The sequence below is a fragment of the Pseudobutyrivibrio sp. UC1225 genome, assembly GCF_900115215.1.
In the GTDB taxonomy this organism is placed as follows: domain Bacteria; phylum Bacillota; class Clostridia; order Lachnospirales; family Lachnospiraceae; genus Pseudobutyrivibrio.
In genome coordinates this window covers 1-48,677 of record NZ_FOVQ01000017.1, presented here as the reverse complement: position 1 = coordinate 48,677, position 48,677 = coordinate 1, and the positions used below count along the sequence as shown (strand labels likewise).

Sequence of the window (48,677 nt, the reverse complement as noted above, 5' to 3'; positions counted from 1 at the left end):
AGAAGATGATCTTGAGGAACCAAGTCATCAGTACATACAAATTCAATCTGCTTTCTAGCCTTCTCGTTTTGTTCTGTAATCATTATTCTAACCCCTTATTTTGATAGTATTATTATACCAAAAAAGAGGCGAAAAAGCTTGTAAAATCAAGGTTTCTTTAGACTTTAGAAGGACTAAAAATGAAAGAACTGGAGTCCGCAGACTCCAGTTCCTCCTTATAAAAAAGAAAAGGTCGCGGCGAAAGCCGCGACACTTTGTCTACAGTCTGAGGCAACCACCATTTGGTGATTGCCTTATTTTTCTGATGCGGAAGGCGGGACTTGAACAATTCTGTCAGTCCACAACCCCAGTAAGAAAGGAGGGTCTGACACCGTCTCCCGAAAGGGACCCCCCTCGGGAACCCTTATCTAAATTATAATCTAAACTATCATCTGTTCCTACAATCCTTCCCTTCTGTATTTGATATTTTCTATCACATAGATAATCAATATCAAAACGATTGTGTGAACTTATAATAATAGTTTTTTGTTTTTTTCTCTCAGCTTCAAGTCTTTGACGAAGTTTTTGAGATATCTCATCATCCAAGCCATTAAATGGTTCATCTAAAATCAATGTCCCCTTATTTTCCATTAAGGCTTGTGCCACTCCAAGCCTCTGTCTCATTCCAAGTGAATACTTTTTTACCGGATTTTTATTATAGGGAGATAGCCCCAAATCTTCCATGCTTGTAATTATTTCTTCATTTGTACAGTCATTATTTATTTGAGCTAAAATCTTTAGATTATTGTATCCTGAATAATAAGGAATAAAACCAGGAGTCTCTATAATTATTCCCATGTTCTTCACTTGTATATTTTTGACGTCTATACCATCCATTGTTATAATGCCCTGATAATCATTGATAAAACCACATATACATTTCATTATCAATGTTTTACCTGAACCATTCGGTCCAACAAAACCAACTATTTCCCCATCATTAATCTCCATATTAATATTAGACAATAGTCTTTTCCCTTTTATTTCAAGTGACAAATCATTAATCTTAATCATACATCACACTTCCCTAAAACTATCTAGTGAACAACTTCTAATTCGCATATATGCTATTGAATAAGACACTGTTCCAAGTACTATAAAAAAAAGTAACGACCCCCATATTGGGAATACCACCTTACGAAAATATTTATCATAATGAATCCAAAGAATCGAATGCGATAATGGAAAAAGCCACATAATTTTCTTTCTGAAAAAAACAAAACACATCCCCCCAAAAAGTATCCCCATTTGGAGTACACCAAATAAAGTTTTCTTGCCTAGCGAAAAGCCTAACATCTGTATCCCTAATAAAAAATAAAAATAACAGAATAGCAATACTATGCTTATAAAATATGCTTTATAAGGCCTCATCTGATTACATAGTTGGAGTGGGATAAACTCTGAAAGCCCCACTTGTGTAGAATAATTTGAAATATTCATACTCCAACCATTTGCTATAAATGAAATATCAGCAGTACTTACTAGACAAAATCCTAAAACAAGTATCAAATATAAAGAAATTGCAACTATAGCGAATTTTATTTGGGCTATAAACCATTTTTCTCTACCACATCTAATTAACTGATACAAAAGACTGGCATCAGCTATTGGATAGTCAGACATAATCATGACAAAAAAGATAGATAATAGCAAAACAATTAATCCCGAATTGGATACTGCCATTCCTGATTCAATAATACAAAAAGGTTGTCCTGTCTTTTCAAAAGCAGAATATATTTTAGCTATTATAATTTTATTAACAAATACACCGAGAACAATTATCACTAAATTCTTAGTATTAAATAGCCATTTTTTAAAGATATATCTCAACAATTTAACCACCGCCTCTTTAATACTTTCACAGAAAAAAAATATAAAAAAACAGAAAGAATGACACACATTATAAAAGAATGCTCCATATCAAAACATATATAATTTATCAAAAATACTATCGTTATTGATATATAAACATCTGCAGTTAATACTACTCCCAATAAACAGGCTCCTAAAATCATTAACGAATAGATAATTCCTTTTAAATCTTCAACTAAAAAGACTTCGAAAAAACATCTATATATATCAGTAAAACATATATTTGCACCAAAAGTATTCAAGACAATGATTAAACATGCTCTAAACATGAATGAAGCTACTAATACTATGCAAAAACTGCAATATATCAATGATAGTATTACAATGCTTATATATCGACGCTGGCCTAGTCTTGGCACTAACATTTTGTAATACTGACTATTTAGTTCTTGACTTAACCAAGGGATAACTGGCACTGCCATACAAATAGGAAGTAACAAATGGAACCATTCGCCATATTGTGACCTACATGCCGTTTCAAGATTAATCATATTAAGATATCCACGATGTAATAGTATAATTTCACCTAACGATGTTTCCTTTAAATCTACTACATAATTTCCTGATGCAAAGAAACTAAATATCATAGAAACAATTGAAAATAAGCATATACGAAAATCTATTCTATACCTCAATCAACATCACCACTTCCTGGATTAAATTTTCTCTCTTCTAGGTTAGATGTCACTTTCCCTGTTATCATATTAATATTTACATATACCAATGTATTTCCTTCTAAAATACCAACCTCTGAATAATCATTTCCATACGCCATAATAAATGAATAAACTGGGGTAAATTTTACTGCATTCCCAGCTGATGCATAATACTCTCGCCTTGAAGAATCATAAATTGGTTCTATCATATAAAGTGGGATTATTTCTTCTACTTTTAATTCATTAAAAGTAGACATTTCTTTTTCAAAAATATTAACCGCTGTTTGCAAATCAATAATTTTATCTACAGGTTCAGCATCTTTAATTTCAAGTATTCCTGGTATAGATATCAAACTGATACCCCCTGCGTCAGTAATATCCATATTAATATACTCGTTCATTTCTTTTACATAATAAACATTATTGTCTACTCCTATTCCGCCTCCAAAAAAATCTAAAATCATGCCATCATAATCAAAAACAGCATTTACAGAGATTAAATCATTTCCTTCAAAATCTTTCCTTATATATACTTTACGGGGCGTGATATCAAAATCTTCATCTATTAGAATATTACCCAAGTAATTATCAATAAAAACTAACTCATTATTTAATGTAACCGATTCATCCTTGAAATTTATTGAAATATCTGAATACTCATCTTTGAATAAATTTATCTCTTCTATTCCGTTTTGAATATTAATCCATGAAGTATCATCATAATAAGGTGCCACTACATAAGAAAGTTGCCCTGAATCACTGATTGAATAGTATCTTTTTTCTATGACATCATCATATACCAAGGCTTCATCTCCATTTAATGCACCTTGAAAATCTTCGCTAGACACTTCTGTAAAATCAAACAGTTCTCGATAATACTCATCATTTTTCTGATAATCTTGAGAAAATTGAAATTCCCCCTCAGAAATACTTTTTATCTTGGAAAAATCAACATTGTCTGGATAAGTAATGTTTTTGTCACTAGATATTACGTCATCAATATCCATACATTTTAGATCATTTACGCTACAATACTCAAAACTAATTTGTTCTTTATATTTGTTTTCTCCATATTTGTCCATGTTAGCTGATACTTCCTCTGGAACAGGCATACATGATGTAAATAAAAACATTGACAAGCTACAGACAATTAACGGAAAAATATTTTTTCTAAAGTTTCTAGTTTGCATAATATCTCCCTATTATCTATGGTATCCAATAACCATTTTGCATAAGAAAGAGAGCTATCAATAAATAGCTCTCTTCACAATCAATTAGTATGAAAATGTACCTGATGGAGAATTAGATCCCGAGCCACAATTAGAAAAATTAACATATCCCAAAACACTTATCCCTTTTCGTGTCTGAGTTGATGCAGAAGCTCCGTTGCTTGACAAAAAAGCTGAAATTCCATTGTCAGTATACACAAATACCTCTGCCCCATGTGAAATATTATTAACCCTCATTGTTGTAGTTGTCTGCACTGTGGTTGCACCTTTGCTCCACGACATAACATTTTCTGATGTTGGTGCACCTTTAAGATATCGAAGACTCCATCCAGCAGATGCCGCATTTACTGTTAAAAAACTCCCCGCTAGCATTGAACAACATACCATCACTGCCATCATTGCTCTTACAATAGTCTTTCTCATTTTTACCTCCTCACTTCATACATTAAAATTTTCTTAGTTTCTTTACCGACTCTTTTAATTTAGGCTGATATATCATCATTGGACATGTAACATTTGCATAATGAGTAGCCACGATGACTAATACCTTCTTACCTTGAGCATTTAGTTTCGAAATTACTTGCTCTTTTTTCATTCAGCTTCCCCCCTTTCATACTTTTGATAACATATTTCCCCTCCATTAAATACATACATGTCGAAAATAGTACTAATGTTGGCGAAAAAAAAGGCTTCCCTTTATGGAAACCATTTTACAATTCATTCATAATTATTCTTACACAAAAGATTTCAGATGAACAATCTATATCAAACGAATATGAATACTTTTCTAACACCTTTATAACATTCTTTATGCCATATCCATGTTTGTCCCCGGATATCTTAGATGAAACTGGATATCCATGTCTAAAGCTGATATTCCCTTTATATGTATTGCTTAATTCTATATAAAGCGAACCCTTAAAATAATCTATCGTCAAATCTATTTTTGGTTGTAACACATTAGCATTAGCTTCTATGGCATTTTCGAGCAGATTCCCTAAGACTATATTCATATCAACCATCGAAATAATCAATTCCTTTGGAATTGTAATTTTACTTTTTACACTAATTCCATTTTCTATTGCCTTAGGTAACATATAATTAAGCACCGAATCAATGCTCGTGTTTCCAGAATCAATTAGTGGGCTTACCTCATGTAATTCATTAGTCAATCCATTAACATATTCTTTTAGTAGTTGATTATTATCTTTCATAGACAGATAGCTTATTTCTGCTAAATGTTTTTTCATATCATGCTTTATTGCTCTTAATGACTCTGTTTTTTCTTTTTGTAGCGCAATATCTCTTTCATATGATTTAATCTGTTCCTTTAAAATCAGATTTTCTAATTCTTTATTTGACGAATCGACAATATCATCAATCAAATTTGCAATAATAAGATTAATGAGCAAAAAAGCCGCTGCAACTACAGACAATGACAGTGATGAAAAAGACTTTTCTACTATAACAATCAACAGCGTAATTATACAGATGAACAAAGAGGATACATATTGAAACCAATGTTTATTATCAATATCTCTTTCCCGATTGCTGCTCAAAAATCTTCTTGTAAAAAGCTGTGCAATCAACATCAGAAACAACACCAAAAGACTAGCTAACTCAGAATAATTATTGTTATCAAATGTTGTAACCAAAAAGGAATATACAATAAGATCAATAATGCAGCTAACTGAAAGCACGTATAAAATAAATATAATCCTTTTTTTTATTGTACCAGTAAGTGAAAAGCTTATAATTGATAAACCTATCAATGTACTAAGCGTATTTAACCAAGCCTTATTAAAAAAACAATATGAACATGTCGTAATTACAACTGAAATTGAATACGCTAATATTTCTTTAAAACGATTTGCTCCTTTAGATAAGAATGAAACCGAGAATCTTTTCACTATAATAATACTTGCTATTTCTGTAAGAAAAATAAATAAAAATCTACCTATACTCATATTAAGCCATTTTCCCATTTCTTGTAGTCTAATAAATTTCTTTTGAATTCTCCACGCCTTGATTGGGCGATTAGAAGTTCTACTCCATCATCTAATAAGACCCTATCTGACTTCCATGCTCTTATATAATTCATGTTGATAATGTAAGATTTTCCTATACACGCAAATTGAATTGGTAAATCATTTATAAAATCACGTAATTTCCCATAATAATCCATATGTTCTCCATTTATCTTATGTACTATAACTGTTTTATTATTACTAGAAAAATACAATATATCCCCATAAGGAACAGAATAACTTATTTTATTGTATCTAAAACAAAAAGATTTTTTCTGAACGCTCTCTAGCCTTAATAGTTTCATTAATGTAGAAGTTATAGTTTTTGAATCTAATGGCTTTACGAGAAAATCATACGGGTGTATCTGAAATAATTCCATGGCATAGCTAGTATTATGCGATATAAAAATAATATTCATATCGTCGCGCTTCAGTCCATCCCTTATATACCTCCCTGCCGAAACGCCTGTCCTATCAGGTAATTCAATATCCAAGAATAATACATCCGGCCCAAATGCCTCTATTTGAGAACACAAAGATTTAGCATCATACCAAACCTCTATTTCACATCTTTCTCTTCGATTCTGAAAAAATGCACTTATAATATTTTCTAATTCAGCGCAAACCTTTTTTTCATCATCACAGATAGCAACTCTATGCATCTAATATTTTTCTCCCTTTGTATATTGTTCTTGTACAACACCAAGTATTACTAGAAAACTCGTAATCATTTCTGCAAATATTATTGTTTGATACCAATTGTTAGCATTAACTATAATAAAAGACAAAAGTAAAAAATTTTCAACCAAACAAATACATTTTGTGCGACGACCATAAACCTTTCTTTCCAATTCATCTAATTCTCGATTCTTGTTCCCTACAGGTGCAAAATAAAGAATAAATCCCGTGGAAATTAGACTAAGCAATATTGCACATAACGATGACAAAGATATAATTTTCATTAATTTAATAGAAATAATTAAAAGTCCCAAGGAGCATACCGTACATTTTTTTGAATCGTTAAAATGGAAACCACCCGCATTCTGTCGCAGTGGAAAAATACACGTGACAAATACCAGTGTTCTTGGCAATTCATCCAATAAAACTCCGCTTAATAATATAATTATTATGCCAAAGCAAAATATCAAGAATCGCTCAACGCCAAAATATAAAATTTCTTTTTCTTCTTCATTATCACTATTTGTAAGTATAAATTTCTCAATTTTATTAATATTAAACACCTTCTTTCTTTTTTGTCATGCATAAATCCGTAATTGCATTTTAAACAATCGTATAGGCCTATGTAGCGAACTTGGTAGTGCTATCCAAATCATAGGTTTGTTCTGTAATTAGCATTACACTTCTGCCATATCTTGTCCTGTCAATTTCAACAGCATCAGCAAGTTTTTGTCTGCCGGAATATCCATGTTCTTCTCTAAGTTCGCATAGTCTTTCCTGAAGACTGCCTGGTAATCTTTCACTCATTGTTCAACCCCTTATGCACAAACAAACGTTATTAAAAGCATAGCATTTGTTGTGCTAATTTGCATCAAAATCACATCTATCTTTTCAAAAATCTCTAAAAACAAAGCAGTTCAAAATCAAAATCACGATACAATCATTTCCCTTCGTAATATTAACTAGATGGCCACAATCGCAGGCTTTCTAAATCCCTTTCGAAAGAAAGGGCGCACTTCTATACCTCTTCAAGAGGTATGTGCGTTTTGCGTTGCAAAAGTCTTCCCGACTTCGTCGATTTTGCGTTCGCTGTCACTCCGGGATTGCAGGCAATCGAAAAACATAACAAATAAAATTCAATTTTTGAAAGTAACAAAGACCACAACAAAATAACAATTCACACGGCACTTGATGCTGATTTTTTCGTATCAGGTGCCTTTTTATTGGAGGGATTATGTAGAATACTGATAAGATTTTAGATATTTTTAAAGGTCATAAGATGCTTGAAACTCAAAGAGAGTTCTTGAATGTACAACTCTCCTTGGGTATCATAGACACAGACGGTGTCAGTAAAGAACTTAACTTGATATCAAAAAAAGAAAAAGATTTACGCGACAGACTCGTATTTATGAGCCACGTAACAAATGATGGCAAACTAAGAGCTATAAGCCATCATGTACCAACTCAAAGTAATCCAAAGGATTACTACATCACCAAAATGCCAGCTGGTAAAAAGATTAAAGCTACCACATATGATGGATTATTAGAAAAGCTTTATGATTATTACACCGCTGGCATAAAGGATTACTCTCTGGAGTCAGTTTTCAATGCTGCGCTTCATGAAAAAGCAGTTACTGAAAATCCAAAAGAAAACACTATTGCTAAAAATAGAGTAGATTTCAACCACTACATTTCAAAGGAACTTGCAAAGAAAGATATCAGAAAGATATCTGATATTGATTTGAAGCAGTATACTCAGGAATGGGTAAACAGAGAACATCCTAAGCAGAAAGCATTCTTTAGCTATAAGGGTGTCCTTAACCTCGGATTTGGCTATGCATACGCTCACAAGATTATTTCTACTAATCCTGTGGCTATGATAAAGAATAAGCCTTATATGAAGTCATGCAATACCAGAAAAGCTAAGCCAGAAGAAACGATTCTTTCTCCAGATGAAATTGATATTATCAGACAGGAAGTCAGATATCGAATGACCAAAAAGAAATGGGGAAGCTATTATATCAATGGTTATGCTGTGCTTTTTGCTATTGAGACAGGTGTCCGTGTTGGTGAGCTCTGTGCTATTAAATGGGAGGATATATCAGAATATTCTATTCACATCCATGCGCAACAGCTTTCAAAGAAAGAAAATGGCAAGAAGGTTTATTACTATGACACATGTACAAAGAATGAAAAAGGCATCTCTCGGGATGGAAGAGAATTTCCACTTACCAAGAAAATAAAATCTCTTTTGCTTGAGCTAAAAGAAAAGCAGATGACTCTTGGCATAGAATCAGAGTTTATTTTCTGTCATGAAGATGGTGATTGGATTAAGAAGGATGCATATGAAACTTTCCTCAGACGATTATGTCAGTCAAAAGGTTTCCATGTAACCAACAACCATGCTCTTAGAATGTCACTTAATTCAAATGTACTTTTTCCAATGGGGATTTCTGTAGCAGATAGAGTGGCAATGCTAGGTCATTCAATCCAGACCAATCTACAGTTTTACAGCTTTGCTCAGAAGGGTTATTTAGAAAATGTAAGAGATATACTGGACTCACAGGACAATGATGGTGTAGGAACCCTTAGGGCACCCCACAAAATCATCCGTTTTTTCAAAAAAGAAAGCCCAGAAAGCTTGATTTCTCAAACTTTCTGAGCTCACACAATTAATGCGGAAGGCGGGATTCGAACAGTTCTGGCATAAACGGTAAATCGGTTCTTTCCAGACTTAGTTGAATTTGTAGTAAAATTGCTCTTGTAACAATACTTTTGCCTTTAACAACTCAAAACTGTTTCTTCCATACATTACTCGCTTTATTACACTTATCTTATTAACGCCGCCTTCTGCTAATCCATTATTATACTGAAGATTAATTTCATTTTTCACAGCATCCAAAGGAGCCTTTTCTTGTATCCTTTGAAATATATGCCATCATTTAATTTTGATGAAAAATTCGTAATTAAGGATTTCTTACTTAATACAATCAGGACTACTAAACATAAAATCAAGGAATCGATATTCAGAAGTACATTATCCTTGCAGAAGTATGTTATTTCATACTCGTCACCACCTATAAAACATGTGAAACACATACTCATAACCCAGATAATAGATAATGCTCCAGCACTAAATAGAAGTAGTATGAGGCTGTAGATTTTAATAATATCATTATAAGCTTTAGTCACCATTTCCCTCCACCCCAAATCTATCGACGCGTCATTTGTAAGTCTCCATCTTTACGCACTTCATACTTACCATCATATATATCATTCAAAACATCTTGAATAGAAGTCTTAATCAGTTTTTCTGTCCCCTCAGTATAATTCCAAACTCTAACAGTATTTTGTGGATTAGCCCTTCTTAAACACCAGTTTACAAAAGATTGATAATACCCATCCGCTATCTCATATGACGTTCCCATCCTCCAAAGCTTATAAAAAACAGCCAATAAGCTAATACAAGGAGACATAGATAAATTTGCAAAGCCTCTCCTAGCCCCTCTATCATCTGAACAAAAGACAATTACCTGGGACTCTTGCGTCATTTTCAAATATTTTAATAATACAAAAGCCTTGACTTCACCATAACTGTTTCCGTGACCTATACTAGATTCACAGATCTGCAAAAGTGCAAGAAATTCGTCCATGTCTTTATCTGAATTTCCAACTTCAATCCATGTATCTAAATCGTTAAAATATTGAGAATAAAAATCATTAGAAATGATATTACAACCTTCATTCAAAAATGATCGATAATATAAAAAACAACTTTCACCTACTTCTTCTTTCAGACTCTCAATAATAGCTCTATCATCTACACATATTATTTCCCCTGTCTCAATCCGAGTCTGAAGCCATCTCCCCGCTCCAACATTATGGTAATTTAACTCTTCCATCATTTTTAAGTGGCAAGCAAACTTATAATGTGGAAATCTTAGAACTTCATCAGCAAGCATACAACCATTGCTGCAAATTATATTTGCTTTAGATACAAAATCAGTATCTAGTATTGCATACTTAACCAACTCACTCAATCTATCCCATACCTCTCTTTTATAGCTCTTATTTTAGCTTTATCACTTTCAATGCGTCGTGTTGAAACACTTTCAGTCTCTTCGTTTAGCAATATATACCTATCAATACTACCTAATGACTCATTTCCTCTAGGAATCAAAGACCACCGCTTTGCAATGCCCGTCACTTTAATTCTTGCTTCAACATCATCAGCAGATAAGGCAAGCAGCTCTTTTGCTTTATCGCTATCTATGATACACATCTCCATCAAACGTAAAACCATGGCTTTATAAGGAATTGCAAAAATATTCATTAATGTTAAAACATCATCAAGTTGAATGTGTGATTTATCAATTCTAAATATCGTAATCTGTTGATTCAGACTTGCATTAGGTGCCATGAGTAATCCAGCAAAAGCGTTAGCTTCCATTTCTTCTAACTGAGTAGTACCTATATCAATAGTCCTAGAATCTAAAATAGAGCCCTCTCTCTCTAGTTCGGAATCGTTATCTTCAAGATAACATCTTATATGATATAATTCGTGTGCCGCAGCAAAAATCTGTTTTGATACAGGAAGCGAATTATTTATTACTACAAAAATTCTCCCCCCCCGAATAAAAGTACAAGCACATAATTTATCATCATCAATCGGCACTCGAATCCACTCCAATGGAAGTGATTTCGTAGAGGTATAATTCTCTATTACCGCAAATATATTTTCCTGAATAATATTGTTACCAACAAATTTTTCACTAAATTTTACAGTAGTTTTTTCTAGCTGTTTAAATCTATGGTTATCTTTCGTATAAAGTATTCTTTCAATGTAATTATCCATTATTACATCTCCCATGTTTCTGACATAACAGAAGAATTTTCACGAATATTTGCATGGTAAACAATCATGTCTGCAAGCTCATCAACCATTTTTAATGCATCTCGTGCAGCATCTGTGCTCACCTTTCCCATGAAAGCTTTAACAACGTCTCCCTCTTTCATTATATTTTGCTGTTTTAACAAATCATCCATTTTCACATGATAATACTCCGCGATTTTATGAAGCTCCGCTATACTTATCATCCTCGAACCATTAAGCATTTTACTCATAATTTGTTTAGAAACACCTATTTCAACAGCCAAATCTTTTTGCTTAGTATGATTCTTTTTCATCAAATCAATAATATTATTGGCCACAACAACATTAATATCTACCAATATACACCTCCATCAATCCCTTCAAATTCACCATTTTCTTATACTGATTATATTTGCTTTTTTAAACAAAGTCAATGTTTGAGAGATTATTTATATATTATCACGTCACGCGCCACAAAAAATCCCCTTTTCGAAGACAAAACTCTACAGATGTTATTCCGTAGAGTCTAATAATTTAGCTATCTATAAATCGAAATCAAAAAACTGTATTCCAGATAATCTTGACCATGATAAACTATTTGCCGCCTTAGCAAATGGAGCGTGTCTAGCCGCTTTAGCGGGTAAGGCATATTTTGCGCCTTTTGCAGGTGTTGTATGCTTAGCTGGCTTTGCAGGTCCACCTCCTTGCGCTACTTCAGTAAAAAATACGCAACCTCCATGTAAATCCCTTACCCAACCATTATTAATACGTCCCAGTTGTTTACCATGAAAAGAATACACCAGATCGTTATGTAAATATGCTACAGGTCTCCCATTAAACAAAAAGATATGTTTAGCATCCTCTGTATACGCAATTGGTCTTCCATGTGAATCATAAAATATCATTTTCGTATACCCCCTTTATTATCTCATCTGTATAGTATATCTTCGTATTACACTTAATGTCTTTATAAAAACGCCCTTAAGTACATTTTCTAAAATCGTAATGTACTGCTCCGTATTGGCATCCAAAAACTATATGTGCTAAAATATCATCAATTGTCACAGCTTCATCTTCCACTTATCAGTAATATCATTCTTGCTAAACCTTATTGTTCCTCCAGATAATCGCTCTTGTAGATTATCACTTATCATCCTGGTTATAACACCCATCTCTTGAGGAAGAAGATAATCATTATACACATAATCGGTTGAATACTGATACTGTATTTGAGTCTCATCATCTGTACCGTTGCACTCAATATGTCTGAAAACTATACTATTATCATCTTCTGACACAATTATTGGATTTACAACTGGGTGTCTTACTATATATCTGAGATGTTCTGCATCATATTGCCCAGTGCCTTGTGCAGCTCCCACGAAGGCTCCTATATCATCCGATATCTGTGTTATGCCTGCACGTAACTCTGCATACATGGTGTTCATAATCCCCATATAATGCCCATCGGTGCTATACTTCGAGAATAGTCCTTGAATCCCTTCTCCGATAAGGTTCATTATAATCGTGTATAAGTATCGCATAGCCCATGCATCAATCTGAAGACTGTAGGGAGTTCCCCTGAACGAATAAGAAATAGAGTACGAACCTCTATTGACAACCACATTACTGAGATTATGTTGTATTCCGTTTCTGATTAATTTAAGTATACGATAACAGTCTTTCTCTATTAATTCGATTTCAGTCCCACACGGAATATTGTCATAATGATTCTTGAATGATTCCCCTTCTGTAAGAGAATACTTATTCTCAAGATATCCATCAAAAGCTGTAAAAAGTAAAATATTGCCAGCAACCCATGCCTCTGATAACTGCGCTTTTGAAGCGCCAATAACATCAGAGACAAACAATTCCTCATTACGATAAAAATTCCCATTATCAATAACTATTGTATTTGGCCTTACAACTACAGATATCAGATTAAGATCTGACATATCTGACTGCTTAATCACTTTTGTAATAGAAGAAATCATCTTAGAATCCATCATTATGTTCACACTTTCTTAATCTATCGATTATTCTTGTCAATTTGGTACAAGGTAAGCGCTTAGTGTTCCACCGTCATGACTGACAGCGGTACTTTTGTAAGCCCTCAATCGGTTTTTTCCAAACTTAGTTGGATTTATAGTAAAATTGCTCTTGCAACAATACTTTTGCCTTTAACAACTCAAAACTGTTTCTCCCATACATCACTCGCTTTATTACCTTTATCTTATTAACGCTGCCTTCTGCTAATCCATTATTATACTGAAGATCAATTCCATTTTTTACAGCATCTATATCTGTTCTAATTCCATTTACATATGTCTGTAATTCAGGAATGTTATAATCCTCCAGTCTTGATAACCAAGCATCTAGTCTATCTGAATGCTTAGAGTAAATAATTTCGTATAATTCCTTTACTGAAGCGTATAAATCAGCAATTATAGGATATGTCTTCAATACTTGCTCATACTGCACCTTATTTATTGTTTTGACATCATCAATACTTTTATATACAAGCTGGGTTATTGACTTACGCTGCACAAACTCTTTTGGTTGATAATCAGAACAAGCTATATCGTGACAACAGGCTGCTTGCTTTCTAATTTTTTCCTTCTGCATAAACATTCTTAAGGAGACAACCGAACCACAATATCCTTTTGCTGTTATTATTTTATGGATAGCGGGATATGTCATCCCTTCACTTCTAAGCTTAATAACTTCGGCTTCATATGGAGCTAGTTTACCTGGAATTCTTACATTGTAATGTCTATTCTCAATGGAATAATCTGGAGACAAATAATATTGTATCGTCTTAAATGTATGATGCATCTCTTTAGAGATTTCTTCAATCGGAACCCCACTTTTAGCTAGCATTCTGGCATTTTCCACCTCTTGCTGCTTCTGCTGTAATGCCAATAAATGTTGTTTTTCTTTAATAATAATTCTGTCTTCAATCTCAGAGGGTTCAAGTTTCAAATACTTTTGAACCGTTTTAGTTGAAGAATGTAATATTAAATCTATTTCATTTACAGTTAATCCTTCATCATGCTTTTGATGCGCAAATGCAACCCTTTTCGATCTGTTATTAATATCTAGAAGTTGTCTATATTCAACATCATTGATGGACACAGCAGGTATTTGTATTCTAGCGGGAAACTTTCTTATCAAATATTTAGAAACAGCTTCTGCTAGCCCTTTTATTATATGAAGCCTGTCACTTACCTGTACAATATTAGGATGTGATTTTCTAGCAGCATTAGCATATATTTGAGCACCATCTCTTGAAATAACCTCAATATTGGGAAACTGCGAAAGCCAATTTTTACTTCTTCCGTATTTCTTGTAGGTATCAAATCGATGATTCTGTGATTTTCCAAATCTACCATCACCGTTCCATACGAAAATCTTTTTCTTAGAGCAAAGTCATCAACACAAATTTTTCTAACAGAAGAGTTATCCACAAATGCTGGCATTTTTTAGCATCACACATATGCTGCTTTTCGAAACATTAATATGATTTGATTTCAATATTTTAGAAGCTGCCACCGAGTTCATTTGTGTAGAGGTATAAAGAATATTATCCTCTAATCTGGTTGTTTTCTTAGCATTCTTACCAACGAACTTATGAATCTCAGAAAAAGCTTTCCTCGTACATAAATCATTGTCACAGAAAAACTTGCGGGTTGAGACCAATAAAACTACCTTTTTATTTTGAATTAGTAGGTCTTGTATTTCTCTTTGATACGTAGAATGTACTCTACTCGAAACAGCACCGCAATAAGGACATTTAACCTCTGTTGCTTTATTTGCTATTTCAAATACTATTGTATCTACATTATTTCTATATCTTATTAATAATTAGTGTCCAAGGCGTTAATAATTGTTTCCATAGCCATCCTACGATAGCTAAAATTATCTCACTTTAACGCTTTAAATTCAACCAAGTCTGGAAAGAACCTATTTACCGTTTACGATTATAAACAACTAGAGTGACTGGTTTGGACACAATTGTATCCTTCCTACTTTTTATTTTTAGTATTGTAAAAGCCACTATACCACACAGGTATAATGGCTTTTATACATTAATCCTAAATTTATCATCCAATTCCTATGAGCAGTTAATGCTCATTGTATGTCCATCAGCATATACAGGCTGATTGTCTTTGTAGTTATTGTAAATCTCTGCAATCTCTTCCTTGGAAAAATCTGGAAAGCAGGTGTACAGCGTCTCCAGCTCCATACCTGTGCTTACAAAGTTTTCTACTGTCATTTGGTCTTTCTTATTCATATCTTTATCTCCCCTCCAGCGTATTTTTGAATCTGAGCCCTATATTCTTCTCCCAAGTATGGACAGCATTCTTCAATGCTCATAAGGCTAGAGCTTATAGCTCTGTTGTAGGCCTTACACAATGGAATAAGATTCCTGATGTCATCTGTGCCACTATGATACTTCGGAATGAAGTGATCAATGTTGCGCTTGTCAGTCTCAACAGCCTTGCCACACTTGGCACAGATGCCGTTGGTCTTGGTCCATATTAAGTTCTTGAGATTCTCTTTACGCTTTCTTCTTTTCATGTTTCTATAGTTCAAAATCTACACTTTTTTCACTATTATGTCGTTGAATTATAATTATTCTAACCTTTTTATTATTTCATTTAGCAGACTATAAAAAACGTTAATTGCATATTTATATGTAATACCTTTAGCGCCTATTTCATCCTTCTTTTCTAAAACTTTGGCTTCCAGATCATTCAGTCTTTTTAAATCATCAACAAAAAAATCTTTAATATTTCCCATTCTATATATTTCAGAAAAAACATCGCCGATTTTATAGATTTCCTCTAATGAAGCATCTTCCAATAACATAATTAAACTATTAATATTGACACAATCCATAAAAGACTTATTCTGCACATAATAATCAGTTCTAAGATTACATTCCTCACAGAATCTATCTACTGACTCATACGCACCTTTCTCTTCTAAAATATTTGCGTCTAATTCCAGATTACGCTGTTCTCTTAACTGTAAAAGCTTGGTAATTTCTTGTTCACCAGCCTCGTAATCCCAATGAATAAAACGCAAATCATAAATTTTATCATCTTTGGCAATGAGATTATTCATAACTCGAACAAATTTCTCTACCTTAATATTTTTAAAACCAACTACATTTTTAAGTTGATATAAAAGCGTTACTATGTTTGCATAATCCCTGAATACATACTTATTATCTTTCAATTCTTCGAGCATACCATCAACAGAACGAGTAATTTCATTATCCTCCATATACCGCCAATTATAAAGATTGCTAAGCTCTGTCCCTGTTGATCTAGCTTCATTTTTCTTGTAAATCTCTTCTTTACGTTTTCTGTATTCTAGCTTCTCAGCATCATAGACTAATCCTTTTTCATCCTTTATTCCATTTACAATCCATGCATCAATAAAATAATACGCATTTATTCTTGAATATTCCTTATGGGCAAAATAAACCTCTTCTTGATAACTATAATTATAAAATCTTCCATCACGCTCTACATGTAATAAAGGTATATTTAATTCCTTTGAAACCAGTTTCCATATGCTGTATTGAATATATTCATCAACGATATAATCATAGTATTCGTAATTACATATTTTTTCCTTTGCACATAAATAAATCGATTCGAAATTTCTAATCCATAAAAATATAATCCTTAAATTATTAGAGCCTACACTACTAAAATAACCAGCTATTTTAGTAGCATTTTTATTTATAAATTTCCTATAATCATCATTAGTTATTCTTTTTTTATCATTGTCCTCGCCAGATACATCTAATATTATGTTAGAAATAGATGGCCGATAATTATATGTCCTTCTTACAACCTTCTCCTTTATATCTTTATATAAATAATTTTCAGAATACTATTCTTCGTTGTAGTTCTTTAATTGTGAAACAGTCAAATCGTCATTCACATTATTATTCTGTTTTGAAGATTTATTAACAAAGTTAATTTTTCTGTTTCCAGTCAAAATAGTTGAATATTTAGCTTCGACATTTGTATTAGCATGAATCTTACCTATATTATTTTCATCTGCTAATATAATAACCTTGCACTTTTGATGTTCCACTAAACTATTTATATATCCAAATAAAGTATTAACAGGTATTTCACATCTTTCAAAATCATCAAAACATATTACTAACTGATTAATTTCAAATAGGTTTTTAGACTCTTCTACAAACTTACTTATATCAATATCCACGAATGGAATACTTACTTTCACCGATTTAGTAAACATAGAAAGAACTGTCTGAGCTTTGTCTAATACCTTTTTTGACTCCTTTTGCGCATGTAGTTTTGAAAACATAATGTAGGAAGCTAATAATTCATCTGCCAATTCTTGAATCGTACTCATCCCATATAAAGAGATATAAATATCCCGTTTGCCATCAGTTTTTCCAACCTCATTTTCATTTATTATTTTTCTTATATAATTCTCATATAGAAAAGTCTTTCCTGCTCCCCATCCACCGTTAATTAGAATCGCATAATTATCCAAATCATCTTTTAGATAATCACGAACTTTATCTACTATTTCCTCTACATCCATTATTATCCTCCACTATTTGTACTAATATTTTGCTAAAATCACACCTATAAAAAAGTGCTGCCAGGTCAACACCCAGCAGCTAATATATAAGAGTAGGCAAGCTTCGCTTCAACCCACAAATCGAGATTAGGCCTCCATCTCCTGGAGGGATTTTGAGGTATTGTACATAGGCAATTCCTCCTTTCCTAATGTCGATTCTATTATAGGTGAATTAACAACATGTAACAACAAGAAACCATTATTCTTCAGCGTTATTTGAATCATCCTCTGACTCTTCATCTTCATTAAGAAGCAGGTCAAGAGTAAGCATATCATCAATTATGTCAACTTCACCATCAAGGTTCCAATCTATTCCAAACATAACTCTAATTCCTCATATTAATCCATTATTATTCTGCTATCTGTCAACAATGCATATACATATGATTGTCCACGAATACCATTATCCCCTAGGGTTTTGGTATCTTTTATTGGCAACAAACTAAATGCTTTTTCAAAATTCCTTCTACTCAAGAAATAGTCCGTTCGACTTGCTTTAAATCCATCTGGCTCAGATGAAACCTCATAAGTGAATTCCAAACCTCGTGTTGTATAGAATTTTTCACCTTCATGCTTAATAACATTACTCCACGCTCTATTAACATCCATTTGAAACTCCTCCTTTACCAGATTCTTCATGACTTCTATATTATTACTATCAACTAACGTTGTCTTTTCAGAAAGTGAACCTGCTGGTCTCGTAAAGCATTCCCCTACAGGACTGAGCCATAGGCCTATGAAGAAACCTATGGGCAGATATCGTACTATCCAGAGGAAGGACCATTTCATTCCGACATCTGCGTAATTATGAACAAACAAAACCAAAGTCTTGATATAAGCTATTTATAAAGTCATGCCACAGTATGGGCATTTCTTAGGGCGTGTGGTTACAACAGGAATCTCCTTACCGCACCAACCGCATTTTATATTTAATGTAAAGAATCTAATCTTAGAAAAAATCTTCATTAATCTCACCGCCTACGACTAAAATCCCATCAAGGTTAGAATTACTGTTACCACTACATCGAAAAATAACAGAATCTTTAATTCTTCCCATGTCTGTGACCAACTCTTTCCGCCTCTAATTCTGGTACTTGAGCTGTAATATCCTTCTTTTTTCATTACTTGATCATAAGTATCGCAATCATGTAATAAACATTCTGCATGGTCCCTTTCAAAAGCATCAAGATGTCCACCGTGATTAGAATCAAACATTGAACTTCCACCAAATCCTGAATTATCAAACATAATAGAACCTCCTCGACTATCAAAATAATGGTTTACCTGTTCCTTGATTGTATATTATCAGTTGATATTAACTTTTTAACGGACAGCTCAACACCTTGATTTTACTTGATTTTACAACGTACTAAAGAATACTTTACTTGGATTTGTGGTGGAATTTGAACGTGGAATTTGAGCTATGATTCTAGGCTTTTTGACTTTGTATGTTATATTTATAAACCTACAATTCATGCCATTCCATAAATTTGAAAAGAATCATCCTCTTTGATTTTTCTTGTTTCATTATTAAAAACAGCCATTTTAGTATCAGGCATCGTGTGCGGATCTATAAATTGAACATGAGCCTTATCATCATAATTACTATTAATCTTATCTAATTCAGCTATACGAAATATATATGTACTCTCGCCGAATAATGTTATATGTCCATATAAACTCCAAGCACCATTTTCAACCTTTATCATCGTTCCAACAACATGGGATTTAGAATCATCAATCTCAGCTGTAGAAATAGGTCCATTCTCTTTTTTAAATCTAATCATATCAGCATGCTTACCATAACGAATAAACTCTCTAAACAAATTGAATCTTTCGTCTAACACATATTCTTTACCTGCGTAATAGCACAAATAATTAAAGATTATCTTAGCCCATACACGACGAATACGAGAATCCTCTGTATACGTTATTTTAGTGTTCATTTCGTCGTCATCTAACAATTCTTGTAAAGTAGTTTCTTTATAGATTGCGTCCTTAGTTACATATCCCTTTTCAATTAGTATTGGCAAAGCATCTTCTTGAGAAATACCTGCTGTGATAATTGCAGACTCTTTTCCCCTTAAAAAATCTACAATCTCTTGAGTGGCCAAAGGTAATTTGTCTACTTCGTAATAATCATATTCTCTTTCGTTTGAATTACTTTTTAGCACGCCTATTGAAGGTACAGTTTCTAACGATATGTTTTCCTTGTTTTCCTTGTTTACAACCGGTATAAAATTTAATCCCTTTATCACTCCGCTATCGCCCTTAACCGTAACATGATTACGTCTAAGTTTTCTACCATCCGACATAGGATTAGCTTTTCCGTATTGCATTCTCAAAAAACCCTCATATGAATCTAAGCTTATGCCATTCTCCAATTCTCTACTAAAATATGAATTGCATTCCTGGCATACTTGGTATTTTCCTAAAACAAGACTATTTTCATAAGTCCCCATCATCTGTGACATTACATGTTCTCTATTGAACTCGCTTTTTTCCTTATCTTTTAGGCAGTAAATACATTTATATTTCATCGCTATTCCTTTTCACATATCTCAAAATTTAGGGTTAATTCAACTATTGCATATGCAGACCGCTTATTCTTCTACACTTGAAATCGCATTCTTTCTTATTCCACATCATCTCCGTTAATGTTTTTACAAACATAGTCTGTAATCTTATTCTCAATCAGCCTATTAATCTCTCTCAAATTGTGAATGTCAGAAAAATCTATATCTGAAATTGCATCTTTTTCCTTTTGTGTGGGTGACAGATTATACGTTTTCTTAACCTTCTCTAAATAATAGTCTGTTTTATATCTAACATAGTTTTGCTTTTCAATACTACTAAGTTGATTCATTTGAAATTTTAAATCAAATCTCGATCTTAATTCAGGAGAAACATTTCTAGTAAATTCTTCTGGTGAAAAGTTAGATGTAAAAATAATTATATATTTATCCAAATCATATTCCCTGCCAAGTGAATCAGTAAATTTACCATCGGCCAATAATTCAAGAAAGAAATTATGTACTTCACCAGATGCCTTTTCAAACTCATCAATTAAGATTACTTTTGATTTACTTGTTTCAATTTTATCAGTCAACTCGCCTTTACTACTTCCTATAAAGCCACGAGGACTACCAATCAAGCTACTTAATGCATTTTGTTCAGAATAGTTACCTAAGTTAATCTTAATAAACCTTTCTTTCGGTGCCAGTTTATTATGTAGAAGCCATGCAGATTCTGTTTTTCCTATTCCTGAAGGCCCACAGATAAAAGCTGAAAAAATTTTATGCTCACCGAGTTTATTAAACACGCGAAATTTAACTATTTCTTCAAATAATCTTGTCTTAAACTTTTCATTCCCATATAAATTGTTATAGAGGTATGTTTTTAAAGCGCTCAATTCATCATTGCTAATATCCACAATATTAGTAATGATTCTTTGATCCAATCCAAGATATTGCTCAAGTGGCTCTGTTCCAGAAATAAAATACGGAACATTTATTTGTACATTCTTTCCATAACGCTTATCCATTATGAAACAGGCATCATGATTACCACTATTTAAATATGCCTGAATCAAGGTAATAACTGAATAAAGCCATGCGTCTGCTCTTTCATTTTCTCCAAGCATCAACAATGATAAATCGAAATACTTAAATTGCCCAAAGATTTCCTTAAAAGGATCTTCTTTCTTTAATTCTGCATATATATCATTAGAAGTAATAATCTTTAGTTGACCATTTATTTCGGTCATAATATCTTCGATATTATTTGAATTGTAGGTATATAGTATTATCCTGCTTAACACTGAGCCTTTAGCCTCCCAAATCCACTAAAATAATTCCTGTATAATCGCAATCACATCAATATAATGAACACTGTCATTTGGACCCAGTTCAGCTAATAACTCATCAACATTATCACGCCCTTCGTCAATCTCTACATCTATATCAACAGGTTCCTTTTCCGTCTGCATTTGCGAAATGATATCTATCTTTTTCCTAATATCTTTATACTTAAATATCCCCCTATAAATTCCAATCAGTGTCACTGGACCAATCTCTAAATCAGATATCGAATAAGAATTTTCCATTTCCTGTTCCATTTGCATCGGAATCTTAAGAAGTAATCTATCTGTTGTATTCTCTCCATCTCTCTTATCTTTATTAACCTTTTCAGGAAGCTTTCCCGTAATTATGTACGATGCATCTTTCAAAAAGACATTTAATAAAGCGCCAAAATCCATCTGTCCCAGTCCTTCTACCGGAATATCTTTTAAAAGACCGCTGAGCAAGATTTTTGTACCGCTAATATCTTGTTGATTAGCAATTTTTAACGAAACATCTCTTATTTTCAAGAGCTTTCCAACCTGCTCTGCTCCTAATTTCCTAACTTCAACAGATTTTTGAATTACCGGATTTAATATAGTTGATTTAGTAGAAACCACTTTCAAAGTGTCTTCTGCTCTTGTAGCTTTAGATCCATGAATGGATATATCAGCATTTAATTTAGGGAGAATTTTAGACAATAAGTTAATTTCAGGTGCTTCTCCACTTGCGCCTAAATCTGCAGAACCCTCACTACTTTTTTCTTTTATCTGTTTTTCTAAAACTTTATTATCAATTTGCATAGCTATTTCGAACGCTTTAGTATAATTCAAATAGTAAAGATTAAACATTACTCCTCCTCTTTTCTTCTGTTTCCAGAATTGCTTACCTATTTATAATTTGATAGATATTTTTCAGCTATTCCATCCAACTGCTTCTTTATCTCCGTAAAATCTTTATCCAAATCAAGCGTTCTTACTGCTATAGTGTTCCCGCTCATCTTGTATTCATGATCTGGATAAACTGTCTCCTTAGTCTTCGCGTATAAAAGCATTCCTGAGACACTTTCATGCTCCTGATTTTTAAGCTCTACTTCCTTATTTTTCACATACGTAAAAATCTGATAGAGATTCCCAGAATGTACCGAGTAACTATCATATTGCTGTTGTAAAGAGTGCTTGTAATACTTCGCGTCAATTATAAGCGTCTTACCAGCATGCGACAGCATAATATCGGTCTGCATTATCGGAAGCATCTCATTAAAATCATCATCAAGCTGCCATGGTATCTGCGATGCAGCTGCTTTGATTTCCGGATGTTCTTTTTTATAGTATTCCAATATGAATTTCTCATATAATCTGCACATGCGCTGCTCATCAAGAAAGTCCATGAGCTATGTCGAACCATCAAATTGTGTCTGAAGCAAGCCTTTTATAACAGATAACACACTGAAATCAACATCCTATACGTCTGATTATTCTTGCTATACTGCAGATTCCAGTTAATCAAATGAATCCCCAGTATATCCACTTCACTCATATAGACTAGAAGTTTCTTAAGTTCTTTCTTTTAGGGCTTATATCCGATTTTAAAAGCAACAGAACCGTTGTCTTTATAATTCGGTTCATATATGAGTTAATTGAAAACTCATCATAGGTACAGACCATCTGTCTACGCAACAAGGTCTGGCTCTTAATGGAATCCGAAATATCAATTTTTCCTCGCAATGAAGATAAAGTCTCTGTTTTCGGTATGTATTCTTTTCCTAAACCACGTTTAATTTGAGTGCTTAATCCCCTTGCTAAGATTGCCGAGCATAAATCTGCAGTATTTTCAAATTCTTCCGTCGCGATACTCTTATATCCATGCTCATTTAAAACCTGATAAGCATATGCAAGCATGTAATAAATATTTTGAATCTTTATCACTTGATTGCGCTCCTTAAGTTATCGCTCCACTCAGTTACCTTTAATGGTTCATCAAACCAATATTCCTTAAGCATTGGTATCAACTCAAAGTCTACGATTGCATGCAACTTAGCATCTGTAATATCCTCTTTTTCAAGATTACAGAAATAGCTATGGCCTATGCAGAATCCATCTCCTAAAGACTCATCTGCTGCTATCTTCTTGTTCAATTCCTGCACACATGCAATAAGAGAATCAAACTTACTATTATCAAGAGCTGTCTTATAGGCTCTAAAGCCTTCTGAATCAAATCCCGGTACAATATTAAAGAAAGCAAATCTTCTTCGAAGCGCATAATCCATCATTGCCAAGCTTCTGTCGGCAGTGTTCATCATTCCAATGATATATACATTCTCAGGAACATAAAACATCTCATCGGAATACAGCAGCTGCAATTTGTTTTTATTTCCGCGCTTATCATTCTCAATAAGCATGAATAACTCACCAAAAATCTTGCTAAGATTTCCTCTGTTGATTTCATCTATAATAAAGAAATACTTGTTGTCGCTATCAATCTCTGCTCTCTTACAGAAATTATAAAACGCCCCCTTCTTAAGCTCAAAACCATTTGCTGAAGGTCTAAATTCCATGTCAAAATCTTCATAGGAATAACTCTGGTGGAACTGAACCATCATAACTCGATTAATGTCCTTTTCTCCCATGATGGAATATGCCAGTCTCTTGGCAATATAATATCTTACCAACCTTCTCTCTTATCATTGATACAACTGCTGCTTCCAACTCAATTACTTCATCCTGGACATTCTCTTTTACAGGCTGGAATTGCTCTGGCACAGTAAAATCAAATGCTGTTTTAAAGCTCTCTTTAGGAAGCTTTCCTGTAATAACCTTCGTAAGTACAATTGCAATCAGAAAATCACCAATTGCTGATGCATGCTCGCCATCTCTAAAATATAAATCAATGTCAGATGAATTTAATACTTCACTCCATAACTCACCAATTGGTGCAAGCCTAGCATCAAGCTTTGTAGCAAGGCTTCTGTATCTACGGTTCATCTCTATCTGATTTTCTGGCTTTGCCTTCTCTGCCCAGGTCTCAAAGATTACTGGCACTGTTCCCGCCCGTTTGCAGAGTTCCACTATCTTTGTTGCGTACTTTATAGTGTCTTCCTCTGTAGTCATTGGATGCGCCTGTTCCTGAATGACACAGTAATCATATTTCCCATGTAGAATATTAAATCGCTCCGAGAAATACTCTTCTTCCATATGCCACCTTAGTGATCTACCTGAATAAGCTAGCATGTAAACTTCACAAGCTTCTCCTGTCGCATCTTCTATCATACATCTGGCAAGCTCTGGCATGTCATTCATGTATGTATGGCTGTTGCCTATGAATAAGATTTTCATTTTGATTGTCTTCTCTAATTGATGCCACTTCTTTATTTGCTTTCAATTATGACAGTTTTAGCAATATTTTTCTATAAATCAAAACCACCGGCTTAGCCGGTGGTTTGTTCTAGCCCTATAAGGGCTTGTTACCGGCACTGGAGTCTAAAGACTCATTGAAAGGTCCGCCAGCCGCAACATCATTTACCTACCGAGCCCCTTGGGCTCTACTTATCTGTTTTTGACTACTGGCTCACCCGTGAACGGGTCAATATACTCTTTTAGTGTCATTTGATCGTACTCTAAGTCTTCTTTTAATTGATTCCTTATGTACTCTTCAATTTTCTTTGCATTCTTTCCTACCGAATCTACATAATATCCTCGGCACCAGAAATGTCTATTCCCATACTTGTACTTTAAATTCGCATGTCTCTCAAATATCATAAGCATACTCTTACCTTTTAGATATCCTACAAAACTCGAAACACTCATACTTGGTGGTATTCTAACCAACATATGTACATGATCTGGGCATATTTCAGCTTCAATTATTTCCACACCTTTTCTCTTACATAATGTACTAAGAATATTTGCTATATCAGCTTTTAACTGACCATATGCAACCTTTCTCCTATATTTAGGTGCAAAAACTATGTGATACTTACACTCCCACTTTGTGTGTGATAAACTATTCATGTCCATTGGGGACTGCCTCCTTTGCTTTTACTTGGCTGACGAACCATAGTAATTCTAGCACTGGAGGTATTTTTCTGTAAGCTGAAGCATTCCTAACCACCCGCAGAGCAGGTGGTTTTATTCATTTTTCAAAGTATTTATTTTATCTAAAATATAAGAACTAAGACTTTGAAAAATAGGGCCTTGCCCTAACAAAAAAAGGCAGGGTAGCCCACAGCCACCCTGCCCATTTATTTACCCAACACTCCTCTCTATCTCCCTCTCAAACCTGAAATAATCATAAGCCTCCACAAACCTTACCCCCTCAAACAGGATATCCATGAATTCACCATAAGAAGCAATTCGCTCAAGAGCCACTTCCACGATTTTCACTGCTAGGCCATCCTCAAGATACCTCTGAAACTCGCCCTGCTCTTCTATATCAGGCGTGTACTCAAAAAGCTGCTCCCTATACACACAATGTTTTCTCTCACGCATCCTGATTTCCACATTACCATTCGTATATACGTTAATAGCAAAGCGCTGGCCAAATTCTTCGAATACCAAGTAGTGATTATTGTTTCGGACAGTGATTTTAAGAGACAATCCGTACCTGGAATCTCCCAATGTCCTTTGGTAAGCATCCATAAAAATCTTAAACGTATCTACGATAAAAGTAGTCTTTACCGCCTGCTCCATTCTTCTGATTTCTCGTTTTTCCTTTGATAATCCCATAACCTTCCTCCAGCTAAATACTCATATCATCCTTATTCCTCTTTCCAAAAATTCCGGCATCCTTACCAGCGAACTTATCCTTCAGCTGATCAATTACAGATGGCTTTCTATCAGCTACCACATTTTCAATTTCAACCGCTGCTGCATAATTCGCATCCTCTGCCAGCTGATCAAAATCCACTTTCTTTACTCCTGCAGAAGTATCAAAACCTTCACACATCACAAGCTCCGCTACCACAATGGCTATAGATGCATTCGGTCTTTCAACTACTCCTCCATCCTTTACTCGGAAGCTCTCATCATAGATTGTGTAGTCGAAACCACCGTCAGTTTTTTGAACTGCCAGGTACTCATTTCCGATTTTGAAAGCTACCTCATCATTTGATGTTTCAAATTCCTTGGCAGCTTCCTCTCTTCTGATTTCAGACTCAATATCATTTATGATTTCATTGACAGTGCGTCTGATGGTCTGCATTGAAGATTTCAATTCCTCCATTTCCTTGCTGGAGCTCCAGCCTGCAATATACCCAAAGGAATAATCAGAAGTATCCAGTCCAAAGTAATTGCAAACTGCATAAGCTACAGATTCAGCCTCCACCTCTTTTGTTCTTCTATCCAGGGATTGCTTTGTTTCTTCTGCAGATTCCTCTGGCTTGCCATGTAGGATGGAATGAGCCAACTCATGAATCAGAGTTTTCAAAGTCTGAGCCTGAGCCATATCCTGCTGCACAACAATCTTGTTATCCTTCTGAGAATAGAATCCCTTGGCTCCGCCTTCGATGTCTCTGTACTCAATTGGCACTTTTGCGATTTCATGAATAGCCTTGGTTATCTGATTGAATCTTTCCACCTCACCCTGCAGTTGATTCACTCCAATTGTTGGCAGCTCCTTGCCTTCCGTATCGGACACATCAAAGACTGTAGCAACTTTAAACTTTGTCACCTCAATAGTCTTCTTGGCTCCTTCCTTTTCGGAATTTTCATCATCCACCTCAATCTTTACTTTCACTGGTGAGATAATCTTGATTCCCTTGGAGCCCTTTTTTACGTACCTGTCAAAATTCTTTTTCCAGGCCTCATAGCCTGCCACCAAACTTGCATCTGGTCGCTGCATTGCTATAAGCAAAGTATTATTGAAGCTGTAGTTATGAAACTTAGACATTGTACGCAAATACGTTTTGTATTTCTCTGAATCAATGTAACGGTGACAGGCACAAAAAACTCATATTTAGGTACTGTGTTTATTAATATTTTTTAATGTTCCAAAAATCTACAAAGATTTTCTAAAGAGCAGTCACTACACTCCTATTTTTATTACCGTGTAGCAATAAATGGTGCTTTTTTGTATAATGAATTGTAGCTAAAAGTTTTTTACGTATTCATTATGAGGAGGGTGGTTTTATGAATGGGGCGCTGGTTGCATTAATTGTTGTTTTAGTTGCATTGGTATTGGTACCAATAATTTTTAAAATCATAATTAAGGCATATCAGGATTATGATTTTAAAAGACAAATAGACGGAGAAATCCCAGAAAGGAAATATCAAGGAAGTAATCCACCAGTTGATTTTTGCGGAATAAAAGCTTCTGATGATATGACCAGCCAGCAGGCTTATAAAGAATCCTGTGATGCTGAGTTAAGAATGAGAGGAATGCAAAATATAATCGGACCGAAATAATGTTAGAACCTGTCACCATATAAACTTGGTGGCAGGTTCTTTTTTATATACTCTACTTGTATAGATCTTCTACTGTAATCAGCTTTACATTAAACATATCAGTATTTTTTACCCAATCTGTAAAGCCGCTTAAAGAAAATAGAATTAATGTTGTGACATTATAGCTGCCAGATATTAGCTTAGATCTTCTAATAAGGGTATCGAATATCTCTTTATCTATTTTTTCATTTTTAAATTTACACTCACCTAAAATAGCTGTTTTATCTATCGTAGATATACCTACAACATCGATATCTGCAGACTGTTGATACCGCTCTCCGTTTGCATCTATCATCTGCTCTACACCCCACCAAGTACCAACTTCTGTTATAAAGGAACCAAATTCTCCAAGAATACCGTGCTCCAATGTGTAATAACGGCACATATCTTCAAATACACTTCCCATAAAAGAATGTAATCCACTCTTTACAACTTTTTCATAATATACCTGGCCCTGCCCCATTTCTATTACACTTATAGCCTTAGGAATAAACTGATACCAGAATTTAAACATATGGTCTTTAAGAACATATTGGGTTTTCTTCTTATTCTTTTCCTCTGTAATACATTTTTTCTTCTCAACAAGCCCTACATCGATAAGCTTTTCTAAAGAATAGAGAACCGTACTGTCCTTTTCCTTTACCTTTGCGGCTATAATATTAAGAGCGGTCTCGCCTGAAGCTACCTGCTCAATAACATTGTTTACAAGGGTCACATCAGAAAATTCTTGCGTTAACAGGTTCTTTGTTTCATCAAATAAATAGCCATCCGTATTAAAGAAAAGTTTGATTATATTTTCATCTAGGCTTTTTGAAGAATCAAAAAGTGCCAGATACTTTGCTACACCGCCAGTAACACCATAACAAATAGCCTTGTCTTCTGGTGAATAGTTAGGTACAAACAGAGCAGAATCCTTGTAGTTGAATGCATCCAGTTTTAGCTGAGAATCTCTACGACCGAAAATAGGACTCTTTTCACTAAGCACTTTCTTTTCCATAAAGCTAAGAGCTGAACCACACAGAATAAGCATCAAGTTTTTATCCAGCCACTGAGTATCTATATATTTTTGTAAAACAGACAATAACGCATCGTCTTTTTCTGCCCAGTATGGCAGTTCATCAATAACCAAGATTAGCTTTTCTTCTTTACTTGACGCCTTGCTTGTTATTATATCAAGAACACTTTCTATATTGGGAAATGTGGCGTTACTATACGCAGGATCTAACACATCAAAAACCTGTTTTGAGAACAACTCCAGATTTCTTTCGGCACCTACTTTTGTGGCTGTATAAAATATAGCCTTTTTCCCTTTAATGAACTCACTAATAAGGAATGATTTACCTACTCTTCGTCGACCATAAATTACTGTCATTCCAAAGCCATCTTTTTCGTATATAGTCTGTAGTGATTCTAATTCTTTTTCTCTACCAATAAACATGTGCGCTCCTTTTATTCAAATCGTTTTCATTCAAACACATTTGAATCAAATCTATTTGAATATAATATATCACATTTTATACTCACTTGCCATACAATATGAACATTAAATTAACTTCATGAGCCCATATTTGCACGTTGTTAAATCCTTCTCTACCCCATTATCTCCGCCATTTTATGTAGTAGGGCAGCCTCAGCTGCCCTTTATAATCACTCTTCCTCTTGTGCTAGCTTCTCATTTTCGAAGAGTTTCTGGAATCTCCTAACACCTTTGGATACGTCTTCATGAAAATACCAAACACATCATCAATAAAAGTATGCCTTGTGGCTAATTCCATTCTCTTCTGCTCCGCCTTAGTCATTTTCTTCTCTGCCATAACCTTCCTCCATTAAATGCTTGGTTCATCCTTCTTTTTTGAAAATATGCCTTTATCTTTTCCTAAAAATTTCTCTTTTAGCTGATCTAAAACCGATGGTTTCTTATCAGCTAATGCTTCAATCTCTACAGCATCTGTAGCTATACTTTCATCCTTTATTGCATCCACCTCTTTAGAGACTTCTCCCATTGCAAGCTCAGTATTTAAATCAGAAATGATACTGCTGGCTGTTCGTCTAATCAGCTGCATTGAAGATTTCAACTCGTCCAATTCTTTGTTTGAACTCCAGCCTGCAATGTAGCCAAAGGAATAATCAGAAGTATCTATTCCGAAATATTGGCAAACTGCGTAAGCTACAGACTCTGCTTCAACCTCTTTTGTCCTTCTATCCTTTGAAGGCATTTCTTCATTTTTCTCCTTGTCCGGCTTGCCATGTAGGATGGAATGAGCCAACTCATGAATCAGAGTTTTCAAAGTCTGAGCCTGAGCCATATCATGCTGCACAACAATCTTGTTATCCTTCTGAGAATAGAATCCCTTGGCTCCGCCTTCGATGTCTCTGTACTCAATTGGCACTTTTGCAATTTCATGAATAGCTTTGGTTATCTGATTGAATCTTTCCACCTCACCCTGCAGCTGATTCACTCCAATTGTTGGCAGTTCCTTGCCTTCCGTATCAGACACATCAAAGACTGTAGCAACTTTAAACTTTGTCACCTCAATAGTCTTCTTGGCTCCTTCCTTTTCGGAATTTTCATCATCCACCTCAATCTTTACTTTCACAGGTGAGATAATCTTGATTCCCTTGGAGCCCTTTTTTACGTACCTATCAAAATTCTTTTTCCAGGCCTCATAGCCTGCCACCAAACTTGCATCTGGTCGCTGCATAGCTATAAGCAAAGTATTATTGAAGCTGTAGTTATGAAACTTAGACATTGTACGCAAATACGTTTTGTATTTCTCTGAATCAAAAAGATCACGGATGCCCTGCTCGAGCTTTTCCGTGATTTCATTCATCTTGGTTTTAGCATCTGTCTCTGCCATAATCCTCATCTCCCTTCATAAAATTAAACAGTAAACTCTAAGTTCTGCTCCTCCTTATAGCTCTCCATAATCTTTCCATAGAGCATTTCTCTAAACTCCTTTGTTACCGGATATGCGATATCCTTGAACTGAGCCTTTCCGTTTGGATCAAGTTCCTTAAGCTTGTAGCTTGGCATAGAAACGAAAAGTCCTCCCTTCTTACTTTCCACAATTGAGATATTTCTCACAGCGTACTTTCCATCAAAAGTCACTGTAGAAAGACCTCTTACATTTCCTTCTGTTCCTGTAAGCTTTGTTGTTCTAATTTCAATTTTCATAAAATGTTTCCTCCTGTGTTTTTGAATTTTTCTTTTAAGGTCAAAACCTGCTTGAGCGAGTCACGCAAGCTGGCGCGGGTCCGTCAGGGTTCCTTGCAAGCAGGGTTTTTGGCAGACAAAAACGAAAAAGACCCATTCGGGTCTTAGCAACGCGACTTCGTCTGCGAACTTTTGGACTTCTCCTGTTCATCCTTTTTTGCTTCTTCCAATTGATAGATCATCTCCAGATTCTTCTGAGCAATCTGGTACTCACGGTACTCTTTTTCCAGCTGCTTATACTCTGCATAAACAGCTTTCTTCTCCTGGAGCACCTGTCCATATTGTTCTCTCAGTTCCTTTATCTTTGGCAATTTCTTGTAACCACTCTCATCGAAAATCTTGATTGCATTCTGATACAGCATCAGCTCTCCTGAGTTTTCCTCGTAAAAGTTCTTATCGAATTTACGCTTTTTATACTCATCATAGATGGGCTTTGTTTTAGCAAAATCAATAATGGCGCATTGAAGCTTCTTGTTTTTGTTTAAGATGTGCTCTTTCTCCTTAAGCAAATCTAAGAGCTCATTCTTCTTTCCAGTTTTCTCATCTGTATACTTTTTCAACTCCTCATAGGATGAAATTCCTTTTTCCTGCAGGAACAAAATCGTCTTGGAAAGCTGCTTGGCATTGAACTTTTTAGCCCAATTGATATACCCCTTGCCATAACCTTCCAAGACCTTTCCCTCAATGTCCTTAAGGAATTTAATCTCACCATCCTTGATGTTGAAAGTCTTTCTCTTGGATTTCTTTCGAGACCAGTTTTCTTTATTTCTCTGCTGAATAACGGATAAACCATTCTCCAAACAGATTAAATCGGAAACCTTCTGAAGCGTTTTTCCTGAGCGCCAGTAATCCTTATACTTTCTCTTTCCATCAATGCTGACTGAATTAAAAACAATATGGTTATGAATATGCTTCCTGTCATCATGTGTATAAACAGCAAAAGCATATTTTCCCTTAGTGAACCTCATGGCCAGCTCGTAACCTAGCTCATTGGCCTTTTCTGCAGTTATCTCCCCTGGCTTAAAAGACTGCCTTATCTGGTAAGCTATTATTTCGTTTTTACGAATTGCTCTCTTAGTTTTGTGGTATAAATTTTTTGAAAGCATGAACTCTTCTACAACAGTTCTCTTATCGCACTCGTAGGTTGAAATAAGCTTTCCATCATCTGTCTTGTCTTTGTTTTTGTAATAATCAAGCCTGGAAGTTAAGCTTTCTGCTATACTTTTGCCCTTTGCAATGTGCAATGCCATTAGTCTCGTTGCTGCCATAAGATTCCCTCCCATACAAAAAGCAGCCTCCCCGTTCCCAGAAAGACTGCTCGTTTAACAATATTAAATTCTCTACTTAGATCCGCTTCAATGTATCCAGAAGTGAATCAAAAAACAGCTGCAGGTTTGCTGCGAAAAATAAAGCTAGCAAAACAAGCAGAATAACTACTCCACTGATTGCCGCTGTAGGCAAATCGCGACCTAAGAGATTTATGATGCCAAGGATTGCAAAGATATTGATGATAATACCTCCAAGCCTTCCTCCAATTTCAATAGAAGCCTTGGTTAAAAGTGATGCAATTGTAAGAAGCACAATCACTGGAAAAAGTAATATTTTCAGTAAAACTCTCAAGATAAACATATCAAAACCTCCCATTTGAAATCTTTTTCTTTGAGTCTATTTCAACATTTTTACAATTGCAAGGATGTCAACTAACTGATTGCCTCATATTTCTTCAGAAGCTTTTTCGAGTTGTCCCAGATATCATCCAAACGCTGCTGCAAATCTTTTATATCCTGCTGATAGACCACGCCCATGCCGTTGGCCTTCTTGGCGTACTGGTTCAAATTGTTGGAGCACATGCGAAGCAGATACACCATTTCGCTGATGTCCTTGGTATCCATTTTCACACAATACCCATCCATCAGCATCTTCCTGGTGTATAGACTCATATTTGAGATATCCAGCTCATCCATCTTAAATCTCATTCTCCTCAGCTCCTCATCCGTGAGCCGGACAGTAATGCGATTAACACGTTTTGCCAACTAACACCTCCTAATCCACAGGGATATCATCATAATCCTTATCCACTGGACCGGATGGAATTGTAATATATTCCTCTCCATCATCGATGATTGGCCCTGTCTTTTTCTTGATGAAGCTTGCCTTATTACTATAAAAATAAAGACCACCTACTCCAGCCATTCCTATCAAAATGCATATAACAAAGATATCGCTTTTATTGGCTTTCTTGGTGGTCTTTTGTTTAGATTCCTTAGGTGTATCACCGCCTTTATCCTTTGGATTTTGTTCTTCCGCTGTGACTGTCGGAGTAGCTTCTGCAGCTTTCTTCTCCTTCTCTAGCTCCTTCTTTTCGTCATCATCCAGTAGATCTAGCAGGTCTCTTTCATCAACAAGGTTGAGGAAATGAACTGTATCATCCCCATTGTCATCCCTATCAATAATAAGGTAAAAGATATTTCCATTCTTAGTAGTAACTGTGATAAACTGCTTACCTTCAGACTCCTTTTCGTCGAAATCATCCACAATCGATAGATTGCCAGCTGGTGTAAGAGACTTGTGCTCCTCATAAACATCATCACCTTCATCGACATCTTCATCTTCCTCCTCATCTATCACTGACGTATCTACATTTGCTGGCACGTGAGCCTCTGCTGTGATTGGAACAAATGCCAATGTTAATGCTCCGGCAAGTGTCAGCATCATCAATTTAAGCTTCATCCTCTTCATAAGAATCATCCTCCTTTGTAATATTCGTATTTGCGATTTCTTCTATTGTCTTTCCTCCTGGCAAATTATCCTTTGAATAAGCGATTAAGTTTGCCAGCTGCTCCGGTGTCAGATCTGCAGCAAGCATCATATCGTGGATGCAGGTCTTTTCCATCTCAGCAACCTTCTTTTCCAAAGCCTTTACCTTCCCATCCCACTCAGCGCGTTTCGCCTTTGCTCGCTTGAGTTCCGCTCTGAGTTTATCTAATCTTTCAAACATGCTTCCTCCTAATTCTTTGGCAATCGACCAAAACATAAAAAGTGATTTCTGTAATACTTGGTTTCAATGGATGTGTACTGGATAGGATTTCCACAGTGGAGCATTATCCCGTTGCCGCAATATATTCCCACGTGGGTGGCTCCCTTTTTACTCTTCTGAGTGCCCTTAAAGAAAATCAAATCTCCAGGCTTTGCCTCCGCCTCAGATACTACAGTACACTTAGCCTTCAGACCGTTGCAGTCAGTTCTGCCTACATTCCAGCCACTGTGATTCAGCACCCAACAGACAAATCCACTACAGTCAAATCCCTGCTTTGGATTGGAACCTCCCCACACATAGGCGCGTCCCAAATACTTTTCTCCTTCTGCAATCATTGCTGCAAAAGTCTGGTCAGTCAGTGCCTCCGGCGGAACCTCCAAATCATCAGGAATCTCTACATCCGTATAAAGATCATCAAACAACTCTGGCTTATTTCCCTGAGTTTGCAACAGCATCTGATAACGCTGCTTCTGAACCTCTCTCAGTGGCTTCGAATTAATCACTGAGCCTAGCCCTTTATTATTAAGCTTCACTGTAAGAATCTTCACCTGATATTCTTCCTCAGCTTCATAGGTGTACTTTTCAATTACAGGCTTTCCATCTTTTCCCGTCACTGTCCTGTAGCCAGTTCTGGTAACTGTTCTGGTTCTCGTTTCAGTCCTCTGAAAATACTTAAGGTCGTACTGCTCATCGAAAAGCTCCTTCACCTTCTGCTTCATATCGCGTCTGGTGAAGTTCTCATACACCACCGTTAAATAAGAAATCAGCTCGTAGGGATTGTGACCAATCTCTTCAAGCTGATACTCGTACTCATCGAATCCTTTGAAATCCTTCTCCGTATTATTGATTGTTTTCCTAAGTTCTTTTTCAAGCTTGGTGTAATCTGAATTCACACCGATGATATCCTCATCATAGGCTGTATAAGTGCCCGCCATAAACGTATCACCCAGTGAACCAAGTAATGCCGTAAGACCGACTTTCGTATACTGCATCACAATGAAAATCGCTAGAATAACAGCCAGGATTACAAGCACTACAGGATTTGCAGCCACAAACTCAACTACAGTCTGTGCAGCTTTCCTCATTAATTCTGCTGCAGATTTAGCAAGCTTAGCTGCCTCCTCTGCAACCTTCTTGCCAGCTTCTGCAGCTGCCCTTGAAGTCTGCTGCGCTGCCTGTGCTCTGGCTCTTTCAATCTGCCTTCTTTGAATCTGTTTCTTTATCAGCTTCTTGGTCAGCTTATGAGCATCACTGGCTGCCCTCTGCCCATAGGGTAAGGCTTCAGCACCTACGTTATCATCCTGATTGTAGTCATACATCACATACCTCCCGTCATATTCATCTGTGCCAGCTCCTCAGGCCTTGTAGTCAGATACTTATAAAGCAGGTTATCCTTCGGGAAATTATCCTTAAACGGAATTACCACGCTGCCGCAAAACATCAGCCCTTTTCCCGGTGGAACGTTGGTCACATACTTGAGCTGGGCATCACTGATTCCAAGACTTTCCGCTAAGATTTGCTTGTCCTCAGCACCTTGATTGAGAATGTACACAAACTCGCAGTTTTCAAAGATATTGCTGATTTCCGGACTCGATAATACGTCCTTTACATTCTGTGTCAGCGCTGTAGGAATACCACCCCACTTTCTGAATCGCTTATAGATTTCTACGGAATATGCTGCAGTCTGTTCATCCTTCAAAAGAAGATGAAACTCATCCATGTAATATCGTGTGGTCTTTCCGATATCACGGTTCATTGTGACTCTGCCCCACACCTGATCATGCACGATAAGCATTCCCACCTTCTTCAGCTGCTTGCCCAAATCCTTGATGTCATAGCAAACTATTCTGTTGTTGATATTCACATTGGTGCGATGATTAAAGACATTTAGAGAGCCTTTCACATAAAGCTCCATAGAAGTGGCAACCTCTTTCGCCTCCGGCTCAGATTGCTTCATAAGCTCCTTGTAGAGATCTTCCAAAAGTGGCATTCGCTCAGGTATTGGATTCTGATAATATTTGGCATATACATTTCTGATGCATCTATCAATGATGGTCTTTTGAATACCTGTCAGCCCATCTCTTTGATTTAGAATCAGCTCACACAGGGATAATAAAAACTCCGCCTTCAGTGAAACTGCATCCTCCCCATCAGAGTAATTGTCATTGATATCCATCGGGTTAATATACTGATTTGATTTCTGACTGATGTGAATCACCTGCCCGCCAAAAAGATTTACAAGCGGCGCATACTCTCGCTCAGGATCATTGATGATAATGTCATCATCTGAGCTCAGCACCACATTTACGATTTCTCTTTTTGCCGCCAGTGATTTACCAGAACCTGGCTTTCCAAATAACATTCCATTTGGATTATTGTTCTTTTTCCTGTCAGCAAAAATCAGCTCTCCTGTGATTGCGTTCGTGCCATAATACAAATCATTCTCATCCACCTTGGGTAAGTCCGGCACGAGAAAGGGCACAAATACCGCCACCGCAGAAGTGGTAAGCTTCCTATCCTTCCTGATAAGGTTTGCCCCTAGTGGAAGCACGCTCTTTATCGCCTTCGACTGCCTATAGTTCAAAGGATAAGTCTCACAGCTAAACTGCTGGGCGATGCTCTTTTGCTGCTTCACATTGTTATTAAGGCTCTCCTTGGACTTTCCTGTAGCCATAAGAAGAAATGTCATATTAAACATTCGCTCGTTCTGACTCTGCAGATTTGAAAGCATTGAGCTGGCATCCTGCCCGTAAAGATTAAGGTCGTTTGGAATCAGATCCATGTCATAGCCACCCTTGATAGCTTTCTTCTGCTCATCAATTTTGTTTGAATCGATGTTAGTAATGGTACGCTTCACTCCTCGGATTGCCTCATGCTGATTCACCGACTGTAAATGGATGCTGACAACCTGCTCAATATCCAGTTCCAACAGCTCCTCAATAAACTGATCTGAAATCTCTGGAGCATCATAAGAAAAGCTTGTGACCTGACCATAATAGCCAGCCTTCTTGAAAATGCTTTTTGTTGGATAGTCGATGTTTCTTTCTAAAGATCCCTGACCAAACTTCAACTTATTCAGCAATTCCATTCTCTGATTCCCGTTTAAGGTTTTGGCTTTCACATCCATATCTTCAAAGTTTTCAATAACCTTCTCCTCTATCTTCTTAAGTCTGCCTCTGGCTTCCTTAAGAGATGAAGCATGCACTCCAAAAGTAAGATATTTCTTTTTTATAAGTGCATTCTCCATTGAACCCAAGTTTTCAATAAGCATCTTAGAATACTCTTCTCTAAGGTTGTCCTTGTCATCTCCACTTAACTTGATGCAAAGATGATTCTTATATCTATCGGGGTTCGCATATACGTTAGCAAAGGTAATCTCAAACTCCACACTGGTATCAAAGTAATTAAGGAATTTCTTCCAATTCTCAAATATCAGCTGCTTCTCCTCCTCGGAAGCCAGCTTGTAGTTGGTATCCTTAAACTCAATTGTCTTGGAGTAGAAATCACCATCCACCAGACAAATACCGTTGTTGTACATCCTGTCAAAGAGCACTTTTTCCTGATTCTTCCCAAGCTTGAATTCAATCGCTCTTTGAATAATTAACTCCAGGGTGTCCCCATCCTTCTCATACATAGCCACAAAAAATAGCGGCATCATCACCGCCATCATCGCCAAAGTCGGTACACTCACATCTACCGGCAATTTCTTTATGAGAAAAAATGCAGGAATGCCAATCAGCGCCGCCAGTGAAAAGCACACAAACTGCCTCTTGGTCAGCCCGAAAGCCACCTTTTCCTTTACCCTGGATAAATCGCTTGGGACTTTTACATTTATCGCCATAATCGTTCCTTCCTTACTGTGCTGAAAATACTCTCTTTGATAATGTGCCTGTCTTGAACAAACTGAAAACCAGAAGTATGTTGTAGCCCATGATTCCCCAAATGGTTCCCACAATGTCATCTGTAATGCTGATGTTCTGAATCAGCACTGCATAGATTCCTATAACTATCAAAATCAGGAATCCCTGAAATCCAATGGCAAGCAAGCTTCTTACATAGTTCTGACCAATATGGCTCTGCTCCTTATTTCCAAAGGTTGAAAATGGTAGTGGAGCCATACTCACAAGTAGATAGATCTCAATCATACGTCCATAGATAACCACGAATATGATTATCGAAATCAGCTTAAGTCCTGCTGCAAGTCCTGCTATCTGGGCATATACCACCAGAATCTCACCTACTCCCATACCCTCAAGAATCGTTCGCATATGCGATAGCTGCGGGCCAGTAACCGCCGTAGATTCTGTGATTAATCCTCCTGCATCCTTAGCAACCTTGCAGGTGACATCAAATATCGCCATCGTGAAATCAAAACAATGGGTAATTGCCATCACCGCCACATACGTCTTTACGAACCATTTCATAAAAATGAAGGTCTCAAAGTTTTGCATGTTGTTGTAGGCTATCACCATCTGAATCAGCTCATAGCAGGCTATAAACGTCATAATTATTCCTGCTATTGGAAGCAGCACCGTCTCCGAGGTTGATTTAATCATCGGGTACACCCCTGGAATAAACGTCTCAGGGCTTTTCGCCATCTGGCTGGCTACGTTTGCCACTTCATCATTCACACTATCAAAAAGACCAGTCAGAACCCATATAATTCCATCGATGAGCTTGTCCTTGATGTAGTCCGCCATCGAATCAAAGATTAACTCCATATGCTGTTCTCCTTGTCTTTAGTTACATTAAAAAAGGGGCTGAAAGCAACGCCCTCAGCCCCAACAAAAGCTCCCGTATTCAGTTGTAGTAATGCCTCTTAGAACAATCCAGCAAGGAGTGGAATGATCTTGATGCCCACGAGGATGATACCGCCACCGCTCATGAACTGCTTCATTCCCTGTGACTTAGCACCTGGGTTATCAGAACCATAACCTTCAAGGAGGTTAATCGCACCCCATGCTCCTACACCTGCTCCAATTGCACATACTAATGTTGCCATTACGTTTACGCCTTCGTTAAAAAATGCCATGTTGATACCTGGTTCGGAATCTCACCATCATCCCTTTTCCTTCATCCGGAATCTCACCATCATCCTCATCACCTTCATTCGGAAGCAGCGAGCTTCCGAATTTTCCTTTCTTAAAAAATTAGTTTATAGTTACGTCTCATACCCTCATCCTGCGCACCTGATTTTGGGCATAATAATAGACCAGAAATTCTGGGCGTCCCCAGAGTTCTGGTCTATGTAAAGTACTTATTCTGTTTATTAAATATCACATAATGCAAACATATACGCCGGTATTCGCAAAATGCCCTCAACTTCTACAAGATTCTTTGGATGTACAATCATTGGATTATCAACCTTACGTTTAAAAATATCTGTAAATTTTCCAATAGAAACTGCACTATAATTCTTAGAAGATTTAACCTCTATCGGGTTAAGTCTATAATTTGTCTTACTGTCATTAGAAAGCAAAAAGTCAATTTCAATATCGTTTCGATGCTTTTCTTCACTGTATCTAGTGTAGAAATACAGTTTTTTGCCTTTTGCTGCTATAATCTGAGCGATTACATTCTCATACAGCATACCTTCATTTAGTGATAATTTTCCATCCATTATGTTGGCAAATACTTTTTGCTCTGTAATCTCATTTTCAGCAAATGCCAAGCTTACAAGAAGTCCTGTATCGCCCATATAACACTTTACAGCAGATTCGTTTTTATTTAATGCTAGGCCAACATTCGGATCATTACACTTATAGCACAAATTACAAATCATAGAATCATCAAGCCAAAATAATGGTTCATCATACCTGTCAAAACTTGCACCTGGTTCAATCTCACTTAATACGATTTTCTTTTCATGAGTTGAAAGATAGCCAGGGATGTTTTCAAATATTGCTGACACCTTAGAGTTGTATCTACGCGCAGCCTTTCGAATATCATCTCTGTAAAGATTTAAAATATCACGTTTTTCAACATCTGCCGCAAAGAAATCTCTTGCATTATTCTTAAACGCAACAACCGATTGTGGCATGCCCCCGACAAGAATATATTCCTTGAACAGATGCATTGCCTTTTTATGCTGGCTCTGATCTAATGGCACTTTCTTTTGGTAGCAATCACGTATGTACTCGACAAGAAGATCTTCACCCATATAATCCATGAATTCTTCAAAATCCACCGGATACATCTTTAATTTTCGCTCTTCAGAAGGAATAGTTATACCTTCAACATTTTCCTTGATAGATATAAGCGAGCCTGTTTCAATGTAGTCATATCTTCCATCGGCAACTAGGTACTTTATAGCTTCTCGAGCCTTTGGAAACTTCTGTATTTCATCAAAAATAATCAATGACTCTCGATTATACAGACGCGTGTTATATTCCAGTGAAATGGTTTGAAAGAATACATCTAGTTCATTCAGGTTATCAAATGAATCAAAAATCTTCTTACTTGCCTTATTGAAATCAATCAATACGTAAGATTTATATTCGTTTTTTCCAATTTCTTCAGCTACTGTAGATTTTCCAATTCGTCTAGCCCCTTCAATCAGCAAGGCTTTCGAACCTTTTGTATTTTCCTTCCAATCGAGGATTTTATCATATATTTTTCGTTTAATCATAAGTGCCTCCTTACAGTACGCAAGATAATTTTACCAATTATATGCCATAGTACGCAAGGTATTTTTTTATATTTTCAATTACAGTACGCAAGATAAATCAAAAAACCAATAGACCAATACTATCGCTGGGCGTCCCCAGTATTGGCCTATGTAAATCACTCGTATAAATATCAAAAGGACCCTGATTTCTCAGAGTCCTTGATTATCAAATCATAACCACATCAAAAACTTCCCCCTTCTTAAACTTCATTCCTCCCCTCAAATACTTCTCAATATCCAAGTTATTCCTAGAATCATATTCTCCAGTCTCGTGATAAAGCGGATGCTGAGTAACATCATATTTGTCCGACAGGAACGGTCTTACACCTCGAAGTCTTAGGATGCATTTATCACCATCAAGTACTGCCAGCTCATCCATAGACATTAACTCCTTACCAAGCTTCTGGTAATTAGTGGAATAAGATGCATTAGCTCCGCGGCTCTCACCCACGTTATAGATATCGATGGTCTCTTTTCCAAGAATTGTACTGAGGTCTTTAAGCGTAGTTTGCTCTGTACCACCAAGGAACAGCTGCGAATCCATATTTCCAAGAATGGTATCACAGTGGTCCTTGTATATAGCCTTCAGCTGTGACTGGGCCTGTAGGAATAAACAAGCACTTATCTCACGACTTCGGATTGTAGCCACCAGCTTCTCAAGATTTGGAATCTGGCCCACATTAGCTGTCTCATCAATTAGGCAGCGCACGTGAACTGGAAGCCTTCCTCCATACACATCATCAGCCTTCTCACAAAGAAGATTGAACAGCTGGGTGTAGATAAGTGAGATTAGGAAATTGAATGTAGCATCTGTATCACTCATGATTAGAAACAATGCAGTCTTTTTATCACCAAGCGTATCAAGCTGCAATTCATCATAAGAAGTAATCTCACGAAGCTCTCTGATATCAAATGGAGCGAGCCTTGCTCCGCAGCTAACTAATATAGACTTAGCTGTCTTTCCAGCCGCTAATTTGTATTTCTTATATTGGCGTACCGCAAAGTGCTGAGGTTCTTTTTCCTCCAGCTCTTTGAACATCAGATCAACGGGATTCTCAAAATCCTCATCATCCTCGCGAACTTCGGAAGCATTTAAGAAATCCAACAATGTGCTAAAGTTCTGTTCCTCCTCCGGCGCTTCATAATGAATGTAGCCAATAAGTGCTGTATATAGCAAAGTCTCAGCTTTAGTCCAAAACTCATCCCCTGCCTTACCATCGCCTTTTGTATTAGCGACCAATGCGTTTACAAGCTTTAATATATCCTTCTCGGAGTGGATATATTCAAAAGGATTGTAATGCATACTCTTCTTAAAATTGATTGTATTAAAAATCTTTAATCTGTAGCCGTGATTCAAAAGAGCCTTTCCAGCTTTTACAACCAGGTCTCCCTTTGGATCTGTGACTACATAGCTTGAATGCATCTGTAAGAGGTTGGGCAACAAAAAGAATCTGGTCTTACCTGAGCCGGAACCACCTATGACGCATACATTTTTATTTCTTCCATATTTAGGTTGCTTAGGACGACTGCTCATCATCAATCGTTCTGTTTGGGTGAGGATGATATTATCCTCAAATCTTGGAGCCTCGAAAGGCTCTATCTCCTGCTGTGTTCCCCATCGTGCTGAGCCGTACTCCACGCCATGGCGATATTTCTTAGCATTTTTCCCCTTAATATAAACAACCACCTTCATCACAACACCAAAACCAATACCAACCATCAAATCAAAGGGATTGAGGCTTGGAAGAAAATTAGAAAGCGCTATCGGAAAAGCATCAAATATTCCATTAATCTTTTCAGATACACTAGCTCCTTCTGCAATTCTCCAAGCCTCCCCCAGATTTGTAGCGAATAGTCCCATCAACACGTAAGGAACATTTAGCAGAATCAATCGTTTCTGCTTTTTTGTCATCTGACCTGCTCCTTTGTTTTTGTTCGTGTTTTCTTTGGCTGTGCTTTTACTTTTGCCACCAGCTGCTTAAGCTTCTCAAGTACGCTTGGTCGCTCCTCTCGCTTAATCATCTTTCTGGTGTACTCATTCATAACTGATTCCAGGGCATCTGTATCTCTAGCTTTAAAGAAAGCCGTATACACTGGTGGCTTCTGCGATTTATCCTTTGTAATTGCAAAATCCACACCATACTTCTTAGCAATTCTTTCAAAAGTCTTGATACCCTTATCGCCAATTTCCATACTGGTAACGCCCTGATTCTGTTTTACCAACTCATCAATGGATTGCTTGCCCTGAATATGAGCATCAATACTATCTAGCCTCTTATTGGCTCTGTGCCTCATATAAAGCCTGACCCCCGCCATTATAGCCCTTATAGAAAGCTTCGTACTTGTTATAGCCAACCGGACGGTTTTCTCCTCAATCTCTTCCTGCATCGCATCACCTCCTTTACATAAAAAAAGCAGCAGACCAAACTGATCTACTGCCTTTGCGTGCAATTATTTTATTTGTCTTAAATGCCATTTATCTTTGTACATTCACTTTAGCAAGTTTATCCCAAACTTCTTCTTCAGAAAAAACTCTGCCATTTTCCATATCATCAATAGCTTCATCAAGCATTGAAAATAGACTATCCATATTTTTTTCATCAAAAGAAATATCTTGCTGTATCATAGTAAAACCTGCTTTCTAAAACCATAATCCATTTCTGTACAATAAGAGTACCATAAAAATGACATATGCAACAGCACATTTAATATACCAACACTCATCGAATCAAGCTAAAGCAACTGCTATAAACAATTATCTCTATTTCTTTGTTTCTTCTGCCACTGCTCCAAAAGCTTAATGATTGTATCCTCCATCTGCTTTGGAGTATATGACTTAGGGAAGTACTTCTTAAGCACATCATTCTTAAGAGTAACCCTATCCACATCCTGCTTTTTCTCCTCAGAAAGTATGATGTTCATCCCCTCCTGGGTGATCTTATTATCCAAAGCTAAGACTTTTATTCGCTGCGCCTGTGACAGTGATGGAAATGCCTGAGAATATTCCATTGCTTCTAATAAATCCTTCTGCTGGGTTGGATTTAAGAATGAAAGCTCTACAGCTGGATTAAAGGCAATACGCTTATCATCTACCATATCCATAAGCTCTGGACAGAGGTTTGTCAGACGAATATAACGCTGAATGTTACGTGCGCTATCCCCTACTTCTTCAGCCATAATATCTCTAGATTTTTTTCCATCCAACTTGTGGCCAACTTGGCCACAAGTTAAATCTCCTCGCTCTCCCTGGTGTTTCATCGCATCCAGCTTCATCTTATAAGCCCAGGCTCTTTCACTAGGAAGTATCTCTTCCCTCTGCAAATTACTATCTACCATAAGGATTGTGGCTGCATCATCATCTAAATCTCTTACAATACAAGGAATTGTTTCCAGACCTGCAATCTCACAAGCATGATGTCTTCTATGGCCTGATAGAATCTCATAACCATCACCATCAGGTCTTACAATGGCTGGCTGTAGAACACCAAACTCCTGAATGGATTCCACTGTCTTTGCCATATCCTCATCATCTTTTACCTTGAAAGGATGTCCCTCAAAAGCGTGAAGCTCTCCAAGAGGTATCTCAACTACTACATCACCTTCAGGAGCTTTAGCCTCATCTACCTTAGCCCCTCCAAAGATATCATCGTAACTGGTCAATTGAATGTTTGCGCGCTCTTTCATTCTTCAATACCTCCTTGGTTAATTCTCTATAAGCTTCTGCTACCTTTCCTTTTGGATCGTGAGCATAAATGCTCTTTCCCTCAGCACTTATCTCAGCTGCCCTGACTGAATGAGGAATCTCAGTCTTATAAACCTTAAGCTTGCTGCCATAAGTCTCGCGAATCAGATTACTGATATCCTTAGCGTAATTTGTTCTGTTATCCACCATTGTTAGGAGGATTCCATCAATGTTTAGCTTTGGATTAATCTGACGTCTGACTTTACTAACAGTCTGTAAAAGCTGCTCCAAACCTTTGGCAGACAAATACTGTGCTTGTACTGGAATAACCAGCTGGTCCGCAGCTGCTAACGCATTTACGGTAAGCATTCCAAGTGAAGGCATACAGTCAATAAGCACGTAATCATAATTCGTCTTTACGGAATCAATATATTCCTTCAAAACTCGTTCACGGCTCATATAATTAACAAGCGATAGCTCCATTCCAGAAAGCTCGATGTTTGCTGGAAGCAAATCAACGCCTTCCTTGTGGTGAAGGATTCCCTCACCATCTTCAATCCGCTGCTCATTAAGCACCTTCGCCATAATATCCTTAACAGTCACCGGTATCTCATCAGTTCTTGGATACCCAAGGCTAATGGTAAGCGAACCCTGCGGATCCAAATCGATAAGCAAAACCTTCCTCCCTTCGGCAGCAAGACCTATCCCCAGGTTTTCTGTACTCTGAGTCTTTCCTGTACCGCCTTTTTGATTAACCATCGCAATAACAACTGGTTTACTCATTGTTGTTCCTCCTTCATCGAAAGTTATTGTTGTTGCATAGTGTTTTGTAGTACGACTCTGTAGTCATCAGCGAGTTATAAAGCGATGCCAACAGATATTGTTTTATATTCCTGATATCAGGCTTGTTTTCTTCTAGCCTGTTCAAAACAAAACATAGATTGAAAAAATTGAGCTTCATGAACTGCGACCTGACAATGCTCATAGGCTTCGTTTCACCACAAATAACTATCTCTTTCCTGGTGGAGCTCACCACATCTACAATCAGCTCATAAAGCTCATCAACAATTGGATTGTCAGGATAATCTGTTCTTAATGCATCCAGATTAATCTGCTGGGCTATATAACTCCTTATTGCTGAATAATTATCTGAATCAAGTCTCGTCCTGTCCCGTCCTTCATCATCACAACCTTCATCATTAGACAAGACGTGACTAGACTCAGTATCACTAAAATCATTTTTATTATTCTTAGTATTATTAGTGTGTTCATTCGACACTTCTTGAGATGTCTCTTCGACATTTCCAGAAATGTCATTTTGACACTTCTGGAAATGTCCATCTGACACCTCCTCTGAAAAGTCCAATACATAGATGAGATTTGGCTTTGTAAGCCCCTGTCTCTTTCTTTCAATTAATTCAAATTCTTCAAGTTCTTTAAAAACCTTTCCTGCCTTTTTGGGGTGACATTTTATCTTTTTAGCTGCATCATCTACTTTCCAATAAACAAAGACCCTTCCTTCATCATCAAACCATCCATTCTCTGCAGATAGACACATCCTATTCAAAAGCAAACCATACAATACCATCGCCTCACAGGAAAGATTATCAAACCTTTCCTCTGTTAACAGAAGTTGTGGAATTCTTATAAATGAAAAAAGGTCAGCTTGCCGCCGACCATAAAAGTATTTTTTAGACATTAAATCTCACCTCTCGTATTCTTTTTTTTATCCTTATAGCGCCATTTCTGGCTTATCCTTAATCTTTGGTTTGTGTTCCTTCTTCGGAGCCTCCTTAACCTTATCCTGGGTCTTCTTCAGCTTCCCTACAGCTGATTCCTTCTCTTTATCGGACTCTCGCTCCTTAGCAGCAATTCTCTCCTTGAAGGTATCAGCTATCTCAAAAACTTTTTCCTTTGAATCATAATGATAGAGATTGTTCGATAGAACATCCTCCGGTGAAAGCTCGCAGGTATTAACGCTTGCAATCATCTCCTTTAGAGCCTCTATATCTCCGCCCATAGACTCAGGTACCAAGAGAACCTCATGAATGCTGCAGGGGATGATATAGAAATCTTCGCCCATCTTCCTGGCCTGCTCATCAAGGAAGCCTTCATAAGCAATTACGCCAGCTCCATGATGCTTATCTGTTACCGTACCAACGAGAATCTGATCCTCAGGTCCTCCTGCAGGGATTCCTAAATCAACATCTGGAAGAAGCTCTGCGATTGTTCCATACAAAGTATTAACCTCCACTGGTCTGATCTCTGGAGATGAAATAAGCGCGTCCTTATGAAGCTGCTCCTTTGTTACATTCATCTTCTCCAACATCTCATTTGAAACAACAACCGATGCTACTCCATCATCCATCTGCCCAAGGAGCACTCGATAGACAATGGCAATATCTTCCATATCCTTATGAGGTACCTTCTCAAGTAATGCTGCATTCTTTTCTGAATTTACAGCCTCAAGCACCAGTTTGTCCTTGATAAAGTCATAATCAGTAATCTGACTCATATCATAACTTGGCATATGCGAAATTGCCTCATCCATTAATTGTGTCGCGTGGTCGAGAATCAAATCATAGTCACCTGCCTTCTCAAAAGCTGCAAACAGATTTGAGAAGTTTCCACTAGCCCCCATCATTGAATCCTCAAGCTTAACAGAAATCGCATCATAGGCATCCTGGTTAAGCTTCTGTGATGGCGTAATCTCGATACTTGCGATATCATAGCCCCTTGCCTCAAGATTACTCTTTAGATCTTCAGTAAACTTTTCCTTGAACTTTTCGTAGTCCATACAAACTACCTCCTTTAGAATATTTTTCTTTTGTCAAAATGAAGACAAAAAAAGAGTAGAAATTCTATTATGAATTCCTACTCTATGTAATATCCTTGGATGCTATTGAATTAGCTTACCTTTCTATAAATTTTTAATATTATGTAATCTCTAGCAGTGACTTTAATCGGTGACTTTTGATTTATGAGCAAAAAAATAAGTGCTCATAAACGCCGTAAAATCAACGTTTATAGCACTTTAGTCAAACAGGGGACGAGAGAATCGAACTCCCACCAAAGGTTTTGGAGACCCCTATCATACCATTTGACCAGTCCCCTAAATCGTAAGCGAAAAACCCAAAATTGATTTGAGTCCCTCACCCACGCGACTTAATGATAATAACACAATATCTAGTCGCTTTCAATAGAAAAATCACAAAAACTTCACATTTTTTTCAAGTTTTTGCCATAAAAAAATTCTTGCTTATATAGCAAGAATTTCTTAGTGGAGACGGAGAGATTCGAACTCTTGACCCCCTGCTTGCAAGGCAGGTGCTCTCCCAACTGAGCTACGCCCCCATATTAATTGATTCTGCCACTTACGATAGTAAAATAGCAAGCTGTCTTGCTTGCTAAAACCTTATAGCAACCTCAAAACTTCATACAGTGCTGCGAGAATCATTCGCTAAACATCTTTTTAGAATAAACCTTCGATCTATTAGTATTCATCAGCTGAATGCGTTACCGCACTTACACCTTGAACCTATCTACCTTATCGTCTTTAAGGGATCTTATCTCCTTGAAGGAGGGGATATCTCATCTTGAGGGGGGCTTCACGCTTAGATGCCTTCAGCGTTTATCCCGTCCAGACTTGGCTACTCAGCTATGCCGTTGGTCGACAGCTGATACACCAGTGGTCCGTCCACCCCGGTCCTCTCGTACTAGGGGCAGCTCCTCTCAAATATCCTCCGCCCGCGCCGGATAGGGACCGAACTGTCTCACGACGTTCT

At 36.6% G+C, this 48,677-nt stretch carries 56 protein-coding genes, 2 tRNA genes, 1 rRNA gene and 2 pseudogenes; 2 read left to right on the top strand and 59 right to left on the bottom strand.

The features are described 5' to 3' along the window. Nucleotides 1-333 precede the first annotated feature (333 nt). From BMZ41_RS14415 to BMZ41_RS14375, 9 genes are all read right to left on the bottom strand, one after another. Nucleotides 334-1,053 carry an ATP-binding cassette domain-containing protein gene (locus tag BMZ41_RS14415; protein WP_090530929.1) on the bottom strand — a complete coding sequence of 240 codons (720 nt, stop codon included), beginning with the start codon at nucleotides 1,051-1,053 and terminating at the stop codon, nucleotides 334-336. 3 nt (nucleotides 1,054-1,056) lie between these two features. After that, nucleotides 1,057-1,872, bottom strand: coding sequence for a hypothetical protein (locus BMZ41_RS14410; RefSeq protein WP_090530926.1), 816 nt, complete (start codon nucleotides 1,870-1,872; stop codon nucleotides 1,057-1,059). A 670-nt stretch (nucleotides 1,873-2,542) separates the two neighbouring features. Then, the gene (locus BMZ41_RS14400; RefSeq protein ID WP_090530920.1) at nucleotides 2,543-3,757 is read right to left on the bottom strand and encodes a hypothetical protein; all 1,215 of its coding nucleotides are present in this window, start codon (nucleotides 3,755-3,757) and stop codon (nucleotides 2,543-2,545) included. 84 nt (nucleotides 3,758-3,841) lie between these two features. Beyond that, on the bottom strand, nucleotides 3,842-4,219 hold the full coding sequence (locus BMZ41_RS14395; RefSeq protein ID WP_090530917.1) for a hypothetical protein: 378 nt from the start codon (nucleotides 4,217-4,219) through the stop codon (nucleotides 3,842-3,844). Nucleotides 4,220-4,241: 22 nt separating this feature from the next. Next, complete coding sequence (locus tag BMZ41_RS15480) at nucleotides 4,242-4,391, bottom strand: AgrD family cyclic lactone autoinducer peptide (RefSeq protein WP_143071360.1); 150 nt, start codon at nucleotides 4,389-4,391, stop codon at nucleotides 4,242-4,244. 115 nt (nucleotides 4,392-4,506) lie between these two features. Further along, complete coding sequence (locus BMZ41_RS14390) at nucleotides 4,507-5,763, bottom strand: sensor histidine kinase (protein WP_177184252.1); 1,257 nt, start codon at nucleotides 5,761-5,763, stop codon at nucleotides 4,507-4,509. Then, nucleotides 5,760-6,485, bottom strand: a complete 726-nt coding sequence (locus tag BMZ41_RS14385; protein ID WP_090530912.1) for a LytR/AlgR family response regulator transcription factor — start codon at nucleotides 6,483-6,485, stop codon at nucleotides 5,760-5,762. Before BMZ41_RS14385 ends, BMZ41_RS14390 begins: the two co-directional genes overlap by 4 nt. Then, complete coding sequence (locus BMZ41_RS14380; protein ID WP_090530909.1) at nucleotides 6,486-7,064, bottom strand: accessory gene regulator B family protein; 579 nt, start codon at nucleotides 7,062-7,064, stop codon at nucleotides 6,486-6,488. 58 nt (nucleotides 7,065-7,122) lie between these two features. Then, complete coding sequence (locus BMZ41_RS14375; RefSeq protein WP_090530906.1) at nucleotides 7,123-7,308, bottom strand: hypothetical protein; 186 nt, start codon at nucleotides 7,306-7,308, stop codon at nucleotides 7,123-7,125. A gap of 496 nt (nucleotides 7,309-7,804) precedes the next feature. On the opposite strand from BMZ41_RS14375, the gene BMZ41_RS14370 reads away from it, so the two are divergent. Further along, nucleotides 7,805-9,163 carry a tyrosine-type recombinase/integrase gene (locus tag BMZ41_RS14370; protein ID WP_177184251.1) on the top strand — a complete coding sequence of 453 codons (1,359 nt, stop codon included), beginning with the start codon at nucleotides 7,805-7,807 and terminating at the stop codon, nucleotides 9,161-9,163. A 550-nt stretch (nucleotides 9,164-9,713) separates the two neighbouring features. On the opposite strand, the gene BMZ41_RS14360 is transcribed toward BMZ41_RS14370, so the two are convergent. The 26 genes and pseudogenes from BMZ41_RS14360 to BMZ41_RS14265 form a co-directional block, all read right to left on the bottom strand. Beyond that, the gene (locus BMZ41_RS14360) at nucleotides 9,714-10,541 is read right to left on the bottom strand and encodes a hypothetical protein (protein WP_090530897.1); all 828 of its coding nucleotides are present in this window, start codon (nucleotides 10,539-10,541) and stop codon (nucleotides 9,714-9,716) included. Further along, nucleotides 10,538-11,356: an ImmA/IrrE family metallo-endopeptidase gene (locus BMZ41_RS14355; protein ID WP_177184250.1), complete on the bottom strand. Its 819-nt coding sequence runs from the start codon at nucleotides 11,354-11,356 to the stop codon at nucleotides 10,538-10,540. The genes BMZ41_RS14360 and BMZ41_RS14355 overlap by 4 nt, the downstream gene beginning before the upstream one ends. Nucleotides 11,357-11,358: 2 nt before the next feature. Next, nucleotides 11,359-11,733 carry a helix-turn-helix domain-containing protein gene (locus tag BMZ41_RS14350; RefSeq protein ID WP_090530892.1) on the bottom strand — a complete coding sequence of 125 codons (375 nt, stop codon included), beginning with the start codon at nucleotides 11,731-11,733 and terminating at the stop codon, nucleotides 11,359-11,361. 183 nt (nucleotides 11,734-11,916) lie between these two features. Continuing rightward, the gene (locus BMZ41_RS14345; RefSeq protein WP_090530889.1) at nucleotides 11,917-12,279 is read right to left on the bottom strand and encodes a 4-fold beta flower protein; all 363 of its coding nucleotides are present in this window, start codon (nucleotides 12,277-12,279) and stop codon (nucleotides 11,917-11,919) included. Nucleotides 12,280-12,435: 156 nt separating this feature from the next. Then, nucleotides 12,436-13,383: a hypothetical protein gene (locus BMZ41_RS14340; RefSeq protein WP_090530886.1), complete on the bottom strand. Its 948-nt coding sequence runs from the start codon at nucleotides 13,381-13,383 to the stop codon at nucleotides 12,436-12,438. Between the two features lie 124 nt (nucleotides 13,384-13,507). After that, the gene (locus tag BMZ41_RS16165; RefSeq protein WP_242942077.1) at nucleotides 13,508-13,999 is read right to left on the bottom strand and encodes a transposase; all 492 of its coding nucleotides are present in this window, start codon (nucleotides 13,997-13,999) and stop codon (nucleotides 13,508-13,510) included. A gap of 417 nt (nucleotides 14,000-14,416) precedes the next feature. Continuing rightward, nucleotides 14,417-14,766: pseudogene (locus tag BMZ41_RS16160) on the bottom strand (transposase); the annotation flags it as partial. Between the two features lie 67 nt (nucleotides 14,767-14,833). Then, entirely contained in the window at nucleotides 14,834-15,193 is a 360-nt protein-coding gene (locus tag BMZ41_RS16155) for a transposase family protein (protein ID WP_442960248.1), read from the bottom strand. A gap of 295 nt (nucleotides 15,194-15,488) precedes the next feature. Next, nucleotides 15,489-15,668 (bottom strand): hypothetical protein, encoded by a 180-nt coding sequence (locus BMZ41_RS14330; RefSeq protein WP_090530883.1) that lies wholly within the window; start codon nucleotides 15,666-15,668, stop codon nucleotides 15,489-15,491. Further along, on the bottom strand, nucleotides 15,665-15,955 hold the full coding sequence (locus BMZ41_RS14325) for an HNH endonuclease (protein WP_143071359.1): 291 nt from the start codon (nucleotides 15,953-15,955) through the stop codon (nucleotides 15,665-15,667). The genes BMZ41_RS14330 and BMZ41_RS14325 overlap by 4 nt, the downstream gene beginning before the upstream one ends. Nucleotides 15,956-16,009: 54 nt before the next feature. Then, the gene (locus tag BMZ41_RS14320; RefSeq protein ID WP_090530876.1) at nucleotides 16,010-16,666 is read right to left on the bottom strand and encodes a hypothetical protein; all 657 of its coding nucleotides are present in this window, start codon (nucleotides 16,664-16,666) and stop codon (nucleotides 16,010-16,012) included. A gap of 618 nt (nucleotides 16,667-17,284) precedes the next feature. Beyond that, a complete protein-coding gene (locus BMZ41_RS14315; protein ID WP_090530873.1) occupies nucleotides 17,285-17,974 on the bottom strand; it encodes a P-loop NTPase fold protein in 690 nt (229 codons plus the stop codon). Between the two features lie 238 nt (nucleotides 17,975-18,212). Beyond that, a complete protein-coding gene (locus BMZ41_RS15975) occupies nucleotides 18,213-18,335 on the bottom strand; it encodes a hypothetical protein (RefSeq protein ID WP_255405358.1) in 123 nt (40 codons plus the stop codon). 17 nt (nucleotides 18,336-18,352) lie between these two features. Then, complete coding sequence (locus BMZ41_RS15475; protein ID WP_143071358.1) at nucleotides 18,353-18,622, bottom strand: hypothetical protein; 270 nt, start codon at nucleotides 18,620-18,622, stop codon at nucleotides 18,353-18,355. 234 nt (nucleotides 18,623-18,856) lie between these two features. Then, entirely contained in the window at nucleotides 18,857-18,979 is a 123-nt protein-coding gene (locus tag BMZ41_RS15970) for a hypothetical protein (RefSeq protein ID WP_255405357.1), read from the bottom strand. Nucleotides 18,980-18,997: 18 nt separating this feature from the next. After that, complete coding sequence (locus BMZ41_RS14305) at nucleotides 18,998-19,261, bottom strand: hypothetical protein (protein ID WP_090530868.1); 264 nt, start codon at nucleotides 19,259-19,261, stop codon at nucleotides 18,998-19,000. A 224-nt stretch (nucleotides 19,262-19,485) separates the two neighbouring features. Next, nucleotides 19,486-20,553, bottom strand: coding sequence for an HNH endonuclease (locus BMZ41_RS14300; protein WP_090530865.1), 1,068 nt, complete (start codon nucleotides 20,551-20,553; stop codon nucleotides 19,486-19,488). A gap of 95 nt (nucleotides 20,554-20,648) precedes the next feature. After that, nucleotides 20,649-21,779, bottom strand: a complete 1,131-nt coding sequence (locus tag BMZ41_RS14295; RefSeq protein WP_177184249.1) for an AAA family ATPase — start codon at nucleotides 21,777-21,779, stop codon at nucleotides 20,649-20,651. A 78-nt stretch (nucleotides 21,780-21,857) separates the two neighbouring features. Beyond that, complete coding sequence (locus BMZ41_RS14290) at nucleotides 21,858-22,703, bottom strand: hypothetical protein (RefSeq protein ID WP_090530859.1); 846 nt, start codon at nucleotides 22,701-22,703, stop codon at nucleotides 21,858-21,860. Nucleotides 22,704-22,741: 38 nt separating this feature from the next. Next, nucleotides 22,742-23,191, bottom strand: coding sequence for a 5-methylcytosine restriction system specificity protein McrC (locus tag BMZ41_RS16065; RefSeq protein WP_334292340.1), 450 nt, complete (start codon nucleotides 23,189-23,191; stop codon nucleotides 22,742-22,744). 205 nt (nucleotides 23,192-23,396) lie between these two features. Beyond that, nucleotides 23,397-23,780, bottom strand: coding sequence for a 5-methylcytosine restriction system specificity protein McrC (locus BMZ41_RS16060; RefSeq protein WP_330388908.1), 384 nt, complete (start codon nucleotides 23,778-23,780; stop codon nucleotides 23,397-23,399). After that, nucleotides 23,777-24,511, bottom strand: a pseudogene (locus BMZ41_RS14280) (AAA family ATPase); the annotation flags it as partial. The pseudogene BMZ41_RS14280 and the gene BMZ41_RS16060, both read right to left, overlap by 4 nt. Beyond that, complete coding sequence (locus BMZ41_RS16150) at nucleotides 24,462-25,187, bottom strand: SGNH/GDSL hydrolase family protein (protein WP_177184248.1); 726 nt, start codon at nucleotides 25,185-25,187, stop codon at nucleotides 24,462-24,464. The gene BMZ41_RS16150 and the pseudogene BMZ41_RS14280, both read right to left, overlap by 50 nt. Before the next feature lie 210 nt (nucleotides 25,188-25,397). Further along, nucleotides 25,398-25,868 (bottom strand): IS200/IS605 family transposase, encoded by a 471-nt coding sequence (gene tnpA, locus BMZ41_RS14275; protein ID WP_090530856.1) that lies wholly within the window; start codon nucleotides 25,866-25,868, stop codon nucleotides 25,398-25,400. A 228-nt stretch (nucleotides 25,869-26,096) separates the two neighbouring features. After that, the gene (locus tag BMZ41_RS14270; protein ID WP_090530853.1) at nucleotides 26,097-26,576 is read right to left on the bottom strand and encodes a hypothetical protein; all 480 of its coding nucleotides are present in this window, start codon (nucleotides 26,574-26,576) and stop codon (nucleotides 26,097-26,099) included. Between the two features lie 13 nt (nucleotides 26,577-26,589). Next, a complete protein-coding gene (locus tag BMZ41_RS14265) occupies nucleotides 26,590-27,738 on the bottom strand; it encodes an LPD16 domain-containing protein (protein ID WP_090530850.1) in 1,149 nt (382 codons plus the stop codon). Between the two features lie 239 nt (nucleotides 27,739-27,977). Between BMZ41_RS14265 and BMZ41_RS14260 the strand changes: the two genes are divergently transcribed. Then, on the top strand, nucleotides 27,978-28,253 hold the full coding sequence (locus BMZ41_RS14260; RefSeq protein ID WP_090530847.1) for a hypothetical protein: 276 nt from the start codon (nucleotides 27,978-27,980) through the stop codon (nucleotides 28,251-28,253). Nucleotides 28,254-28,305: 52 nt separating this feature from the next. Here the strand turns inward: BMZ41_RS14260 and BMZ41_RS14255 are convergent, their stop codons facing one another. From BMZ41_RS14255 to BMZ41_RS14150, 24 genes are all read right to left on the bottom strand, one after another. Then, a complete protein-coding gene (locus tag BMZ41_RS14255) occupies nucleotides 28,306-29,730 on the bottom strand; it encodes an ATP-binding protein (protein ID WP_090171062.1) in 1,425 nt (474 codons plus the stop codon). 226 nt (nucleotides 29,731-29,956) lie between these two features. After that, on the bottom strand, nucleotides 29,957-30,106 hold the full coding sequence (locus tag BMZ41_RS15730) for a hypothetical protein (protein WP_177184247.1): 150 nt from the start codon (nucleotides 30,104-30,106) through the stop codon (nucleotides 29,957-29,959). 12 nt (nucleotides 30,107-30,118) lie between these two features. Next, nucleotides 30,119-31,150: an ArdC-like ssDNA-binding domain-containing protein gene (locus BMZ41_RS14250; protein WP_177184246.1), complete on the bottom strand. Its 1,032-nt coding sequence runs from the start codon at nucleotides 31,148-31,150 to the stop codon at nucleotides 30,119-30,121. Nucleotides 31,151-31,173: 23 nt separating this feature from the next. Further along, nucleotides 31,174-31,467, bottom strand: a complete 294-nt coding sequence (locus tag BMZ41_RS14245; protein WP_090530841.1) for a SpoVG family protein — start codon at nucleotides 31,465-31,467, stop codon at nucleotides 31,174-31,176. Between the two features lie 143 nt (nucleotides 31,468-31,610). Then, nucleotides 31,611-32,774 (bottom strand): relaxase/mobilization nuclease domain-containing protein, encoded by a 1,164-nt coding sequence (locus tag BMZ41_RS14240; RefSeq protein WP_090530935.1) that lies wholly within the window; start codon nucleotides 32,772-32,774, stop codon nucleotides 31,611-31,613. Between the two features lie 76 nt (nucleotides 32,775-32,850). Continuing rightward, entirely contained in the window at nucleotides 32,851-33,135 is a 285-nt protein-coding gene (locus tag BMZ41_RS14235) for a hypothetical protein (RefSeq protein ID WP_090530838.1), read from the bottom strand. A 71-nt stretch (nucleotides 33,136-33,206) separates the two neighbouring features. Further along, complete coding sequence (locus BMZ41_RS14230; protein ID WP_442960247.1) at nucleotides 33,207-33,539, bottom strand: plasmid mobilization protein; 333 nt, start codon at nucleotides 33,537-33,539, stop codon at nucleotides 33,207-33,209. A 10-nt stretch (nucleotides 33,540-33,549) separates the two neighbouring features. After that, nucleotides 33,550-34,245, bottom strand: coding sequence for a CD1107 family mobile element protein (locus BMZ41_RS14225; RefSeq protein WP_242942074.1), 696 nt, complete (start codon nucleotides 34,243-34,245; stop codon nucleotides 33,550-33,552). Beyond that, nucleotides 34,226-34,504 carry a DUF4315 family protein gene (locus BMZ41_RS14220; RefSeq protein ID WP_177184245.1) on the bottom strand — a complete coding sequence of 93 codons (279 nt, stop codon included), beginning with the start codon at nucleotides 34,502-34,504 and terminating at the stop codon, nucleotides 34,226-34,228. Before BMZ41_RS14220 ends, BMZ41_RS14225 begins: the two co-directional genes overlap by 20 nt. Nucleotides 34,505-34,512: 8 nt before the next feature. Further along, complete coding sequence (locus BMZ41_RS14215) at nucleotides 34,513-35,862, bottom strand: C40 family peptidase (protein ID WP_090530829.1); 1,350 nt, start codon at nucleotides 35,860-35,862, stop codon at nucleotides 34,513-34,515. Continuing rightward, nucleotides 35,862-38,384: a VirB4-like conjugal transfer ATPase, CD1110 family gene (locus BMZ41_RS14210; protein WP_207646152.1), complete on the bottom strand. Its 2,523-nt coding sequence runs from the start codon at nucleotides 38,382-38,384 to the stop codon at nucleotides 35,862-35,864. Before BMZ41_RS14210 ends, BMZ41_RS14215 begins: the two co-directional genes overlap by 1 nt. A 13-nt stretch (nucleotides 38,385-38,397) precedes the next feature. Then, the gene (locus tag BMZ41_RS14205) at nucleotides 38,398-39,264 is read right to left on the bottom strand and encodes a VirB6/TrbL-like conjugal transfer protein, CD1112 family (RefSeq protein WP_090530823.1); all 867 of its coding nucleotides are present in this window, start codon (nucleotides 39,262-39,264) and stop codon (nucleotides 38,398-38,400) included. 98 nt (nucleotides 39,265-39,362) lie between these two features. After that, nucleotides 39,363-39,575, bottom strand: coding sequence for a Maff2 family mobile element protein (locus BMZ41_RS14200; RefSeq protein ID WP_090171090.1), 213 nt, complete (start codon nucleotides 39,573-39,575; stop codon nucleotides 39,363-39,365). 237 nt (nucleotides 39,576-39,812) lie between these two features. Beyond that, nucleotides 39,813-41,171, bottom strand: a complete 1,359-nt coding sequence (locus BMZ41_RS14195) for an ATP-binding protein (RefSeq protein WP_090171092.1) — start codon at nucleotides 41,169-41,171, stop codon at nucleotides 39,813-39,815. A 205-nt stretch (nucleotides 41,172-41,376) separates the two neighbouring features. Further along, nucleotides 41,377-43,122, bottom strand: coding sequence for a VirD4-like conjugal transfer protein, CD1115 family (locus tag BMZ41_RS14190; protein WP_090530820.1), 1,746 nt, complete (start codon nucleotides 43,120-43,122; stop codon nucleotides 41,377-41,379). After that, nucleotides 43,119-43,598, bottom strand: a complete 480-nt coding sequence (locus BMZ41_RS14185; protein ID WP_090171097.1) for a PcfB family protein — start codon at nucleotides 43,596-43,598, stop codon at nucleotides 43,119-43,121. Before BMZ41_RS14185 ends, BMZ41_RS14190 begins: the two co-directional genes overlap by 4 nt. Before the next feature lie 88 nt (nucleotides 43,599-43,686). After that, nucleotides 43,687-43,836 carry a hypothetical protein gene (locus BMZ41_RS15725; protein ID WP_177184244.1) on the bottom strand — a complete coding sequence of 50 codons (150 nt, stop codon included), beginning with the start codon at nucleotides 43,834-43,836 and terminating at the stop codon, nucleotides 43,687-43,689. A gap of 119 nt (nucleotides 43,837-43,955) precedes the next feature. Further along, nucleotides 43,956-44,894, bottom strand: coding sequence for a ParB/RepB/Spo0J family partition protein (locus BMZ41_RS14180; protein ID WP_090530818.1), 939 nt, complete (start codon nucleotides 44,892-44,894; stop codon nucleotides 43,956-43,958). Beyond that, entirely contained in the window at nucleotides 44,854-45,675 is an 822-nt protein-coding gene (locus BMZ41_RS14175; protein WP_090530815.1) for a ParA family protein, read from the bottom strand. Before BMZ41_RS14175 ends, BMZ41_RS14180 begins: the two co-directional genes overlap by 41 nt. A 13-nt stretch (nucleotides 45,676-45,688) precedes the next feature. After that, a complete protein-coding gene (locus tag BMZ41_RS14170) occupies nucleotides 45,689-46,591 on the bottom strand; it encodes a DUF6017 domain-containing protein (protein ID WP_090530813.1) in 903 nt (300 codons plus the stop codon). Between the two features lie 33 nt (nucleotides 46,592-46,624). Next, nucleotides 46,625-47,689: a DUF5688 family protein gene (locus BMZ41_RS14165; RefSeq protein ID WP_090530809.1), complete on the bottom strand. Its 1,065-nt coding sequence runs from the start codon at nucleotides 47,687-47,689 to the stop codon at nucleotides 46,625-46,627. 246 nt (nucleotides 47,690-47,935) lie between these two features. Next, a tRNA-Trp gene (locus BMZ41_RS14160) sits at nucleotides 47,936-48,006 on the bottom strand. A 167-nt stretch (nucleotides 48,007-48,173) separates the two neighbouring features. Beyond that, nucleotides 48,174-48,246: transfer RNA gene (locus BMZ41_RS14155), tRNA-Ala, on the bottom strand. Nucleotides 48,247-48,365: 119 nt separating this feature from the next. Next, a 23S ribosomal RNA gene (locus BMZ41_RS14150) occupies nucleotides 48,366-48,677 on the bottom strand; the annotation flags it as partial.

What these genes read in the sequence shown, in the direction of transcription:
- BMZ41_RS14415 (WP_090530929.1), bottom strand. Translation starts at nt 1,053, where the DNA reads ATGATTAAGATTAATGATTTGTCACTTGAAATAAAAGGGAAAAGACTA.
- BMZ41_RS14400 (WP_090530920.1), bottom strand. Translation starts at nt 3,757, where the DNA reads ATGCAAACTAGAAACTTTAGAAAAAATATTTTTCCGTTAATTGTCTGT.
- BMZ41_RS14395 (WP_090530917.1), bottom strand. Translation starts at nt 4,219, where the DNA reads ATGAGAAAGACTATTGTAAGAGCAATGATGGCAGTGATGGTATGTTGT.
- BMZ41_RS15480 (WP_143071360.1), bottom strand. Translation starts at nt 4,391, where the DNA reads ATGAAAAAAGAGCAAGTAATTTCGAAACTAAATGCTCAAGGTAAGAAG.
- BMZ41_RS14390 (WP_177184252.1), bottom strand. Translation starts at nt 5,763, where the DNA reads ATGAGTATAGGTAGATTTTTATTTATTTTTCTTACAGAAATAGCAAGT.
- BMZ41_RS14385 (WP_090530912.1), bottom strand. Translation starts at nt 6,485, where the DNA reads ATGCATAGAGTTGCTATCTGTGATGATGAAAAAAAGGTTTGCGCTGAA.
- BMZ41_RS14375 (WP_090530906.1), bottom strand. Translation starts at nt 7,308, where the DNA reads ATGAGTGAAAGATTACCAGGCAGTCTTCAGGAAAGACTATGCGAACTT.
- BMZ41_RS14355 (WP_177184250.1), bottom strand. Translation starts at nt 11,356, where the DNA reads ATGGATAATTACATTGAAAGAATACTTTATACGAAAGATAACCATAGA.
- BMZ41_RS14345 (WP_090530889.1), bottom strand. Translation starts at nt 12,279, where the DNA reads ATGATATTTTATGATTCACATGGAAGACCAATTGCGTATACAGAGGAT.
- BMZ41_RS14340 (WP_090530886.1), bottom strand. Translation starts at nt 13,383, where the DNA reads ATGATGGATTCTAAGATGATTTCTTCTATTACAAAAGTGATTAAGCAG.
- BMZ41_RS16165 (WP_242942077.1), bottom strand. Translation starts at nt 13,999, where the DNA reads ATGCAGAAGGAAAAAATTAGAAAGCAAGCAGCCTGTTGTCACGATATA.
- BMZ41_RS14330 (WP_090530883.1), bottom strand. Translation starts at nt 15,668, where the DNA reads ATGAATAAGAAAGACCAAATGACAGTAGAAAACTTTGTAAGCACAGGT.
- BMZ41_RS14325 (WP_143071359.1), bottom strand. Translation starts at nt 15,955, where the DNA reads ATGAAAAGAAGAAAGCGTAAAGAGAATCTCAAGAACTTAATATGGACC.
- BMZ41_RS14320 (WP_090530876.1), bottom strand. Translation starts at nt 16,666, where the DNA reads ATGGAGGATAATGAAATTACTCGTTCTGTTGATGGTATGCTCGAAGAA.
- BMZ41_RS14315 (WP_090530873.1), bottom strand. Translation starts at nt 17,974, where the DNA reads ATGGATGTAGAGGAAATAGTAGATAAAGTTCGTGATTATCTAAAAGAT.
- BMZ41_RS15975 (WP_255405358.1), bottom strand. Translation starts at nt 18,335, where the DNA reads ATGTTTGGAATAGATTGGAACCTTGATGGTGAAGTTGACATAATTGAT.
- BMZ41_RS15475 (WP_143071358.1), bottom strand. Translation starts at nt 18,622, where the DNA reads ATGGATGTTAATAGAGCGTGGAGTAATGTTATTAAGCATGAAGGTGAA.
- BMZ41_RS15970 (WP_255405357.1), bottom strand. Translation starts at nt 18,979, where the DNA reads ATGAAGATTTTTTCTAAGATTAGATTCTTTACATTAAATATAAAATGC.
- BMZ41_RS14305 (WP_090530868.1), bottom strand. Translation starts at nt 19,261, where the DNA reads ATGTTTGATAATTCAGGATTTGGTGGAAGTTCAATGTTTGATTCTAAT.
- BMZ41_RS14300 (WP_090530865.1), bottom strand. Translation starts at nt 20,553, where the DNA reads ATGAAATATAAATGTATTTACTGCCTAAAAGATAAGGAAAAAAGCGAG.
- BMZ41_RS14295 (WP_177184249.1), bottom strand. Translation starts at nt 21,779, where the DNA reads ATGACCGAAATAAATGGTCAACTAAAGATTATTACTTCTAATGATATA.
- BMZ41_RS14290 (WP_090530859.1), bottom strand. Translation starts at nt 22,703, where the DNA reads ATGTTTAATCTTTACTATTTGAATTATACTAAAGCGTTCGAAATAGCT.
- BMZ41_RS16150 (WP_177184248.1), bottom strand. Translation starts at nt 25,187, where the DNA reads ATGAAAATCTTATTCATAGGCAACAGCCATACATACATGAATGACATG.
- tnpA (WP_090530856.1), bottom strand. Translation starts at nt 25,868, where the DNA reads ATGGACATGAATAGTTTATCACACACAAAGTGGGAGTGTAAGTATCAC.
- BMZ41_RS14270 (WP_090530853.1), bottom strand. Translation starts at nt 26,576, where the DNA reads ATGGGATTATCAAAGGAAAAACGAGAAATCAGAAGAATGGAGCAGGCG.
- BMZ41_RS14265 (WP_090530850.1), bottom strand. Translation starts at nt 27,738, where the DNA reads ATGTCTAAGTTTCATAACTACAGCTTCAATAATACTTTGCTTATAGCA.
- BMZ41_RS14260 (WP_090530847.1), top strand. Translation starts at nt 27,978, where the DNA reads ATGAATGGGGCGCTGGTTGCATTAATTGTTGTTTTAGTTGCATTGGTA.
- BMZ41_RS14255 (WP_090171062.1), bottom strand. Translation starts at nt 29,730, where the DNA reads ATGTTTATTGGTAGAGAAAAAGAATTAGAATCACTACAGACTATATAC.
- BMZ41_RS15730 (WP_177184247.1), bottom strand. Translation starts at nt 30,106, where the DNA reads ATGGCAGAGAAGAAAATGACTAAGGCGGAGCAGAAGAGAATGGAATTA.
- BMZ41_RS14250 (WP_177184246.1), bottom strand. Translation starts at nt 31,150, where the DNA reads ATGGCAGAGACAGATGCTAAAACCAAGATGAATGAAATCACGGAAAAG.
- BMZ41_RS14245 (WP_090530841.1), bottom strand. Translation starts at nt 31,467, where the DNA reads ATGAAAATTGAAATTAGAACAACAAAGCTTACAGGAACAGAAGGAAAT.
- BMZ41_RS14240 (WP_090530935.1), bottom strand. Translation starts at nt 32,774, where the DNA reads ATGGCAGCAACGAGACTAATGGCATTGCACATTGCAAAGGGCAAAAGT.
- BMZ41_RS14235 (WP_090530838.1), bottom strand. Translation starts at nt 33,135, where the DNA reads ATGTTTATCTTGAGAGTTTTACTGAAAATATTACTTTTTCCAGTGATT.
- BMZ41_RS14225 (WP_242942074.1), bottom strand. Translation starts at nt 34,245, where the DNA reads ATGAAGAGGATGAAGCTTAAATTGATGATGCTGACACTTGCCGGAGCA.
- BMZ41_RS14220 (WP_177184245.1), bottom strand. Translation starts at nt 34,504, where the DNA reads ATGTTTGAAAGATTAGATAAACTCAGAGCGGAACTCAAGCGAGCAAAG.
- BMZ41_RS14215 (WP_090530829.1), bottom strand. Translation starts at nt 35,862, where the DNA reads ATGTATGACTACAATCAGGATGATAACGTAGGTGCTGAAGCCTTACCC.
- BMZ41_RS14210 (WP_207646152.1), bottom strand. Translation starts at nt 38,384, where the DNA reads ATGGCGATAAATGTAAAAGTCCCAAGCGATTTATCCAGGGTAAAGGAA.
- BMZ41_RS14205 (WP_090530823.1), bottom strand. Translation starts at nt 39,264, where the DNA reads ATGGAGTTAATCTTTGATTCGATGGCGGACTACATCAAGGACAAGCTC.
- BMZ41_RS14200 (WP_090171090.1), bottom strand. Translation starts at nt 39,575, where the DNA reads ATGGCATTTTTTAACGAAGGCGTAAACGTAATGGCAACATTAGTATGT.
- BMZ41_RS14195 (WP_090171092.1), bottom strand. Translation starts at nt 41,171, where the DNA reads ATGATTAAACGAAAAATATATGATAAAATCCTCGATTGGAAGGAAAAT.
- BMZ41_RS14190 (WP_090530820.1), bottom strand. Translation starts at nt 43,122, where the DNA reads ATGACAAAAAAGCAGAAACGATTGATTCTGCTAAATGTTCCTTACGTG.
- BMZ41_RS14185 (WP_090171097.1), bottom strand. Translation starts at nt 43,598, where the DNA reads ATGCAGGAAGAGATTGAGGAGAAAACCGTCCGGTTGGCTATAACAAGT.
- BMZ41_RS15725 (WP_177184244.1), bottom strand. Translation starts at nt 43,836, where the DNA reads ATGATACAGCAAGATATTTCTTTTGATGAAAAAAATATGGATAGTCTA.
- BMZ41_RS14180 (WP_090530818.1), bottom strand. Translation starts at nt 44,894, where the DNA reads ATGAAAGAGCGCGCAAACATTCAATTGACCAGTTACGATGATATCTTT.
- BMZ41_RS14175 (WP_090530815.1), bottom strand. Translation starts at nt 45,675, where the DNA reads ATGAGTAAACCAGTTGTTATTGCGATGGTTAATCAAAAAGGCGGTACA.
- BMZ41_RS14170 (WP_090530813.1), bottom strand. Translation starts at nt 46,591, where the DNA reads ATGTCTAAAAAATACTTTTATGGTCGGCGGCAAGCTGACCTTTTTTCA.
- BMZ41_RS14165 (WP_090530809.1), bottom strand. Translation starts at nt 47,689, where the DNA reads ATGGACTACGAAAAGTTCAAGGAAAAGTTTACTGAAGATCTAAAGAGT.